The organism is Priestia sp. JNUCC 25, assembly GCF_053667915.1.
Genome location: NZ_CM132211.1, coordinates 4,316,881 through 4,374,551, shown reverse-complemented (window position 1 = coordinate 4,374,551; position 57,671 = coordinate 4,316,881). Strand labels below are relative to the sequence as shown.

Below are 57,671 nucleotides of genomic sequence, written 5' to 3'. Positions count from 1 at the left end.
AAAAGGCGTACATCTTTCTCCAAACGTGAAAAGAGAAACACCTGCTAATGCCCGATTCGTAATGCTAGGGATAATTCTAGCTGCTTGACTCGGAACGAGGCGTTCGATTTGTTCTACGCTAATTGGACTGGTAATGGATACAATGCAGTGATCTTTCGTCAGCAGTGGTTCTAATTTTATTAAAAGGGGGTGAATATCCAATGGCTTAACACAAATAAAAATGACTTTGGATGCGTGAACAACTTCTTCAGCTGTATCAGCAACATGAATTTTTTTATGCTGCTGTTGAATCTCTTTGGCTCTTTTTTTTGTGCGATTCATAATAGTAATTTTAGAAGGACGTACGGCTTTTGATTCAATAAACGCATCAATTAATATTTTCCCCATGTTTCCTGTTCCGATAAACCCTATGTTCACTGATTCATTCCCTCCTTCAAAAGCCTTTTCTTCTAAACACTATGAAGACGTAATGGAATTTATGACGTTACTTCAAAATTCAAAGGAGTGTACAATTTGACTTTTTCAAAAAAACAATGGCTAATTGGGTGTATTTGCTTAGCAGTTAGCTTGGCTTTTTATATCTATCGCACAGGCGGAGAGAAACCGGAAAGTTCTCTTCAAACCTCAGATATGATAAAGGCAGAATCTTCTGCTGCAAAAAAAGAAGGAGAGTCGTCTGATCAAGTAATTTCGAGCCAAGATTCCCCGTTTGTTATGGTGGATATTAAAGGAGCTGTTCAGAAGCCTGGTGTATACCAGCTTCCGAAAGATGCAAGGGTAAAAGATGCTCTAGCACAAGCCGGAGGCGCTACGAAAGAAGCGGACTTAAGACAGCTCAATTTAGCTAGCAAGCTACAAGATGAAATGGCTGTTTACATCCCAGCTGCTGGAGAAGAAATCCCGCCTTCATCTCCAGTTTCTTCAATCTCTTCCTCAGGAACTTCAAATGATCAGCCCCTTGTTAATATCAATACAGCGAACACTGATGAACTACAAACGCTAAATGGTATTGGACCTTCAAAAGCGAGTGCCATCGTTTCATATCGAGAGGAAAATGGCTTGTTTCAAACAGTAGAGGATTTGGGGCAAGTATCAGGTATTGGCGAGAAGTCGCTAGAAAAAATCAAAGCTCAAATTACGGTACAGTAGAGACTTATTGACGAAAAAGGAAAAGAAACGCTACACTATGAAAGAGACAAGTATAATTATAATTATTCAGTTTTAAATAAAAAGGTAGGGAATGAGATGAACCGGATTTCATGGGATCAATATTTTATGGCACAAAGCCATTTGCTAGCTTTAAGAAGCACTTGTGAACGTCTGGCTGTTGGGGCTACAGTGGTGCGTGATAAACGTATTATAGCTGGAGGATACAACGGCTCGATCAGCGGAGGCGTGCATTGTGCTGACGAAGGCTGTTATGTGATTGATGGACACTGTGTAAGAACTGTCCATGCAGAAGTGAATGCACTCTTGCAGTGTGCTAAGTTTGGTGTAAAAACAGAAGATGCGGAAGTATACGTCACGCATTTTCCTTGTTTAAACTGCTGTAAAGCCCTTATTCAAGCGGGAATTAAAACAGTATATTACGCTAATGATTACAAAAATCATCCGTATGCTGTTGAGTTATTTCAACAGGCGGGAGTGAAAACAGCAAAAGTTGAACTTGATGAAGCAATCATTGACTTAAAAAGTAAAGAGAAGCTTCAATTTGTGACGGATGTTCTCGCTCGTTTAGAAAAAAGCGGAGCGGACGAAGCAGAAGTGATGAATTTACAGCGTGAAGCTCTCGCTTTGTTTACGGCAAATTAAAGGTAAAAGAGGTTTTTTACTTGGTAACAGTAAGGAGCCTCTTTCTTTTAAGAAGAAAGGAGCTAAAGGTGAAAGGATATTATATTTACTGTGCTTTTAGCATGATGATAGCTTTATATGTATATGATAATCATTCCGCTGTAAGCCTGTTTTTGCTAATCGTGCTTTTCATTTTTCAATGGCTACAATGTCCGAGGAAAGTGGTTATTGCTTCTGCACTGTTGAGTGTTTTGTGCGTCTACCTATTAGCTGAGACAAATAAGCATAACAAAACGGTTCTTTTAGCTGAATCTTCTTCTTTTACAGGCGAAATTTCCTCTGTTCCGCATAGTAACGGCGACAAGCTTACTTTTAAGTTTACGGTTCAAAATGAAGAGGTCATGGCTTTTTATAAACTAAAAACGTTGGAAGAGAAACAGCAGCTCGAAAAGCTAACGATTCATCAAGTTTGTCAACTAGGGGGGCAATTAACTTCTCCTTCACCTGCTCGCAACCTTCATGCATTTGATTATCAGCAATATCTGTACCATCAGTCTATTCATTGGCAGCTTAACGTCAAGGGACTTGATTTGGTAAAATGTCAGCTCCCCACTTTAACTCCACTTACGTACCTTACCTTTATTCGTCAAAAAGGAATTAATTATATTCAACAAAATATGTCGGATCCAGGCGCTGGGTTTATGCAGGCACTAATTTATGGCGAGCGCACTGGCATCGAAGAAGAGAGTATCAAGCGCTATCAGCAATTTGGTTTAATCCACTTGCTTGCCATATCAGGTCTTCATGTTGGACTGCTGACAGCGATGTGTTTTTATTTGCTCATTCGGATTGGAATAACGCGCGAGCGAGCCATTACGCTTTTACTTTTGCTTCTTCCTGTATACATGGTTTTGGCCGGTGGCAGCGCTTCAGTTGTCCGAGCTGTTTTTATGAGTATGCTGATGCTTATATCGATAAAAATACAAAGAAAAATTCTTTTGGTTGATAGCATCAGCCTTGCTTTTATGGCCATGCTGCTTTTTAAGCCGTACTATTTATTTGACGTAGGATTTCAGCTTTCTTTTGCCGTTAGTTTTGCATTGATTTTATCGAGTCAGACGATTTTACCTCGTTTTCATTCTTCTTTCAGCCAGTTCATGGTTGTTTCAGCGATTGCACAAATCAGTTCACTTCCTTTATTGTTGTACTATTTTTATGGAGTATCTCTCCTCAGTTTGCCATTAAATATGGTTTTTGTACCGCTGTTTTCTCTTGTTATATTACCTCTTTGTTTGCTCATTCTTTTTGTTCGTATCCTCTTGCCGGGAGTGAGTGAACTGCTGGAGCAAATTCTTCATGTTCTTTTACTTTTTTGTGAAAAATTGCTTGGCTTTTTTGATTGGATTCCCGCTGATTTTGTAACGGGAAAACCCCACATTGTGCTGTTTTTGGGCATGTACTTATGCATTTATGCTGTATTTGTGGCGGTCGAAGAAGGAGAATTTTTCGTTCGCTATATGTTTCTTCTCGTGGCATTGTTAGCCGCACAATGTATGTATCCTTATTTGAATCCAAAAGGAACGGTCACAATGGTCGATGTAGGACAAGGAGACTGCTTTATCATTGAGCTTCCTTATCGAAAAGGTGTGTATATGATCGATACGGGAGGAACCGTTTCATTTCCAAAAGAACCATGGCAAAAACGTCGTTCTTCTTTTGACGTGGGAGAAGATGTACTTGTTCCCTTTTTGCATTCAAAAGGAATAACAAGGGTAGATAAAATGATTATCACACACGGCGATTATGATCACGCAGGGGCGGCACAGCATTTATTTTCACAAGTGGCTGTCGGAGAGCTGGTGCTTGGGAAAAAAGCTGAATTAAATGACGTAGAGACTGGCTTGGTGATCGCTGCTCAAAAACAAAGAGTGCCTGTTCAAATTGTTCAACAAGGAGATAGCTGGCAAGAAGGAGGTGTGTTATTTCAGATTATTTCTCCGACAGGTTTCGAAGAAACGAGCAACAACGGCTCAATTGTAATAGACGCTAAGTTAGGAAATTTAAGATGGCTATTCACTGGAGATTTAGAAAAGGAAGGAGAACAAAGAATATTGAAAGACTTTCTAAACCTTAAAGCAGATGTATTAAAAGTTGGGCATCATGGCAGTAAAACCTCAACTTCAGAAGAGTTTGTTCAACATTTAAATCCTAAAGTAGCGCTTGTTTCAGCGGGACAAAAAAATCGTTATGGTCATCCTCATCAAGAAATATTAGAGCTTCTGAAAAGCTACGGAGTGTATATTTATCGAACGGATGAAGATGGTGGGGTAATGTATGAATTTACAAAAAAGTCAGGAACGTTTTCGCAGCAACTTCCATAGTCTATAGTAAGAAAAACGAACTAAAAAAGACTGCTAAGAAGCAGCCTTGAAGCAATTTTACGAACCCAAGTAGTGAATCACAGTTGCAATAACAAATAAGGCAGTGAAAAAGCCAAATGAAACACCAAATCCTACGGCAGAATCGACAGCGTCGTTGCGTTTACTTTGGACACTTTCTTCAAATTGGTTCATTAACACCCCTCCTGTTTACAGTATAATCTAACTTTTTTTAAAAATCTAGACAATTTAAAAGCGTTTTCACAAACTGACAACAGTTAACAACTATACTTTATAGACATGAGGAGAAAATAGAGATAAGGGTTTAATCATTAACAAATAAGTAACCTAGGGCTTATATTGTTAATGTTTATCATAAACTGAGGAATTGTCGTTTTAAGGCAATTCCTTTTGTATTGTTGCCAAAAACTCATAACACCTTTACGATAGAAATTGTATTTTGTTTATCAGTAACTATACATAATCAATATAGATGAATAAAAAAGAGGAGCGTATATACGTTGGCAGTTGATAGCTTAAAAAGTATTACCAAAAATAATATAGCCCCCGTTTACTTAATACACGGGGTCAATGCATTTATGAGTAAAAAGATTAGAGATAAAATCGTCGACTATACGTTAAATGAAGAAGATAAAGAATTTAACTTGTCACTATACGATTTAGAAGAAACATCGATTGATCAAGTTCTAGAAGATGCTGAAACGCTTCCTTTTTTAGGAGACAAGCGTGTAGTGGTTGCGAAAAATGCAGCATTTTTAACGGCTGAAAAATCGAAAGATAAAGTAGAGCATGATCTAGCAAAACTGCAGCAATATGTGGAGCAGCCCCCGTCTTTTTCAACGTTAATTCTACTAGCCCCTTATGAAAAGCTGGATGAAAGAAAAAAAATAACAAAATTATTAAAAAAACAAGCAGCTTACATTGAAGCGAACGAATTTGGTGAAAAAGAAATGAAGCAGTGGATTCATAATTTACTTTCAAAAGATGGAGTGAATATGGATGAAGATGCTGTGACGCTGCTTATTCAGCTTGTGGGTCTTAATGTAACACTTGTGACAAATGAAATTGAAAAAATGGTGTTATATGTTGGACAAGACGGAGTCATTACAAAAGAAGTTGTGCTTAAGCTTGTGGCAAAAACGCTTGAACAAAATGTATTTACGCTTATTGACGCTGTTATTCAGCGAAAGGTTTCTACTGCTTTAAATATGTATCAGGATTTACTGCGTAATAACGAAGAGCCTATTAAAATTTTATCTTTGTTAGCGACGCAGTTTCGTTTGATTTATCATACGAAGCAGCTGTCTAGTCAAGGGTACGGTCAGCAGCAAATTGCTCAAACGATTAAGGTTCATCCGTTTCGTGTGAAAATTGCTTTGCAGCAGAGCAGAAGTTTTGAGGAACAGCAGCTTAAAGAAATTTTAAAGGATTTAGCAGAGGCAGATTATGAAATGAAGACGGGAAAAATGGATAAAGCGCTTATTTTACAGCTGTTTTTATTAAAAAGAGCGCAATAAAAAAACGATCCTAATGGGATCGTTTTTGTCTCAATTATGCAGATAAACCGTTAAGTTTTACTGCTAAGCGAGATTTTTGACGAGCTGCAGCATTTTTGTGGATAATACCAGATTGTGCAGCTTTGTCTAATTTTTTAGAAGCAACAGCAAATGCTGCTTTTGCGTTATCTACATCGTTGTTTTCAACTAAAGCTTCAAAGTTTTTGATTGCAGTACGCATAGCTGATTTAGCTTGAATGTTATGAGCACGGCGAGCTTCAGTAGTTTTTACACGTTTGATAGCTGATTTAATGTTTGGCATCCGTTTCACCTCCCGAAATGATAACAATCGAGATTATATAGAACTCGACATTCTTCACAATAAGAACAAAAGATATTTTATCAAACACAAGGACAGAATGCAATAGCCTTGACAAGGAATTTTATATGACAGAGCTCTCTTTAAAAGCTTGTAGCTGATATTGCGCCCTTCCTTCCACTTTTCATTTCTTAAATGCATGAATCTGCCAGTCCTCGGTGACAATAATTTCAACAAAGATTGTCTAGGAGGTTAAGAAATGGAAAAAGAACTTGATTTAAGTCAATATAGCGTGCGCACGGATTTAGCTGTCGAAGCAAAAGACATAGCGTTAGAGAATCAGCCTAAACCGAATAACCAGTCAGAAATCAAAGGCGTAATTGTAAAAGAAAAAGAAGAACAAGGTGTCAAAATCTCAATGGTAGAAATTACGGAAGAGGGCGCAGAAGCAATAGGTAAGAAAAAAGGCCGATATGTAACCCTTGAATCGGTAGGCATTCGCGAGCAGGACACTGAAAAGCAAGAGGCCATGGAAGAAGTATTTGCTAAAGAGCTGAATTTTTTTATTAAAAGCCTCAACATTCCAGATGATGCTAGCTGTCTTGTAGTGGGTCTTGGAAACTTAAGTGTTACACCAGATGCGCTTGGACCAAAGGCAGTAGATAATTTGTTGATTACAAGACATTTGTTTGAGCTACAGCCTGAAAGCGTGCAAGATGGCTTTAGACCCGTTAGCGCCATTGTTCCGGGAGTAATGGGAATGACGGGTATTGAGACAAGTGATATTATCTTTGGCGTTGTAAAGAAAGTGAATCCAGATTTTATCATTGCAATCGATGCGCTTGCCGCTCGTTCGATTGAACGGGTAAATGCTACCATTCAAATTTCAGATTCAGGTATTCATCCGGGGTCTGGGGTTGGAAACAAGCGCAAAGAAATCAGTTATGAAACACTTGGCATTCCAGTTATTGCAATAGGTATTCCAACGGTAGTGGATGCTGTTTCCATTACAAGCGATACAATTGACTTTATCTTAAAACACTTCGGCCGAGAAATGAAAGAGCAGGGAAAGCCGTCTAAGTCGCTGCTTCCGTCCGGTATGACGTTTGGAGAAAAAAAGAAGCTCACGGAGGATGACTTACCCAATGAAGAGCAGCGTCAAACGTATCTCGGTATGATTGGCACCCTTCCAGATGAAGAAAAAAGACGTCTTATTCATGAAGTGCTTGCACCTTTAGGCCATAATTTGATGGTTACGCCAAAAGAAGTGGATATGTTTATTGAAGATATGGCTAATGTAGTTGCAGGAGGACTTAACGCTGCTTTGCATCATGAAGTGGATCAAGAGAACTTTGGGGCATATACTCATTAATACGCTTTTAGGTGAATGAGTTCTTCACAATATAGTCATAATGGTTAGTACTACAGAAGATAAAGAAGTAAGGGGCCTAATAATATGATTAAATTTACTTTAAAATCAGTAGTGCTAACCATTTTTTTACTGTGCGTCGTATTTTTAGGGATGCAGACGGCTCAGCAAGGGTTGATTAAAATGAAGGGATATAATGATCCTTCGATTGAACATGTTATTAATGTGTCTAAAACATCAGATGGTCAGGTGGAAGCTGCTGTTTTAGGTTCAAAAAAAGTCGTGAACATTGATGAAAAACAGCAGTTTCTAGAAAAACGAAAGGCTTTTAACTTTTTCTCCTCGCTAGGTCAAAGTCTAGCGGAAGGCGTGAAAAGTACAATAGGAAAAGCTTTTAAGGCTATCCATCATCTTCTTAATTAAAAGCAGAATCTCTTTCTGCTTTTTTGTATGGAAAAATCCCCAATGGAATGCTTATTGAATGTTGACGAATGTGTTGTTATAATTTAATTTAGTGTATTTTGCCGATTTTCAGTAGGAGTGAAAAAAATATGGATAGAGAAGCAAGATTGAAACGACAATCGAAAATCAGAAACTTTTCGATTATTGCTCATATAGACCACGGTAAGTCAACATTAGCAGACCGTATTTTAGAAAAAACAAATGCGTTAACACAGCGAGAAATGAAAGCTCAGCTTTTAGATTCGATGGATTTAGAACGTGAACGTGGAATTACCATTAAATTAAATGCTGTGCAGCTTCAATACAAAGCAAAAGATGGAGAAGAGTATACTTTTCATCTAATTGATACACCGGGACACGTCGATTTTACATATGAAGTGTCGCGAAGTTTAGCCGCGTGTGAAGGTGCTATTCTAGTAGTAGATGCAGCTCAAGGTATTGAAGCTCAAACACTAGCAAACGTATATTTAGCGCTTGATAACAACCTTGAAATTTTACCTGTCATTAATAAGATTGACCTGCCGAGTGCAGAGCCAGAGCGAGTGCGTCAAGAAGTTGAAGACGTAATTGGGTTAGATGCGTCGGAAGCTGTATTAGCTTCAGCTAAAGCAGGAATTGGTATCGAAGAAATTTTAGAACAAATTGTTGAAAAAGTTCCTGCTCCTGAAGGGGATCCAGACGCACCGCTTCAAGCACTAATCTTTGATTCATTTTATGATGCATACCGAGGTGTAGTTGCATCTATTCGTATCGTACAAGGACGAGTAAAAGTAGGCGACAAAATTAAAATGATGGCAACAGGAAAAGAGTTTGAGGTAACGGAGCTAGGTGTGTTAACGCCAAAAGCCGTTGCTAAAGATGAACTTTCTGTTGGCGACGTAGGATTTTTAACAGCAGCTATTAAAAACGTTGGAGATACGCGAGTAGGGGACACGATTACTCTTGCTAAAAATGGAGCCAGTGAACCTCTTCCTGGTTATCGTCGTCTGAATCCAATGGTATACTGCGGACTGTATCCAATTGATACAGCGAAGTATAACGATCTTCGTGAAGCACTAGAAAAGTTAGAGCTAAATGACTCTGCACTTCAGTTTGAACCAGAGACGTCTCAGGCCTTAGGGTTTGGTTTCCGATGTGGATTCTTAGGGTTGCTTCACATGGAAATTATCCAAGAGCGTATTGAGCGCGAATTTAAAATTGATTTAATTACAACAGCTCCAAGCGTTATTTATGACGTGTATTTAACAGACGAGACTCATCTGTCTGTAGATAACCCGTCTAATATGCCGGACCCACAAAAGATTGAACGCGTAGAAGAACCGTATGTGAAAGCAACGATGATGGTACCAAACGATTATGTTGGTGCTGTGATGGAGCTTTGTCAGAAGAAGCGAGGCAACTTTATTGATATGCAGTACTTGGATGCTAATCGCGTGAGTATTGTATACGAAATTCCGCTAGCTGAAATTGTATATGATTTCTTTGATCAATTAAAATCAAATACAAAAGGCTACGCGTCGTTTGATTACGAACTTATCGGATATCAGCCTTCGAAGCTTGTGAAGATGGATATTCTTTTAAACGGTGAAACGGTCGATGCACTGTCCTTTATCGTGCACAGAGATTCAGCTTACGATCGTGGTAAAGTCATTGTAGAAAAGCTTAAAGAGCTTATTCCACGTCAACAGTTCGAAGTGCCGATTCAAGCGGCAATTGGTCAAAAAATTGTCGCGCGTTCAACAATTAAAGCCATTCGTAAAAACGTTTTAGCAAAATGTTACGGAGGAGATATCTCTCGTAAACGTAAACTTCTTGAAAAACAAAAAGAAGGTAAAAAACGTATGAAGCAGGTCGGTTCTGTTGAAGTACCGCAGGAAGCATTCATGGCTGTTCTTCGCATGGATGAAGATTAATAGCTGAAATTCTATTATTTAACATGTCAAATTAGTTTTGAAAATCAAGCTAATCTGATACGATAGTAAAGAGCTTTGAGCGCTGTAAATAAGTGTGAACGAACATAGATAAAAATACCGCAGAGAGACTCTGCGGTATTTTTATCATTTATAAATGTGATTGAGGTGGAAGTCCATGGTGAAGGCAGCATATCTGCACATCCCGTTTTGTCATCATATTTGTCACTATTGTGACTTTAATAAAGTGTTTTTCAAAAATCAGCCCGTTATGCCGTATTTGGAAAGCATGCGAGAAGAAATGAAACAAGCAGTTGAACATTATCCAACGACCAATTTAAACACGATATTCGTTGGGGGTGGGACGCCTACAGCCTTAGATGAACAGCAGCTAGAGTATTTTTTAGAATCCATTCGTATGTACCTCCCTTATGACGAAAAAGGTGAGTTTACATTTGAAGCGAATCCGAATGAATTGACAAAAGAAAAGCTTCAGCTTCTCCATGACTATGGCGTGAATCGTTTAAGCATTGGTGTACAAACGTTTAATGAAAGATTATTGGAGAAAATTGGACGTGTGCATTCAAATAGACAGGTATTTGATTGTGTTGAACAAGCGAGAAAGATTGGAATGTCGAATATAAGCTTAGACTTAATTTATAGCCTGCCGGAACAAACGGTAGCTGATTTTTCTTCTACGCTTCAAACGGCTTTTTCATTAGAGGTAGAGCATATGTCTGCCTATTCGTTGATTATTGAACCTAAAACGGTATTTTATAATTTAATGAATAAAGGAAAGCTACCCCTGCCTGCTCAAGAAGAAGAAGCAGCTATGTATGAGCTGCTTATGAAAGAAATGGACAAACAAGGTTTTCATCAATACGAAATCAGTAATTTCGCAAAGCCAGGCTACGAGAGTATTCATAATCTAACATATTGGAACAACGACGATTATTACGGAATTGGCGCAGGCGCACATAGCTATATAGACGGAATAAGACGAGCAAATATTGGACCATTAAAAAAGTACATTGATTCAGTCGAGCAAAAAGGAAATGCATATCTCAATGAAGTGAGCGTGACCGAGGCTGAAAAAATGGAAGAAGAAATGTTTTTGGGCCTTCGTAAAACGAAAGGAGTCTCAAAAGAGGAGTTTAAGAAAAAATTCAATCGAGAATTAAAAGATGTATTTGGAGAACCTATTCAAGAATACAAAGAGAAAGGACTTTTGGGTGAAGACAATAGCTCAGTCTTTTTAACACACAATGGTCGATTTTTGGGGAATGAAGTTTTTCAAGCCTTTATTGGGATAATCTAATATCAAATCGTTGACATCGCTATAGTGATTTGGTAATTTATTATTAGATTTAGCACTCAGAGTTTTAGAGTGCTAACAGAGGTGATGAAGCGTGCTTACTGATCGACAGTTATTAATTTTACAAGTCATTATTGATGATTTCATTCGATCTGCGCAGCCGGTAGGCTCTCGAACATTATCTAAGAAAGAAGAGTTTAATTTTAGTTCGGCTACGATTCGGAATGAGATGTCAGACCTAGAAGAACTTGGATTTATTGAAAAAACTCATACTTCTTCAGGGCGCGTTCCGTCTGAGAAAGGTTATCGTTATTATGTTGATCATCTAGTGTCCCCGCAGCACTTGAAAGCAAGCGACGTTTCCACGGTACGTTCGGTATTCGCTGAACGCATTGTAGAACTGGAGCAGCTCGTTCAAAAGTCAGCACAAATTTTATCTGATTTAACGAGTTTAACGTCTATTGTGCTAGGACCAAAAGCGGTCAGCCATAAGTTAAAACAGCTGCAGATTTTACCTTTAACGGCTCAGTCAGCTGTTGCCATTATTGTGACCGATACAGGACACGTTGAAAGTCGGACGATTACGCTGCCGAGCAGTATTCAACCTTCCGATATTGAAAAAATGGTTAACATTTTAAACGAAAAGCTCATCGGCGTTCGCATTACTGATTTACATGATAAAATGTACAAAGAAGTAGCGACGCTCTTAAAAAGCCATATTCAAGGGTATGAGCAGACGATGGATATACTCAATGATGCATTAAAGCTCAACATGAATGGCAAATTAGTAGTTGGCGGCAAAACGAATATGTTTGCTCAGCCGGAATTTCATGACCTTAATAAAATTCGCGGGCTGTTTAATATTATTGAACATGAACAGCAGTTTTATAAGCTGTTAAGCCCAAATGAGGCTGGCATACATGTGAAAATTGGTCATGAAAATAAATTGAATGAAATGGTAGGGTGCAGCTTAATTACAGCTAGTTATTCCTTTGGTCACGAACAGCTTGGCACAATTGCTATACTGGGACCGACCCGCATGGAATATGCGCGTGTGATTAGTTTGCTTACACTGCTGTCATCAGATATGTCTCAAGTATTAACAAACTTGTATAAAGAATAAAGGAATCGGGTGGAATATATTACTTCCATCCTTTCCCTGTGATAAAATAAAAAACGTTGTTTAAAATGTGAAAATGTGTGTAAACATTTAAGGGAGGTGAATGAATTGTCAAACGAAAAGCAAGTAGAAGAACAAAACGAAGAAGTGGTTGAAGAAGTTCAAACAGACTCTGCTGAAGCAACTGAAGCTGAAGTGTCTGAGGAAGTAAACCCTCTTCAACAAGAAAATGATCAATTAAAGCAACAGCTTGAAGAAGAAGAGAATCGCTACTTACGTCTACAAGCTGATTTCGATAATTTCCGTCGTCGTTCACGTCTCGATGCAGAAGCTGCTCAAAAATACCGTGCTCAATCATTAGTTTCGGATATTTTACCAGCACTTGATAACTTTGAACGTGCATTACAAGTTAACACAGCGGACGAGCAAACTAAATCTGTGCTGCAAGGTGTAGAAATGGTATACCGTCAATTAGTAGAGGCACTTCAAAAAGAAGGTGTTGAAGCAATTGAATCAGTCGGGAAAACATTCGATCCATACGAGCATCAAGCAGTGATGCAAGTAGAAGACGATGAATACGAACCGAACACGGTAGTAGAGGAGCTTCAAAAAGGTTACAAATTAAAAGATAAAATCATCCGCCCTGCGATGGTTAAAGTGAATCAATAACACTACATATTATGAAGGAGGTCATTGTCAATGAGTAAGATCATTGGTATCGATTTAGGTACAACTAACTCTTGTGTCGCTGTATTAGAAGGCGGCGAACCAAAAGTAATTCCAAATCCAGAAGGAAACCGTACAACGCCATCAGTTGTGGCATTCAAAAACGGTGAGCGTCAAGTTGGGGAAGTAGCGAAACGTCAAGCTATTACAAACCCTAACACAATTATTTCAGTTAAACGTCATATGGGTACAGACCATAAGGTTGAAGCTGAAGGCAAGCAATACACGCCTCAAGAAATGTCAGCTATCATTCTTCAACATTTAAAAGGTTATGCTGAAGAGTATTTAGGTGAGCCTGTAACAAAAGCTGTTATCACAGTTCCTGCTTACTTTAATGATGCTGAGCGTCAAGCAACAAAAGATGCTGGTAAAATTGCTGGTTTAGAAGTAGAGCGTATTATTAACGAGCCTACTGCAGCAGCACTTGCATACGGATTAGAAAAAACAGATGAAGATCAAACAGTTTTAGTTTATGACCTTGGTGGCGGTACGTTTGACGTATCTATTCTAGAACTTGGCGACGGCGTATTTGAAGTTCGCGCAACTGCAGGTGACAACCGCCTTGGTGGTGACGACTTTGACCAAGTAATCATCGACTATTTAGTCGCTGAATTCAAAAAAGAAAACGGCGTGGATTTAAGCAAAGATAAAATGGCGCTTCAACGTTTAAAAGATGCGGCTGAAAAAGCGAAAAAAGATTTATCAGGCGTAACATCTACACAAATTTCTTTACCATTTATCACTGCTGGAGAAGCTGGTCCTCTTCACTTAGAGGTATCTTTATCACGTGCTAAATTTGACGAGTTATCAGCAGGCCTTGTAGAGCGTACAATGGCTCCTGTGCGTCAAGCTTTAAAAGATGCAGGCCTTTCTGCAAGCGAACTTGATAAAGTAATCTTAGTTGGTGGTTCAACTCGTATCCCAGCGGTACAAGATGCAATCAAAAAAGAAACTGGTCAAGATCCTCACAAAGGTGTAAACCCTGATGAAGTAGTTGCACTTGGTGCAGCAATTCAAGGTGGCGTATTAACTGGTGATGTAAAAGACGTTGTATTACTAGACGTAACGCCTTTATCACTAGGTATCGAAACAATGGGTGGCGTATTTACAAAGCTAATTGAGCGTAATACGACGATTCCAACAAGTAAATCACAAGTATTCTCAACGGCTGCAGATAGCCAAACAGCTGTAGATATTCATGTTCTTCAAGGTGAGCGTCCAATGTCTGCAGACAACAAAACGCTAGGTCGTTTCCAGTTAACTGATATTCCACCTGCACCACGCGGAGTACCTCAAATCGAAGTGTCATTCGATATTGACAAAAATGGTATCGTAAACGTTCGTGCAAAAGATTTAGGTACAAACAAAGAGCAAGCTATTACAATTAAATCTTCAACAGGTTTATCAGATGATGAAATCGATCGCATGGTAAAAGAAGCGGAAGAAAACGCAGATGCTGATAAGCAACGTAAAGAAGAAGTGGAACTACGCAATGAAGCAGATCAATTAGTGTTTACAACTGAAAAAACATTAAAAGATCTTGAAGGAAAAGTAGAAGAAGCTGAAGTAACAAAAGCTAACGAAGCAAAAGATGCTTTAAAAGCAGCGATTGAAAAGAATGACCTTGAAGAAATCAAAGCGAAAAAAGATGAACTTCAAGAAATCGTTCAAGCGTTAACTGTAAAATTGTATGAGCAAGCTCAACAAGCTCAGCAAGCAGGTGAACAAGGCGCTCAAAATGATGATGTTGTAGATGCAGAGTTTGAAGAAGTAAACGACGACAAAAAATAATGCATCTTGACGACTAACGTGAATGACGCCATGGTGCGATTCACATCTTTTTAAAAAGTCAAAGTCAAGCTTATTTCTTGGCTTTGACTTTTTTAACGTGGAAAAGCGAAAAGGAAAGTTTTTCACTTGGCTCTCTGCGTGCACGAGAGCAATAGAAAGTAACTTTTATGTTGCTATGGAATTATTAATAATGATACAATTACGTTTATGTGAAACGATTCGGGAGTGAGTATTGATGAGTAAGCGAGATTACTATGAAGTACTCGGTATCAGTAAGAGCGCTACAAAAGATGAAATAAAAAAAGCATACCGCAAGCTTTCTAAACAATATCATCCAGATATTAACAAAGCGGAAGATGCTGCTGACAAATTTAAAGAAGTAAAAGAAGCATATGAAGTATTGAGTGATGACCAAAAAAAAGCACAATACGATCAATTTGGTCATACTGATCCAAATCAAGGCTTTGGCGGCTTTGGTGGAGGCGGCTCAGACTTTGGCGGCTTCGGCTTTGAAGATATTTTCAGCTCGATCTTTGGTGGTGGTGGTCGCAGACGTGACCCTAATGCTCCGAGACAAGGTGCCGATTTACAATACACGATGACACTTTCTTTTGAAGAAGCTGTTTTCGGAAAAGAAACAACAATTGAAATTCCACGTGAAGAAACGTGTGAGACATGTCACGGTTCAGGTGCAAAACCTGGAACAAAAGTCGATACATGTTCGCACTGTAATGGTTCAGGTCAGTTAAACGTTGAACAAAACACGCCGTTTGGCCGCGTGGTAAATCGACGTGCGTGTCATCATTGTAATGGTACGGGAAAAATCATTAAAGACAAATGTGCAACGTGCCACGGTGACGGTAAAGTAACAAAACGACGTAAAATTAATGTTAAAATTCCAGCTGGTGTAGATGATGGTCAACAGCTGCGCGTAAGTGCTCAAGGAGAACCAGGGGTAAATGGTGGTCCTCCGGGAGATTTATACGTAGTGTTCCACGTGCGCACTCATGAATTCTTTGAACGTGATGGAGACGATATCTACTGCGAAATGCCTTTAACGTTTGCTCAGGCAGCGCTAGGTGATGAAGTAGAAGTACCAACTCTACACGGCAAGGTGAAGCTGAAGATTCCTGCTGGTACACAAACGGGAACGAAATTCCGTTTAAAAGGAAAAGGTGTGGCAAACGTACGAGGATATGGTCAAGGAGATCAGCATATTCACGTTCGAGTTGTAACTCCAACAAAAATATCAGAAAAACAAAAACAATTATTGCGTGAGTTCGCTGAACTGAGCGGTCAAGAAGCCGTTGATGAGCAGCATGATTCCTTTTTTGCAAAAGTAAAACGAGCAATTAAAGGAGAATAATTGTCTTTCATAGTAAACAGAGACAGGTTGGTAAAGGTACTTTGCCAACCTGTCATCTGTCATGTTCATATTTAAAATCCTATATTACTGAAGGCAGAAAGGATGAAGTTGGTAGCAATGAAATGGTCTGAAATTTGTATTCATACAGCGCAAGAAGCAATTGAACCCATCTCTCATATTTTACATGAATCAGGAGCTAGCGGGGTAGTCATTGAAGACCCTGCTGATTTAGTGAAGGACAGAGATACAACTTTTGGTGAAATCTACGATTTAAACGTAGAAGACTACCCAGAAGAAGGTGTAGTGATTAAAGCATATCTTCCAGTTAACAGCTTTTTAGCAGAAACTGTGGATGGTATCAAAAAAGAAATTAATGGACTGCTTGTTTACGACTTTGATTTAGGAGCTAACAAAGTTACGATCAGTGAAGTGAACGAGGAAGAGTGGGCCACTGCTTGGAAAAAATATTACCATCCCGTGAAAATTTCAGAGCGTTTTACGATTGTACCAACTTGGGAAAACTATGAAAAAGTAAGCACAGATGAATTGATTATCGAGCTTGATCCCGGAATGGCTTTTGGGACAGGTACGCATCCAACGACGGTTATGTCTCTTCAAGCATTGGAAAGAACAGTGAAAGCAGGAGATACTGTTATTGACGTGGGTACAGGTTCAGGAGTGCTAAGCATTGGCGCAGCTCTGTTAGGAGCAAGTAATGTACAAGCTCTAGACCTTGATGAAGTAGCCGTACGTTCTGCTGGCGAAAATATTGAACTGAATCAAGTTGGGAACGTCGTAACAGTAGGTCAAAACAACTTGTTGCAAGGTATAGAAGGACCGGTTGACATTGTTGTGGCGAATATTCTAGCTGAAGTAATCGTACGTTTTGTAGACGATGCTGCAAAGGTATTAAAGCCAGGAGGCATGTTCATTACATCAGGTATTATTAGTGCGAAAAAAGAAGATGTCAAAAAAGCGTTAACGGGAGCGGGCTTTGTTATTCAAGAAGTAACGCTTATGGAAGACTGGGTAGCAATTATTGCGCAAAAACAAGCTTAACAAGTGAGAAGGTGTCAAGATGCAACGTTATTTTCTGCCAAATGATCAATTTCAAGAGCAAAGTGTCATAGTGACCCAGGATGATGCCCATCATATCTCACGCGTCATGAGAATGAATGAAGGATCACAGTTTATTGCCTGTAATGAACAGGGGCAAGCTGCTTTGTGTGAAATTGAAAATATTTCCGCTAACGAAGTGAAAGCATCTATTATAGAATGGATAAGCGAAGAAAAAGAGCTTCCAGTCCATGTTACAATTGTGAACGGTCTGCCTAAAGGGGATAAGCTCGAGCTTATTATCCAAAAAGGGACAGAACTTGGGGCATATAAGTTTATCCCTTTTATTGCGGCTCGTTCAGTTGTTAAATGGGATGATAAAAAGAGTCAAAAAAAATTAGATCGCTGGAACAAGATTGCTAAAGAGGCTGCAGAACAATCTCATCGTACGATTGTACCAGCAGTAGAAGCCCCAATTTCTTTTAAAAAACTAGTAGAAATTAGCGGTGACTATACTCATAAAGTTGTAGCCTATGAAGAAAGAGCAAAGCAAGGAGAAACATCTCATCTGCACGCTGTTCTTTCGGCTTTAAAACCCGGTAATTCCGTGCTTGTGGTTGTAGGTCCAGAGGGTGGTTTGACCGAGCAGGAAGTAGAAGTATTAGAAGAAAATGAATTTACAATAAGCGGATTTGGTCCGCGAATTTTACGGGCAGAAACAGCTCCTTTATATGCGCTGTCTGCTATATCTTATCAAACTGAGTTAATGAGGTGACGATTATGTCAACAGTTGCTTTTCACACGCTAGGGTGTAAAGTAAATCACTATGAAACAGAAGCAATTTGGCAATTGTTCAAAGGCCAAGGCTATGAGCGTGTTGAATATGAACAAACTGCCGATGTATATGTAATTAATACATGTACGGTAACAAATACAGGAGATAAAAAAAGCCGTCAAGTTATTCGCAGAGCTGTGCGAAAAAATCCAGATGCGGTTATTTGTGTAACTGGGTGTTATGCTCAAACTTCGCCAGCTGAAATTATGGCCATTCCTGGTGTTGATATCGTAGTAGGTACACAAGATCGCGTTAAGATGCTTGATTATATTGAACAATTTAAAAAAGAGCGTCAACCGATTAACGGCGTAGGAAACATTATGAAAACACGCGTATATGAAGAGCTAGATGTACCGGCTTTTACAGACCGTACGCGTGCTTCGTTAAAGATTCAAGAAGGCTGTAACAACTTCTGTACATTCTGTATTATTCCATGGGCGCGCGGTTTAATGCGATCTCGTGATCCTAAAGAAGTAGTAGCACAAGCACAGCAGCTAGTGGATGCGGGCTATAAAGAAATCGTGTTAACAGGTATTCACACTGGCGGATACGGAGAAGACATGAAAGATTACAATCTTGCCCAGCTTCTTCGTGATTTAGAGTCTCAAGTAAAAGGATTAAAACGCATTCGTATTTCGTCAATTGAAGCAAGTCAAATTACAGACGAAGTGATTGAGGTACTAGATCAATCAGAAATGGTTGTACGTCATTTGCATATTCCTCTTCAATCAGGTTCAAATACGGTATTGAAGCGCATGCGTCGTAAGTATACAATGGAGTTCTTTGGTGAGCGCTTAAACCGTCTGAAAGAAGCTCTTCCTGGATTAGCGATTACATCAGATGTTATTGTTGGCTTCCCAGGTGAAACAGAAGAAGAGTTTATGGAGACGTACAACTTTATTAAAGAGCACGGTTTTTCAGAGCTTCACGTATTCCCGTATTCTAAACGTACAGGTACGCCAGCAGCTCGTATGACCGACCAAATTGATGAAGAAGTGAAAAATGAACGTGTGCATCGTTTAATCGAACTTTCAAATCAATTGGCAAAAGAATATGCTTCAACGTTTGAAGGAGAAGTACTAGAAGTAATTCCGGAAGAAAAATATAAAGAAGATCCTGAAAGTGGTTTATATGTAGGATATACTGATAACTACTTAAAGGTTGTGTTTAAAGCGTCTGAAGAAATGGTTGGAAAGCTTGTAAAAGTGAAAATTTCAAAAGCTGGATATCCTTATAATGAAGGTGAGTTTGTTCGCGTGCTAGATGAGGTTCATCTTCAAGATCAGGTGAAAATGAGTTCATAACACTTATTGGAAAGCTGCGTGTATACGCAGCTTTTTTCATACGTGTAAAAAAGCTGAACGAGTAATGTTTTATCAAGAAAGTTCATAAAATAAAGGGGGAATAACTGCATTACTTTATGTAAAGCGGTTGACCTTAAGGAATCATTATATTATAATTGCAAAAGACATGTCTAACATGTCATTTCATTATGATGTTAGTGGTTTTGTTCGGAGGGAGGGAATTAGAATGTCAAGAACAGTTGTTCGTAAAAACGAATCGCTTGAAGATGCTCTTCGTCGCTTCAAACGTTCAGTTTCAAAAACTGGTACGTTACAAGAAGCAAGAAAGCGCGAATTCTATGAAAAGCCTAGCGTAAAGCGTAAGAAGAAATCTGAAGCTGCTAGAAAACGCAAGTTCTAATAAGAGGGTGGATTTATGAGTCTTCTCGAGCGTTTAAATAGTGATATGAAACAAGCGATGAAAAACAAAGAGAAAGAGAAGCTTGGGGTCATTCGTATGGTCAAAGCATCTCTTCAAAACGAAGCCATTAAGTTAGGAACCGACCTAACTGAAGCAGACGAGTTGACGGTTATTTCTCGCGAATTCAAACAACGTAAAGACTCCCTCCATGAATTTGAGAAAGCAGGTCGTCAAGATCTTGTTGATAAAATTCATTCTGAATTAGCGGTTTTAGAAGTTTACGCTCCTAAACAGCTAACTGAAGAAGAGTTATCTGAAATTATTAAAACGACGATTGAAGAAACGCAGTCTTCCTCTAAAGCTGATATGGGGAAAGTTATGGGAGCGCTTATGCCGAAAGTAAAAGGCAAAGCGGATGGCTCTCTTGTTAATAAGCTTGTCCTTCAACACTTATCATAAAAAACACCTTACCTTGTGTAAGGTGTTTTTTATATGGATAATAATCGAACGTATGTTTTGTTTTTCTGGTGCGAAGTATAAAATAGATAAATTTTAAAAAATTTGAAACTATTGTTAAAGTTATTCGTATATACAGATACATGCTCATACTATCTATGGAAGGAGGGAAGTGTATTCGGTGAAAACCTTATTTTCTTTCGTGTGCTTTCTTATCTTAGCCACTGGGTTATTCCCCACTATTAGCACCGCTGACGTGAAGCGCGTACACGTTATTCCTGTAAATAAAACGGTAGAAAATGGACTGCTTTCTTTTCTAAACAGATCCATTGAAGATGCGGAAAATGACGGTGCAGATTTGATTATATTGGACATAGATACTCCTGGAGGAGCTGTAGATGCAGCTTCTGAAATAGCTAAAAGCTTAACCTCAACACCTATTCCTACCGCTGCTTTTGTCGATAAAAAAGCATTATCAGCCGGAGCGTATATTGCACTTAACGCGGATCAAATTTATATGACACCCGGTTCTACAATGGGATCGGCAGCAGTGATTGACCAACACGGAAACGCCGCAGGAAAAAAAGCTCAGTCCTACTGGTTATCGGCTATGAAGAGCGCAGCAGAACAAAATAACCGAAACCCTAAATATGCAGAAGCGATGGCAAATACCAAGATGGTAATACCTGAGCTCAACTTAAAAGGAAATGAATTGTTGACGCTCACTCCGAAGCAAGCCGAGCAAGTTGGTTATTCAGAAGGGACTGTAAAAAATTTAGACGATCTCCTAAGCGTACTTGGCTATGAAGATGCTAAACTGACGTATGCAAAAATGAGTGTAAGTGAACAAATTGCTCGTTTTCTTACCCATCCGCTTGTTGTTCCCATTTTATTATCCATTGGTGCTTTAGGAATTGTAATTGAATTGTTTACGCCTTCATTTGGTATTGCGGGCTCTATTGGAATAGCTTCACTTCTTTTATTTTTCTATGGTCATATGGTAGCAGGATTAGCTGGCATGGAAGCGCTCGTTTTATTTATAGCAGGAATTATATTGCTTCTGTTAGAGATTGTAGTACCAGGCGGAGTTTTAGGACTACTAGGACTTGGAGCTATCATTTTAAGTTTTTTTATGTCAACAGATAATAATGTCGAAATGGGAATTTCTCTTGTAATTGCAATAGTGGTGGCACTGGGAGGTGCGTTTGTGATGATGAAATTTTTTAAAAGAAAGCTTACACCTTTCAAAAAAATGGTGCTTAATGATTCACTTAATACTGAATCTGGATACGTGTCGAATCAAAATCGTTATGAATTAATAGGAAAACAAGGTAAAACAACAACACCGCTGCGTCCTTCAGGTACCGTGCTCATCGATGAAGAGTATGTGGATGTAGTCACTGAAGGCGGATATTTAGACAAAGATGTGTTAGTAAATATTATAAAAGTAGAGGGATCAAGGGTTGTGGTGCGGAAGCTTACAGAGCCTTTGAAAAAGGAGGACCTTAATTAATGGAAGTAGGTAGCGTATTGTTTTTTGTAGTTATTGGTCTAGCAATTATTGCTTTAGCTGTTTTTTTCACTTTTGTACCGATTATGCTATGGATTTCAGCATTAGCAGCAGGCGTTCGTATTAGTATTTTCACACTGGTCGGAATGAGACTTCGTCGAGTGATACCATCTCGCGTTGTGAACCCGTTAATTAAAGCAAGTAAAGCAGGTTTAGGTATTACCATTAATCAATTAGAAAGCCACTATTTAGCAGGCGGTAACGTTGACCGCGTGGTAAATGCGTTGATTGCAGCGCACAGAGCAAATATTGAGTTAACATTTGAGCGCGGAGCAGCTATCGACTTAGCGGGCCGTGATGTGCTAGAAGCTGTACAAATGAGCGTTAATCCAAAAGTTATTGAAACACCTTTTATTGCAGGGGTGGCTATGGATGGAATCGAAGTCAAAGCAAAAGCTCGAATTACTGTTCGTGCAAATATTGATCGACTAGTAGGGGGAGCTGGAGAAGAAACGATTATTGCCCGTGTTGGCGAGGGGATTGTTTCTACAATCGGTTCGCAAAAAGATCACAAAAAAGTATTGGAGAATCCCGATATGATTTCTCAAACGGTGTTAGGAAAAGGACTGGATTCAGGAACAGCGTTTGAAATCTTATCCATTGATATTGCTGACATCGATATTGGTAAAAATATTGGGGCAGTTCTTCAAACAGACCAAGCGGAAGCAGATAAAAATATTGCACAAGCAAAAGCCGAAGAACGTCGTGCTATGGCCGTTGCTCAAGAACAAGAAATGCGTGCAAAAGTAGAAGAAATGCGGGCAAAAGTAGTAGAAGCAGAAGCAGAAGTACCGTTAGCGATGGCAGAAGCACTGCGCTCTGGCAATATTGGCGTCATGGATTATATGAATATTCAAAACTTGACTGCTGATACGGATATGCGTGATTCAATTGGAAAAATGTCTAAAGAAGACGATGAGAAATAATGAATCAGCTTAACAAGGAGGTTTTCTCCTAATGAATATCGTTGAAACGCTTATTAAACTAATTATTAATAATGCTTTCATTTTTGTCATCATTGGAGGGATTATTTTTAACGTTGTGCAGCGTTTTATGGCTCAGTCAAAAGAGGAAGAACAGCAGCGTTCTAAAAGAGCTCCTATGCCTCCTGTAAACAATCCTTCAAGGCGGGAAAGACCTAGATATCGACCTGTCAAAGAAGAGCCGAAAACAGCTCGTATGGAGCCAGAAACTGTTCCTTCAGCAGAAACAAATCCTTTGCAAGAAAAATTGGAAGAGCTAAAAAATCGTTCGTATCATGAACCGTCTATTCAAAAGAAAATCACAGTTGACAAACCAAAAATTACGGGTGAGAAAAACGTTTTCAAGCCCATTTCTCGTAAAGAAGCTGTTCAAGGAGTGATATGGTCCGAAATTCTAGGGCCGCCAAAATCGAAACAACGTAAATATAAACGATAAATAGATGTGATACATTAACCCCCTTTCTCATAAACATGAGATGAAAGGGGGTTCTTTTTATGAGCAAAAAGTGGAGACACCAAATGAAAAGATGGATGACAAAAACAATGGAACTACCCGCTGATGTATTAATGGATCTTCCCCGTATTACGTTAGTTGGACAAATACACATTTATATTGAAAATCATAAAGGTTTATTAGCCTTTTCTGATACTGAAATACGCGTGTTACTAAAACAGGGACAAATGTTAATTCGAGGTGAAGGACTGGTCATTAAAGTAATACTGCCAGAAGAACTGGTTTTAGAAGGTAAAATCAATCAAGTTCTTTATTTAGAACAATAACACAAGGAGGAAAAAAATGAAGAATGGATGGACAAACTTTGTTATTGGTACCGTACGTATTCGAATTGTTGGAAAAGGAATTGAACGTTTTTTAAATAATTGTGTGAGACAACAGATTATGATTTCGAATGTCCATAAAGTTGACGGTCAGCTAGCGACAGCAACGATATTATTGAAAGATGTAAAGAAAATTCGTATACTAATTCGCAACGCAGACTGTAAAATTTATTTTATAAGAGGCAGAGGTTTTCCTTTTTTAACAAAACGAGTGATCAAAAATAGTGGGTTTGCTTTGGGTTTTCTTTCTTTTTTTATTATTCTTGGTTTGCTTTCCAACATGGTGTGGAAAGTGGAAATTAGCGGTGCAGAACCACAAACAGAACATCAAATGACTAAGCAGCTTGCCAAAATAGGTGTAAAAAGAGGGGAGTTTCAATTTCTGTTAGAGAGTCCTGAAAAAATTCAGCGCTATTTAACGGATAATATGAACAATATTACCTGGGTGGGAGTAGAAGTGCGCGGCACTTCTTATCACTTCCAAGTGGTTGAAAAAAATGAGCCCAAGCCTCAGCAAAAAACACCTTACCAACATTTAATTGCTAAAAAGAAAGCCATTATTACGAATTTGTTTGTCGAAAAAGGACAACCTTTAGTCAAGGTTAATGATTTTGTCAATGAAGGCGAGGTCCTAGTTTCCGGTATTATTGGAAACGAAAAAAATAAAAAAGTAGTAGCTGCTAAAGGGAAAGTCTATGGTGAAACATGGTATAAGTCTGAGGTGGAAGTGCCTTTAAAAACTGATTTTCAGGTATTAACGGGTAATGGATATACGAAGCACTATTTAGATTTTCAAGCTTTTAAAATGCCTCTTTGGGCTTTTAACAAAGAAAAATACGGCTCAAAGGTGACAGAAAAAGTGGAGCATCCACTCTATTTTTTTAAATGGAAATTACCTCTGTCGTATGAGAAAGTTGCTGTACGAGAAGAACAGAACTCGCAGCGCGTCTATTCTAAACAAGAGGCGGTGGAAAAAGCTTTGGAAATTGGTCGAAAAAAATTACTATCGACTTTAGGTGAGGATGCTAAAATAAAAGGTGAAAAAGTTTTGCACCAAGAACAGGACAATGGTAAAGTTAGATTATCAATACATTACCAAGTTATAGAAAATATTGCGAACACTCAACCAATTATTCAAGGAGATTGATGAATGTCAGAACAGCTAGTAACAATTAACGTACAACTTGATGATTCAAACGAAGCCATTTCATTATTTGGCGTACAAGATGCGAATTTAAAGCGAATTGAAGAAGAAATGCAGGTCTCTATCATTTCAAGAGGTGAGACTGTTGTAGTCTCCGGAAGTACAGAAAATGTTCAGCTAGTGGAAGAAATGCTTAAAAAGTTACTGAACATTATCCGAAAAAATATTTCCATATCTGAACGAGATGTTGTGTATGCGGTTCAATTAGCTAAGAAAAATTCTCTCGAGTTTTTTGAAGATGTATATGAAGAAGAGATTGGTAAAAATGTAAAAGGTAAGACTATTCGTGTTAAGACATTAGGACAAAGTCAATACATTTCGGCTATTAAGAAAAATGATTTGGTATTTGGAATTGGGCCTGCTGGTACCGGTAAAACGTATTTAGCCGTTGTCATGGCCGTTAATGCTCTTAAAAATGGTCACGTACAGCGTATTATTTTAACACGTCCTGCTGTTGAAGCAGGTGAAAGTCTTGGCTTCTTGCCAGGAGATTTGAAAGAAAAAGTAGATCCGTACTTGCGGCCTCTGTACGATGCATTACATGATGTATTAGGAACAGAACATACGCAACGCCTAATCGAACGCGGAGTTATTGAAATAGCACCCCTTGCTTATATGCGAGGTCGTACACTAGATGATGCGTTTGTTATCTTAGACGAAGCGCAAAACACCACGATGGCGCAAATGAAGATGTTTTTAACACGACTAGGATTTGGGTCTAAAATGGTGATTACAGGAGATATTTCACAAATTGATTTACCAAAAGGAGCTCAGTCTGGTCTAGCGGCTGTCTCGAAAATCCTGACCAATGTTAAAGGTATTTCGTTTGTTCACCTAGAACAGTCAGATGTTGTGCGCCATCCACTTGTGGGACGCATCATTCAAGCGTACGAACAAGCTGACCAAAAGACCCTTTCTTAATAGGGTCTATTTTTTGTAAAAGGGGGTACGTTTGTGTCAACGTTTCGGATAATCAAGCAAACAATGGCACAGATCGAGCGATTACGGTTAATTCAAATTGGGTTATATGCCTTGTTAGGTGTAATGATGTTTGCGTCTATGTATAGCAATGTAAAGCCGCAGGAATTAGATCTCAGATTACTATCTATTTCCCCGCAAACCATTTACTCACCCGTTACCATTGAAGATAAAGAGAGCACAGAGAAAAAACGGGCAGAGGCAGAACAAGCCGTTGAAGATGTGTATACACAAAAAACAGAATACGCACAGAACCAAGTCGATCTTGTTGCATCTATTTTTGATGCGATGATGGAAGTTAATACAGAATATGAAAAAGAAGATCATGAAGATGACAGTATCGATGCCGTATTAAAAACCAAACAAAAAATGCTAGAGGACAAGCTTCCTGAAGACATTCAAAAAAACTTGCCAAAGGATACCATTAAGCAGCTGCTTCAGTCTTCTAACAGTGATTTATCGATTGCGAAAGATGCTGTAGTCACAGCCGTTCATCATGTGATGAAAGATCAAGTGAAGATTAGCGATGTAGAAGAGAAAAAAGATCAAGTAGAAAGTCAGCTTGTTTACACCAATGTCAGCAATTCCCTAAAAGATTCAATGAATGCAATTGCTAAATTCGCTATCATTCCAAATGTGATTTATGATCCACAAAAAACAGCTGAAAACCGTCAAGCAGCTGTGGAAAAAGTGGAGCCTGTCCGAATCAAACAAGGCCAGATTATTGTAGAAGAAAATCAGCTTATTAATCCTGATATATATCGTCAGCTCCAGCTCGCGGGATTGTTGAATAATAAAGGATCTATTCAGCCTTTTGCGGGGTTAGCTTTGCTGATTGTAATGATGATAGCGGGCCTCATTTACTATTTGCGTGAATTTCACACCAAGACATATCAGCCCTTGCTGTTGTATGTATTGGTAGCAACCATTACGATTGGCCTCATGAAAATCTTAAGCTTGTTTCAGCAAATTGATTTATCGGAAATTGGTTTCTTAGCTCCTGTTGCGGTGGGAGGTTTGCTGATTCGAATTTTAATGGATGAACGCATTGCTATTTTATCAAGCATTGTATTTGCTATTTGTGGAAGCATTATTTTTAATGGTGAATTGACAACCTCGTTTAATATGAACATTGGGATCTACTTTTTCATTAGCAATATTGCTGCTATTTTATTTTTAAGCAGGCAGCACAGACGTTCACGGATTTTGCAGGCAGGTCTATTTGTGGCTATGGTAAACGTAATTATCAGCTTTGCTATTATTTTTATTAAAAATGGCCAAATCGGCACTGTAGAGCTTGGCTATTACAGCATGATGTCAATTGCATCTGGTGTTATCGCTTCCGTTTTAACTATAGGTTTGCTTCCGTTTTTTGAAAGTGGATTTGGCATTTTATCTACGATGAAGCTGATTGAATTATCGAGTCCTAATCATCCGCTATTACGCAAAATCTTAACCGAAACACCTGGAACATACCATCACAGCGTAATGGTGGCAAACTTATCTGAAGCGGCGTGCGAAACGATAGGAGCTAACGGTTTATTAGCGAGAGTCGGGGCTTATTACCACGATATTGGTAAAACGAAGCGACCGCAGTATTTTATTGAAAATCAAATGAATATTACTAATCCGCATGATAAACTAAGTCCTAAGACTAGTAAAAATATTATAATCGCACATGCTACAGATGGAGCTACCATTTTGCGAAATCACAAGTTTCCAAAAGAGATTGTAGATATTGCAGAGCAGCATCACGGAACGACTCTGCTTAAGTTTTTCTATCATAAGGCACTTGAACAAACAGAAGAAAAAATTGATGAAAAAGAATATCGCTATCCTGGACCAAAGCCTCAGTCGAAAGAAGCAGCGGTTATTTGCATAGCTGATAGTGTAGAAGCAGCCGTGAGGTCAATGTCCAATCCGACTCCTGAAAAAATTGAGAACTTGGTGCGAAATATTATTAAAGATCGCTTGCAGGATGAGCAGCTTAGCGAGTGTAACGTAACGCTCAAGGAGCTAGAGTTAATTCGCCAAGCACTATGTGAAACTTTAAATGGGATTTTTCATTCCCGAATCGAATATCCAGAGATAAAAAAAGAGAAGGTGAAGGTATGAGTTTAGTTATTGATTTTATTGATGAAACAAACGAAGTAAGTGAAGAACAGCAAAAAGAGCTTGAAAAGCTGCTTGAAGCCGCTGCTATATATGAAAATCTGCAAGAGGATGCAGAAGTGTCCGTTACATTTGTGGATAATGATCGAATTCAAGAAATCAATCATCAATACCGCCATAAAAATCAGCCAACGGATGTAATATCGTTTGCGCTAGAAGAAATGGGCGAAGATGAAATGCAAATTATCGGAGATGAGTTGCCAAGAGTCCTAGGGGACATTGTCATTTCGATTCCAAAAGCTCATGAGCAAGCAGAAGAATACAATCACTCGTTTATGAGGGAGCTAGGATTCTTAACGGTTCACGGTTTCTTGCACTTGCTTGGATATGACCATGAAACATCAGAAGATGAAAAAGAGATGTTTACACGTCAAAAAGATATTTTAGAACAATATGGACTCTCGCGATAAAAAGTGGATAGCTAAAGTTGTCAGTAGCTTTGGTTATGCAATAGAAGGGTTTATCTATGTGTGTAAAACACAGAGAAATATGCAAATTCACGTAGTAGCTTCTTTCATCGTCCTTTTCTTAGGCGCCGTGCTGTCAATTACATCTGGTGAATGGATGGTTGTGCTGCTTCTGATTGCAGGCATGTTCAGCTTGGAGTTAATGAATACAGCGGTTGAGAAAGTTGTCGATTTAGTTTCTCCTGAATATCACATACTAGCAAAACACGCAAAAGATGCAGCCGCAGCCGCGGTGTTGGTCTATGCGTGTTTTGCTGTCCTTATAGGAGGAATTATTTTCTTAAAGTATTTGTTTTAAAAAGGATTCTTTTTGGTTCTTTACACCCCCGTGGTATAATAAAAAAGGACAAGTTAAAAGACATGTAGAAGCGCAAAAGGAGAGCGGATAAATGGATAAGACCGGACTGATTGATGAGGCAAAAAAAGCTCGTGAAATGGCTTATGTACCGTATTCAAAATTTAAAGTTGGTGCAGCTTTATTGACGAAAGATGGAAAGGTTTATCGCGGCTGTAATATTGAAAATGCAGCTTATAGCATGTGCAATTGTGCTGAGCGTACGGCTTTATTTAAAGCCTATTCAGAAGGAGATAAAGAGTATGCAGCACTTGCTGTAGTAGCTGATACTGATCGTCCTGTTTCTCCGTGTGGAGCATGCAGACAAGTAATCTCTGAGCTTTGTCCAAAAGAAATGAAAGTTATATTAACCAATTTAAAAAATGACATACAAGAATTAACTGTGGAAGAATTACTTCCAGGAGCATTTTCATCGGAGGATTTACATGAGTAATAATGAATTTAAGTCAGGTTTTGTTTCAATTATTGGAAGACCAAACGTAGGGAAATCAACTTTTTTGAACCGAGTAATTGGTCAAAAAATTGCGATTATGAGTGACAAACCGCAAACAACTAGAAATAAAATTCAGGGTGTGTACACGGAAGATCAGGCGCAGATTGTGTTTATTGATACACCAGGGATTCATAAACCTAAGCATAAATTAGGCGACTTTATGATGAAGGTAGCGCAAAATACGCTTAAAGAAGTAGATTTAATTTTATTTATGATTAACGCAACAGAAGGCTTAGGTCGAGGCGATGAATTTATTATCGAGCGTTTAAAGGATACAAAAACGCCTGTTTTCCTTGTGATTAATAAAATTGATGAAATTCATCCAGACGAATTGTTTTCAATTATCACGAATTATAAAGACTTATATCCTTTTGCTGAAATTGTGCCAATTTCAGCTTTACAAGGAAATAACGTGGAGCGTTTGCTTGATCAAATTAAGCAGCGATTGCCGGAAGGTCCGCAATATTATCCGGCAGATCAAGTAACAGATCACCCAGAGCGCTTTATTATTACGGAATTAATTCGTGAAAAAGTACTGCATGCAACGAGGGAAGAAATACCTCATTCTATTGCCGTTGTGATGGATTCTATGCAAAGACGAGATAATGGTGCTGTTTACGTGGGCGCTACAATTATCGTCGAAAGAGATTCACAAAAAGGGATCGTAATTGGAAAGCAAGGAAAGATGTTAAAAGAGGTAGGAAGAAAAGCAAGAGCAGACATTGAAGCCCTTTTAGGTTCAAAAGTATTTTTAGAACTATGGGTAAAAGTGCAAAAAGATTGGCGAAACCGAGCGTCGCATCTCCGTGACTTTGGATTTAGAGAAGACGAATATTAATCATTTGAGTTCTTGTTTGCGTCGATTTATATCCCTTCATAAAAGAAGGTAATTTGTAAAAAATTGTGTTACATGATTTTACGTCGGAAGGCTATTCTAAACATAAGGAATTGAAATATGTATCTGATCTTTATGGTTAGAAAGGTGGGAGTTCTATGTTGAATTTTACTTGGAACATTTTTTCACAAACAGGTAGCATTGATACTTATCTCATTTTTAAGGAACTTGAAAATGAAGTGAAAGAAAGACCCGAAACATATGAGGACAACAGCGAAAGTCTCAATTCTCCCTTGTCTTAGCCTTCTGTAAGATGGCGGTGATGATGATTGTTTAAAAAGTGTGAAGGAATTGTCATTCGAACGAATGATTACGGTGAATCAAATAAAATTGTCACCATTTATTCACGTGAACTCGGAAAAGTGGGTCTCATGGCAAGAGGGGCAAAAAAGCCCAGTAGTCGCTTAGCTTCCGTCACACAATTATTTACGTATGGATACTTTTTTATACAAGCAGGTTCAGGAATGGGTACTCTCCATCAAGGAGAAGTTATCTCATCTATGAGAAGCATACGCGAAGATATCTTCACAACAGCGTATGCTTCTTATATTCTTGAATTAACAGATAAAGCTACTGAGAACAATAAACCAAATCCATTTCTATTTGAACTGCTGCACCAAACCATTCATTATATGAACGAAGAGTATGATGCAGAGATCTTAACATTTATTTATGAAATGAAAATGTTAAACGTACTAGGTCTTCATCCTACATTAAATGAATGCGCAGTCTGCCACCGAGGTGAAGGAACATTTCATTTTTCCATTCGAGAAGGCGGGTTTATTTGTCATCGATGCTTAGAAAAAGATCCTTATCATTTGAAAATTAGTCCGATGACGGTTAAACTATTAAGGCTATTTTATTACATTGATTTAAAGCGATTAGGTTCTATTTCTGTTAAGCCCGAAACAAAAAAACAATTAAAGTTCGTAATTGATCAATATTACGAAGAATATTCAGGATTGTTTTTAAAAACAAAGCGGTTTTTGAATCAGATGGAGTCTTTAAAACAATCGCTGTCTGATGAGAAATAGAAAAGATAATCAGTGATATGCAAGGAATTGCTGTCGCTAGGGTGCCTCGTAGTGTGTAGGGGACACCCTTTTTACTGTGGAGCGAAGGGGTAGCTTCGCTTATTGTAAGCGTAATGCCTGCTTTTTTTGAGAAGCCGTGGTAAAATAAACGGCATTCTAAAAAGATAAAATGCTAAAATTAATAAGTTATAGCTTTTACTTTTGCTTAAAAAGTATATAATGTTTTATAAATAGTATGTCACATTTAATGATTAGGTGGTGAGTACAATCGAACTGAACAAACGACAAGAACAAATTTTGCAAATTGTCAAAGACGAAGGCCCTATTACAGGCGAGCATATTGCAGATCAGCTTAGCCTTACGCGGGCAACACTAAGACCGGACTTGGCTATTTTAACAATGGCTGGTTATTTAGAAGCGCGACCGCGCGTAGGTTACTTTTACACAGGTAAAACAGGAGCACAGCTTCTTACAGATAAAATAAAAAAAATACAGGTGCAAGAATATCAGTCTATCCCGGTGGTTGTGAACGAAAATGTGTCGGTATATGATGCTATTTGTACAATGTTTCTAGAAGACGTGGGGACCCTTTTTGTAGTGGATGAGAAATCCCAGCTAGTGGGGGTACTGTCGCGTAAAGATTTATTGCGCGCGAGTATCGGAAAGCAAGAGCTCACATCTATTCCTGTTCATATTATCATGACGAGAATGCCCAACATTACATATTGCTATCGCGAAGATTTGTTAATTGATATTGCTAAGATCTTAATTGAAAAACAGATTGATGCTATGCCCGTTATTAAAGAGGGAGACGGCAATTTTGAAGTGGTGGGACGCATTACCAAAACAAATATTACAAAATTACTAGTAGCATTAGCAAATGATGAAGTATTATAAGTGAAAAAGGATTAAAAAGGGGATGCACAAAATATGAACAACCCATGTCTTTATGTCATTTCGGATTCTGTAGGTGAGACAGCTGAACTAGTTGTAAAGGCTGCATCAAGTCAGTTCAATATGACAGACTTTGTAATTAAAAGAGTACCTTACGTAGAGGACATCGCAACACTTTCAGAAGTGGTTTCAGTAGCGAAGATGAACAACGCTATTATTGGCTTTACGCTAGTAAAGCCCGAAATGAGAGAATTTTTAATTCAAGAAGCGTCCAAGAACGGGGTAGAGGTATTTGATATTATTGGACCTTTAATTGATAAAATTCAATCTTCTTATCAACTTTCTCCTCGCTATGAGCCTGGAATGGCCAGAAAATTAGACGAAGATTATTTTAAGAAAGTAGAAGCGATTGAATTTGCAGTGAAATATGATGATGGGCGTGACCCGAGAGGCATTCTTAGAGCGGATATTGTATTAATCGGTGTATCAAGAACATCTAAAACACCTCTTTCTCAATTTTTAGCACACAAGCGTTTGAAAGTAGCCAATGTTCCGATTGTACCTGAGGTAGATCCACCAGAAGAGCTGTTTCACGTATCACCTGAGAAGTGTATAGGACTTACTATTAGTCCTGAAAAGTTAAACGATATTCGTAAAGAGCGTTTAAAGTCTCTTGGGCTAAACGATAAAGCAATTTATGCTAATATTGGCCGTATTAAAGAAGAACTTGAATTTTTCCAAGGGATTGTAGATAAGATTGGCTGTGAAGTGGTGGACGTATCCAACAGAGCCGTAGAAGAAACAGCTGGTATCATTCTCAATACCATCAAAAAGAAATAAACGATGGATCTCCTCTGTGCGTGACATAAAGGAGATTACTTTCTTATGTTGGTATGCTGTAAGCCTAAGAAAATATCCCAAAGATGAATATGACAGAACTTTTAAAAACAAGTGACTTTGGTATAGAAAATATAGGTTGTTTATATTATAATAAAAAATTGTGATAAAAAAGAATAGTTTTAGGTTTAGACTTTGTTAAGAACGAATAAACTATTTATATAAAAGTCAAGTCAAAATCGAAAAAAGTATTCGACAAATGCCATCTACAGGAAATAACAAATTGTTAGAAGGAATCTCTGGAGGGATGTAGAATACAGAGTTATAGCAAAAGAAAAAGTAAAGTTTTTGTCGATGCTGATGCATGCCCTGTTAAAGCAGAAATCGTTGAACTTACACATACATATGACATCGATCTTGTGTTTGTTGCTTCCTATGCTCACATGCAAACAAATCCTACACCAGGAAAATGGGTCTATGTGGATGCAGAAAAGGAAGCCGCAGATTTATATATTTTAAATCACGCAGTCAAGCAGGATATTGTCGTAACTCAAGATACTGGCTTAGCAAGCATGTTAGTAAGTCGAGGGGTTTACGCACTGTCTCCTCGTGGAAAGTACTATAATGACGACGAAATGAATACGGTGCTTTTCTTTCGTTATGTTTCTGCAAAAGAGCGACGGTCAGGCCATCATACTAAAGGCCCAAAGGCATTTAGTGAAGAAGATCGCCAGCATTTCATTCAAGCTTTTGAAAAAATGTTGTCGAAACTTGCAGGAATTTAGCACTTAGTGAAGAATATTATATGAAATACGGAGCTGTTACTATGGCAAATCGAATTCCTGATGAAGTAATCGACCGTATTCGGCATTCAGTAGATATTGTCGACGTCATAAGCGATTATGTACAACTAAAAAAACAAGGGCGCAATTATTTTGGACTCTGTCCGTTTCATGGGGAAAGCACACCGTCTTTTTCAGTATCGCCTGATAAACAAATTTATCATTGCTTTGGATGCGGTGCAGGAGGGAATTCATTTTCATTCATAATGGAATTAGAAGGACTGTCCTTCACGGAAGCAGCTCAGCAGCTTGCTGAAAAAGGAGATATTCCTTTCGAACATGAGATACATCCTCATGAAGAAGATAATCAAAAGCCTAGCAATAAAATGATTGAAGCACACGAGCTTTTAAAGAAATTTTACCATCATTTATTGGTAAATACAAAAGAAGGCCAAGATGCTTATGATTATTTAATAAATCGAGGGTTTTCACGAGAAATTATCGATGAATTTGAGATAGGTTTTGCTTTAGATTCGTGGGAATTTGTAAGTAAGTTCTTAACAAAACGTGGGTTTAATCCGCAAGAGATGGAACATGCAGGTTTAATCATTAAACGCAACCAAGATGAAACGTACTTTGATCGTTTTCGTGATCGAATTATGTTTCCTATTGCTGACTTGCAAGGCAAAACAATTGCATTTTCAGGGCGTCTACTAAAAGAGATAAAAGGGCAGCCTAAATATTTAAACAGTCCCGAAACTTCTATTTTTAACAAAAGTCGCACACTCTACAACTTTCACCGCGCTAAAAAACATATACGCAAAAATCAGCAGGTTATTTTATTTGAAGGATTTGCAGATGTTATTTCGGCTGTTAAAGCGGGGTGCCCGAACGCAATTGCAACAATGGGAACTGCCTTAACAGAAGAACAAGCCAAGATTATTCGCCGAAATGTAGAGTCCGTTATCATTTGCTATGATGCAGATTCTGCTGGAATTGAAGCAGCGCACAAAGCAACTGCTATCTTAACAAATGTGGGTTGTACCGTTAAGATTGCTGTGATGCCGGATGGTTATGACCCGGATGATTATATTAAAGAATACGGGGCAGAGAAGTTTCAAAATGATGTTATTAATAGCAGCTTGACCTTTATGGCATTTCAAATGAGGTATCTCCGCCGAAAACGAAATCTACAAAATGAATCTGAACGTATGCAATACATTGAAGACGTTTTGAAAGAAATAAGCCTCCTTACGAAAGCTGTAGAGCGAGATCATTATTTACGCCAATTGGCACAAGAGTTTTCCATTTCATTAGATGCGCTTAAAGAACAGCAGTATCAAGTGTATCGAACTGAAAAAAAGAAAAAGGATAATGATTCTCCAAATCGAAATAATATAAATAGACAACCAGTCGTAAAGAGAAGCTTATTACCGGCTTATCAAAATGCAGAACGTTTTTTGATCGCTCATATGTTGAAAGATAAGGATGTAGCATTTAGAATTCAAGACCGACTTCAAGGTCAGTTCAATGTCGAGGAACATCGTGCGCTTGTTCTATATTTGTATGCTTATTACGAGGAAGGACACGAGCCTAATCCGAGCGGATTTATCGAACGGTTGCCCGAGTCTTCGTTGTCTAGTCTAGCTTCAGAATTGGCGATGATGTCAATCAATGATGAATTGTCGGAGCAAGCTTTGAATGATTATATCCAAACGATATTGATTTACCCACAAAGGGTAGCGATAGAAAAAAAAGAAGCAGAAAAGCAAGAAGCAGAGCGTCAAAAAGATTATTTAAAAGCTGCGACAATAGCAATGGAAATTTTACAGTTAAAAAAAACGTTAAAATAAACGATATTGCGTATTAGTCCCACTTTTAGAAGGTTTTCCTTAAAATTTTGGAAGGAGGGGATCTGATGGCTGAAAAATCAGCTCAATCAAAACAACTTGATTCAGATTTAACAATTGAACAAGTAAAAGATCAATTGACCGAAATCGGAAAAAAACGTGGTGTGCTCACATACGAAGAAATTGCAGAGCGTATGGCGAACTTCGAAATTGAATCCGATCAAATGGATGAATATTATGAATACCTTGGAGAACAAGGTGTTGAAGTAATGAGTGAATCTGAAGCAAATGATGACGATGCCGATCCCGATATTCAAGAACTGTCAAAAGAAGAAGAGTTTGATTTAAATGATTTAAGTGTACCTCCTGGTGTGAAAATTAATGATCCAGTTCGTATGTACTTAAAAGAAATCGGACGCGTTGACTTATTGTCAGCAGAGGAAGAAATCAATTTAGCAAAACGTATTGAAGAAGGCGATGAAGAAGCGAAACGTCGTCTTGCTGAAGCAAACTTACGTCTTGTTGTAAGTATCGCTAAACGCTATGTCGGGCGCGGTATGCTGTTTCTTGATTTAATTCAAGAAGGAAACATGGGTCTTATTAAAGCGGTAGAAAAATTTGATTATCGCAAAGGTTATAAATTCAGTACGTATGCGACATGGTGGATTCGTCAAGCTATTACTCGTGCAATTGCTGACCAAGCAAGAACGATTCGTATTCCCGTTCATATGGTTGAAACGATTAACAAGCTAATTCGTGTTCAACGTCAGCTTCTACAAGATTTAGGTCGCGAACCATCTCCTGAAGAAATTGCAGAAGATATGGACTTAACACCAGAAAAAGTTCGTGAAATCTTAAAAATTGCTCAAGAGCCGGTTTCCCTTGAAACACCAATTGGTGAGGAAGATGATTCACATTTAGGTGACTTCATTGAAGACCAGGATGCAACATCACCTTCTGAACATGCTGCATATGAATTATTAAAAGAGCAGTTAGAAGACGTCCTTGATACGTTAACAGATCGCGAAGAAAATGTTCTTAGACTCCGCTTTGGTCTGGACGATGGACGTACGCGTACGCTTGAAGAAGTAGGGAAAGTATTTGGCGTAACGCGTGAGCGTATTCGTCAAATTGAAGCTAAAGCGCTTCGTAAGCTTCGTCACCCTAGCCGAAGCAAACGTTTAAAAGATTTCTTAGAATAGATAAAAGCGTAAATAACGGTTATGAGATAGCTTCTTTCCTAGAGGAAAGGGGCTATCTATTTTTTATGGAATAAATTTCATAAAAACGCATTTTGAAGAAGTATATTGATTTTTTTACCAACTTTTCTTCTTTCATATATTTTACTGAATTGTCCTTCGTTTTGCAAATGCTCCTTTATATTCTTTTGTTACAGAGCATAAGCTGTTCAAATTCCTTTTAAACATCCGAAAAATGGAATCGCTATCATTTTATTCATGCTTTGATTAGTACTTCTCTATTATAACATGAAAAAATTAAAACGTTTTAAAAGTTGAGAAAATTTACAAAAATGAATTATAATTAAATAATGTAAGCGTATACATTTTTTTTAGGGGGAATAAAAATGAATTTTGAATTAACCAATGAACAAAAGATGATTCAACGGACGCTCAGAGAGTTTTCAGAAGCGGAAGTAGCACCGAATGCACTAGAGCGCGATCGAAGTAAGCAATTTCCGCTTGATGTTTTTAAAAAGTTAAGTGAGCTTGGTGTAATGGGTCTTCCTTTTCCTGAAGAGTATGGAGGCGGAGGAGCAGATACGGTTAGTTTTGCTATTGTCGTAGAGGAATTAAGTAAAGCTTGTGGCTCTACAGGAATTACATACTCAGCTCATGTTTCGCTCGGGGGGGCACCTATTTATTTATTCGGAACAAAGGAGCAAAAAGAACAGTACCTACCTGCTTTATGCTCTGGGGAATCTTTTGGAGCGTTTGGTTTAACCGAACCGAACGCAGGAAGTGACGCGGGGGGAACGGAGACCGAAGCAGTGTTGAAGGATGGAACATTTAGGATTAATGGAAGTAAATGCTATATTACGAATGCCAGCTATGCAAAGTTTTTAGCTTTAACGGCTGTTACAAATCGTACAGAAGGTAAAAAAGAAATTTCAGCTATTATCGTGCCTACAGAAGCTCGAGGTTTTACTGTAATAGACAATTACGAGAAAATGGGTCTACATGCTTCAAATACAACTGAACTCGTTTTAGAGGATGTTGAAGTGCCTGAAGAGAATTTACTCGGTGTAAGAGGAGAAGGCTTTAAACAATTTCTAATGACGCTTGACGGGGGAAGAATTGGAATTGGAGCAATGGCCGTTGGAATCGCTCAAGCGGCTTATGAAAAAGCACTGTCATATGCGCAGGAAAGAAAGCAATTTGGGAAAGCTATTTCATCGTTTCAAGCGATTCAGTTTAAATTAGCTGATATGGCCATGAAAATTGAGTTAGCAAGAAATATGGTGTATAAAGCAGCGTGGTTAAAAGACCAAGGAAAGCCATTTACGAAAGAAGCTGCTATGTGTAAACTGTATGCTTCTGAAATTTGTATGGAAGTAGCCAGTCAAGCTGTTCAGATTCATGGAGGATACGGCTACATGAAGGAGTATCACGTGGAGCGGTATTTACGAGATGCCAAGCTTTTAGAAATTGGAGAAGGAACTTCAGAAATTCAGCGCTCGGTTATTGCAAGGCAAATTGGCTGTTAAGATACGCAATAAGAAATTAGTTAATTATGTAAATAAAACCCTTTCACTTATGAGCATTTTCAAGTAAAATAAAAGTGCTTATACTATTTTGTTATTTCTAGGGATGGGAATACATAAAGGGGGTATAGTGAGTGAAGCGAAATCCGCTAATACCATTTTTATTAATTGCGGTAATTGGGATTGCTTTAATGTTAACGCTTTCGTTCAACGGATTGAACAATGCAAAAGAAATCGCGGCTGAAAAAGAAGGCGGTGGCGCGGAACAGCAGGCTTCAGCTAAACCAGAAGAAATTTATCAAAAAACTTGTATTGGTTGTCACGGTGATCAGTATCAAGGTGGAGTAGGTCCTTCGTTAAAAGGAATTGGGAAAAAAGTTTCTCAAGACGAAATTGCAGATATTGTTGTAAACGGTAAAGGAAACATGCCGCCTGGGCTGGTTCCTCCGGAAAAAGCGAAGGAAATGGCTAAATGGGTATCAGAAATTAAATAGAGTTCAGAAACATGATTTTCTGGAAAGCCGCTCATTTATAAAGCAGGCTTTTTTTTTATGGTTTTTTTATAAGCATTCGGCTAAAAGGAAAACATGAAGAGAAATAGGAATCATGCAGCTATCTATGTTAAAATAATGAACAGTAATCACATAGAGAATAGGTGACAAAATGAATGAATTAAACTTATCAATAAGACTTGAAGAAGTAGTAAAGTCGATTCCTTTGGGAGCAAAGATAGCAGACATTGGCTCAGATCATGCATACTTGCCGTGTTTTGCTTATTTAAATGGATATATTAGCGGTGCCGTAGCAGGAGAAATTACAGAAGGTCCTCTTCAATCTGCTATTCAGCAGGTGAAAAAAACAAGCTTAACGGACGTTATTGACGTTCGAAAAGGAAACGGCCTAGAAGTAATATCACCGAATGAAGTAGACTGTATTACAATCTGCGGAATGGGCGGAACGCTTATTACGATGATTTTAGAAGAAGGAAAGGCGAAACTAGAAGGAGTAAAAAGACTTGTATTTCAGCCGAATATTGGTTCACATCATATTCGCAGCTGGCTGATTCAACACAACTGGGAAATCATTGATGAAAAAATCATCGAAGAAGACGGTCGTATGTATGAAGTCATCGTCGCTGAACCTGGAAACGCCTTAGCTCCTTATAACGGTGAAGTGGAAGCCGGTGTGTTAATGGGCCCTATTTTAAAAGAAAAGCGCTCTTCTGCTTTTACGACAAAGTGGACGTATGAACTAAATCATCTTAAACAAATTGTCAGCCAAATGGAGCAGGCTCAGTCCGAGGAAAGCAAAGCAAAACTTCAAAAACTTACCCAAGACATCTCATTAATTGAGGAGGCGTTAAAATGAGTAAAATCCCTAACGGATTTCAAGTAATTGAAGCATTTGAATCATTTTCTCCCAAGCATTTAGCGGTTGAAGGAGATAAAATTGGTTTACAGATTGGAACGTTAAACAAGCCTGTAAAAAAAGTAATGGTAACGTTAGATGTTCTTGAAACGGTCGTAGACGAAGCGATTGAAAAACAAGTGGATTTAATTATTGCTCATCATCCTCCTATTTTTAGACCTCTAAAACAAGTGGTTACAGATCGTCCTGAAGGGCGTATTTTAGAGAAATGCATCAAACATGATATTGCTGTATATGCTGCTCATACAAACTTAGATATAGCTAAAGGTGGAGTAAATGACTTGTTGGCCGAAGCATTGGGGCTACAAGAGACAAAAGTGCTGGTTCCAACAACGTCTATTCAGCTGAAAAAGCTTGCTGTATTTGTTCCTTCAAATCATGCTGAAGCAGTGCGCACAGCTATTTGTAATGCGGGAGCTGGACATGTGGGTCTTTACAGCGACTGTACGTTTTCAACTGAAGGGGAAGGCACATTTAAACCTTCTTCAGAAGCCAATCCATACATTGGTTCAAAAGGAGAGTTAGAACGTGTAAATGAAACAAAAGTTGAAACTATTTTTGAAGCGGGTCAACAAAATAAAATTATTCGTGCCATGCTCAGTGCTCATCCTTACGAAGAAGTAGCCTATGACATTTATCCAGTGGAACAAACGGGCGAGACGCTTGGACTTGGACGAATTGGTAAGTTAAAAGAAGAGATGACGTTAAAACAGTTTGCCGCTCATGTTAAACAAGCATTGGATGTGGACGGTGTTAGAGTAGTAGGGGCTATGGATGCCACAGTGAAAAAAGTAGCTGTTCTTGGTGGAGATGGAAACAAATATATTACAAACGCAAAATTTAGCGGAGCAGATGCCTATGTAACAGGTGATTTGTATTTCCACGTTGCGCATGATGCAATGGCAATGGGCTTAAACGTTGTAGATCCTGGTCATCATGTTGAAAAAGTTATGAGACAAGGTGTAACGCGTGTATTAAACAGTCTTTTTGATGCGAAAAACTTTGAGTGTGAAGTATTTGATTCAAAAGTAGACACAAACCCATTTACGTTTATGTAACAAAAAAAGAAGGTGTTGACGAATGTCAACACCTTCTTTTGCGTCTATTAAGACGATTTTTTTGTTCGAACTTTTGGTAAAATCTTTGAAAGAGGCACGCTTTTTTCACGTGTCCATGTTGTTTCATCTTCCGGATCAAACTGATCTAGAAAATTGATGACCTCTTTTGTGATTGGAGTAGGGGTAGATGCGCCTGCCGTAACAGCTACGGTTTTCGCGTTCATCAACCATTCGATCTGAAGTTCTGAGATGTCACCGATACGATATGCCTCAGTGCCGGCAATCTCCATTGATACTTGAGCTAAACGGTTTGAATTGTTACTTTTAGGATCTCCTACTACAATTGTAACATCTGCTTCACCTGCTTGCTCGGCTACAGCTTCTTGGCGAACTTGTGTAGCTAAACAAATTTCCTTGTGAACTTCAGCGTGCGGATATTTTTCTTTTACCTTTTCCATTACTTCTGCAACGTCCCACTGACTCATTGTTGTCTGATTTGTTACAATGATTTTCTCACGTTGAATATTTAAATGGGCTACGTCTTCTGCTTTTTCAATTAAATGAACGATATCTGGCGCGATACCAAGTGCACCTTCTGGCTCAGGATGATTTCGTTTTCCGATATAAATAACGTCATAGCCTTCTTTTTCTTTTTGGCGAATAAGGTCATGGGTTTTTGTAACATCCGGACATGTAGCATCGATTGTTGTTAAGCCTTTTTCTTTTGCTCGTTCTTTTACTTCTGGAGATACTCCGTGCGCAGTAAAAATAACGGTTCCTTCATTTATTTGGTCTAAGATTTCCAGGCGATTAGCACCGTCCAGTGTGATAATGCCGTCCTCTTCAAACGCATCTGTAACGTGTTTATTATGAACAATCATTCCTAAGATATAGATTGGTCGAGGCAATGATTTATCTAAAGCGGCGTTTCGTGCAATGACCATTGCGTCTACTACACCATAACAATAGCCGCGCGGTGCAATTTTAATAACTTTCATTTCAATTTCCTCCTCATCATAATCCTGACGAGCAATTCAACTCGCTTCTATTATATAAAAGAGGAAGGAAGAATACAAAGATATTCTTTTTTTGCTCACTGTATTTCCTTAAGGAATCAGCAGATTTATCAAATATAAAGTTTTGGTTTAGACACCCGATCTCTGGATGAATGTTCAATTTCTTCTTCAAAGAAATCCAGCTCATCATCGGATGAATCCGTGCTTTCTGCGCCTGCTGATAAAACCTTACTGTCTTTACTTTCATCCGTTTCAGAAACCTCTGTTCCTTCTGCTTCGAGTACTTCATCTGTGTCATCACTTGAGCGCAAGGCCTGATAGATTTTCCATAGAGAAGGAGCATTTTTGACAAGAGGTCCGTATTGTTGAATCATAGGTCCCATCGTTTCCGCTGCTTTTAGTACTCGCTGAACATTCCCCATCATGGAGCTCAAGTTAGCAGGGTTCGTTAATCCTTGCAAACCTCCAAGCAGGGAAGAAGAGTTAGTCGCTCCTGCAGCACCTTGGGCTCCTGAAAGTCCAGAAAACAAAGAACCTCGAGGAGCAGCTGCAGCCGCTTGTTGAAATGGTATGTTTCTATTTCCGCCTCTTCGGAATAGGCGAGTTAAGAAGTTACCTCCTCCACGGTTCAGGCCTTGCTGATTCGGGTAAAATGATTGTTGAGCATTTGTTTGCTGGGCAAAGTTACGAAACTGCTGTAATGGATTAAATTGGCCAAAGTTACCAGGTTGTTGCCCAAAGCCGTTTTGTGGTGGCATTCCTGGCATCATTCTTCTTTGCATACCGGGTGGAAATGGTGGTCTTCGCTGTAGCAAAGGACGCACCTCCTTTAGTAAAGTAGATTTTCTTTTACTATCGTATGCAACTCGCGATAAAATGTTTTTGAAACAGGTAATAAGTTTTAGTAATATGAATGAGAAGTAGTCACAGAAGGAAAAATCGATTATAATCATATATTGTGCCTTAAAAGATGAACGTGAATGTAAAAAAGGAGACTATTATGGAAAAAACAAACTTTGAACGTTTTGAGTTTCAACCATTTTTAATAGAAGCAATTAAACAATTAGGTTTTTATCAGCCTACAGAGATTCAGGAGCGCTTAATTCCTTCCGTTTTAAAAGGGGAAAGTGTAATTGGTCAGTCGCAAACAGGGACCGGCAAAACACACGCTTATTTATTGCCTTTACTTGAAAAGGTAGACCCTAAAAAAGAAGAAGTACAAGTTGTGATCACCGCTCCAACTCGTGAGCTTGCTTCTCAAATTTATCAAGAAGTATTAAAGCTAACAAAACACAGTGCTGAAGGAGAGGAAATTTCAGCAAAATGTTTTATCGGCGGTACAGATAAGCAGCGTACAATCGACAAATTAAAGAAGCAGCCTCAAGTTGTTGTAGGAACACCGGCTCGTTTGTTTGATTTAGTAAATGAAAAAGCGTTAGTTGTGTATACAACAAAGGCGTTAGTAGTAGACGAAGCTGATTTAATGCTTGATATGGGATTTTTAGAAGATGTGGACCGTTTGGCAAGCAACATGCCTGAAAAATTACAGATGCTTGTTTTTTCGGCAACTATTCCTGAAAAATTAAAGCCATTCTTAAAAAAATACATGGAAAATCCAAAATTTACGCATGTTTCGCCGAAGCAAGCAGCAGCAGCTAAATTAGAGCATGTATTAGTTCCACTGCGTCATCGTAACAAGTTTAAGCTGCTGCATGATATGCTTATTTCGTATAATCCTTATTTAGCTATCGTCTTTACAAATACAAAGAAAATGGCGGACGAAGTAGCAGATGACCTACTGTCTAAAGGCTTAAAGGTAGGAAGAATTCACGGAGACTTATCTCCTCGTGACCGTAAGAAAATGATGAAGCAAATTAATAATTTAGAATTTCAATACGTAGTAGCGACAGATTTAGCAGCTCGCGGTATTGATATTGAAGGAATTTCACACGTCATTAACTTTGAGCTTCCTTCAGATCTAGATTTCTACATTCACCGCGTAGGACGTACAGCTCGTGCCGGTCATTCTGGCATTGCTGCTACAATCTTCGATGTGGAAGATGAAGATGCAGTAAATAAGCTGGAGAAAATGGGAATCGAGTTTGTAAACAAAGATCTTCAAAAGCAAGAATGGGTTTCCATCGATGACCGTAACCGCCGTAAAAAGCGTGTGAAGAAAGCGGATGAAGTGGGAGAAGAGGCACATCGCTTTATTCAAAAGCCGAAGAAAGTAAAGCCTGGCTACAAGAAAAAACGTGCTCGTGAAATTACAAAGTATGTGCAAAAGAAAAAGCGTAGTGAAAGACGCAACAATCGTTAATCGCAATAGGTTAGAGGTGTAAAAAGGAATGTTGAAAATTGGTTCTCACGTATCGATGAGCGGCAAAAAGATGCTTTTAGGAGCAAGTGAAGAGGCAGCTTCTTACGGAGCAAATACGTTTATGATCTATACAGGCGCTCCACAAAATACTCGTCGCAAAAAGATTGAAGAGCTTAATATTGAAGCTGGTCTTTTGCATATGAAAGAGCATGGAATGACAGATATTGTTGTACATGCTCCCTATATCATTAATCTAGGAAATACAACAAAGCCCGAAACATTTGAGCTTGGAGTAGATTTCTTAACGTCTGAAATTCAGCGCACCCATGCTCTTGGCGCAAAGCAAATTGTTCTTCACCCAGGAGCTCACGTGGGTGCTGGAGCAGATGCCGGTATTCAGCAAATTATCAAAGGTCTAAACGAAGTGTTGACAGCTGATCAAGAAGTTCAAATTACGCTTGAGACAATGGCTGGAAAAGGAACAGAGTGTGGAAGAAGCTTTGAAGAAATTGCCCAAATTATTGATGGCGTGACGCACAATGAAAAGCTCTCTGTTTGTTTTGACACATGTCACGTACATGATGCTGGTTATGATATCGTTCAAGACTTTGACGGTGTATTAAATGAATTTGACAAAACCGTAGGAATACAGCGAATTAAAGTGCTTCACATCAATGATAGTAAAAATGTATGCGGTGCTCGAAAAGACCGCCATGAAAATATTGGATTTGGTGAAATCGGATTTGGTTCACTGAATTATATTGTTCATCACCCAGCGTTTACAGAAGTTCCTAAAATTCTAGAAACTCCTTATGTAGGAGAAGATAAGAAAAATAAAAAAGCGCCATATCAGTTGGAAATTGATATGATTCGTGCACAAAGCTTTGATTCAGAGGTAAAACAAAAGCTTATGTAATTTCATATGTGGTTGAAAGAGGTCATGTCTATAGACATGACCTCTTCTTTTACATCAACTGCTGAAATAATTCATTCACTCGTCTGGCAGTTTCACGATCTGTTACTTGAGCAATTTGTTTGATTAAATTTCGGCGCTCTTCAAGGTTATAAATATTTACGGGCTGCTGTCTAATGACGGATACAAGGGTATGTGCCTGCTGATCTGTAATGGGGATGTTGTATTGTTTGCTATACTTTAAAAGCTCTTTCGGGGTAATGTTGTTTACTTTCTTATTGACAATCTGCTGTACAATTTTCATATGATTACCTCCTCGTCATATACAGTTTATGAATAAAAAAGAAAGATGTGACTATATTGTGTAATAAAACAACATTTTGAGTCGGATGAACTTACAGAGGCAAGAAAGGGAAGGAGTGAAACGGCTTAGTTTACAAATAAAAGACAATCCTGTATACTACATTAATGACTAAATCGTAATGATTCTGAGAAAGTAAATGGGTAACGGAGTATACGATAGAAACCGTGCCCTCTTTTGTATGGAGAAATATAAAAAAAGAATGGTGAGGCGCATATGAATACACCTGATATCATTGAAATTGATCATTTATCATTTCAATATGATGGAGTGAATGTATTAGAAGATATAAGTTTTTCAATTCCGAAAGGAGCTTTTTTGGGTCTCGTTGGTCCAAATGGTTCTGGGAAATCAACGCTAATCAAATGTTTGCTTGGTTTGCAAAAACCATCTCAAGGTGCAATTCGTTTATTTGGAAAAGATCAGAGAAGGTTTAAAGAACGAAGTAAAATTGGATATGTATCGCAAAAAGCGAATAGTTTCAACAGCGGCTTTCCTGCTACCGTTTTTGAAGTGGTTTCCACGGGTCTTACTTCAAAATTAGGTTTGTTTCGCTTTATGAATGCTTCTCATAAACAAAAAGTGAAAGAAGCGGTAGAAGCAGTGGGGATGAGCGAATTTTTAAATCGAAACATAGGAGAACTATCCGGTGGTCAGCAGCAGCGAATTTTTATTGCACGCGCGCTTGTAAGTGAACCCGAGCTGTTAATTTTAGATGAGCCAACAGTCGGAGTGGATGCACAAAATGTGTACACTTTTTATGAGCTTCTTGAAAAGTTAAATAAGGAAAAAGGAATTACGCTCGTGCTTGTCACTCACGATATTGGCACTGTCTCAGAAAAAGTAACCCACGTTGCTTGTTTAAATAAATTTCTACACTTTCATGGGAATGCCAAAGAATTCGAACAGCTTTGTGAACATGACGTATCTATGTTTTATGGTCATAATGTTCATGTGTTAACCCATGATCATCATCATGGAGGGCAGCACGTATGATAAGCAGTTTATTTCAATTTGAGTTTTTACGAAATGCATTTTTAACCGGTATGATTATTGGCGTCTTAGCTCCTTTATTGGGCACGTTCATCGTAGTAAGACGTCTTTCTTTAATTGCAGACGCGTTAAGTCACGTGACGCTAGCGGGGATTTCTGCGAGCTTGCTTCTTAGTCAGAAAATAGGGTTTATGCAAGGAGTGAACCCCGTCTATTTAGGGATGGTATCTTCCGTTACAGGCGCTCTTTTCATTGAAAAACTTCGAAGCGTCTACAAGCATTACCAAGAGCTGGCCATTCCGATTATTTTATCGGGCGGAATTGGTATTAGTGCAATTTGTATCTCGCTAGCGGACGGTTTTAATAATGATTTAATGAATTATTTGTTTGGAAGCGTAAGTGCGGTGAGTCGTTCGGATCTTTGGACAGTTGTTGTTATAGCCGTATTTGTTATAGCTATTGTCTTTTTCTTATATAAAGAATTGTTTATTTTATCTTTTGACGAGGAGCACGCTTCTGCTTCTGGGATTAAATCGAAGTGGATGCACTTTTTATTTATTGTGATGGTTGCTCTTGTCATTGCTGTATCGATGCGTATCGTCGGTATCTTATTAGTGTCATCTCTTATGACTCTTCCTGTAGCAGCAAGCATTCGCTTAGCTAGAGGCTTTAAACAAACGATTTTGCTTTCGGTGATTTTTGGTGAAATATCTGTTTTAGGCGGATTATTTTCAGCGTACTACTTGGATTTAGCACCAGGCGGTACAATTGTTGTCATTGCTGTTGTTATTTTAATCATATCTATTATGATTAATAAAGGACGGAAGGGGAAACAAAAATGAATTTAACTGAAGCCATTCATTTATTAAAAGATCAAGGATATAAACATACAGGAAAACGTGAAGAAATGCTTGCCCTGTTTTCAAAATCAAATAAGTACTTAACGGCAAAAGATGTATTAGAATACATGAAGCCTGATTATCCTGGTCTGAGTTTTGATACAATCTACCGTAATTTATCATTGTTTGTGGAGTTAGGCGTACTTGAAATGACAGAGCTTTCGAGCGAAAAGCACTTTCGATTTAAATGTGCAACCGCCCATCATCATCACCACTTCATTTGTTTAGATTGTGGAAAAACAAAAGAAATTGAAGCTTGTCCGATGGAGTATGTAGACGAGGATTTGCGAGGATACAATATTACAGGCCATAAATTTGAAATTTACGGTCAATGTATAGAATGTAATCAATAAAAAAGAGAGGGCGTTATGCACCTCTCTTTTTTATTTTTGCTGTTCTTTTAACCAGCTGGCTACCCACTGATCTGCTTCTAGCCAATTGTATACGCGAACCACTCCTTTTGGAACAGGTAAGCGATTATAAGGAGTATCAAATAAGATAACGGGGATATTGCATTCTTCACTGATTTCACAAGCATTATCATGTTTGTCTTCAAAAAAGATATCAACATCATATCGTTTTGCTGTCTCAACTTTAAAATGAGATCCGACTAACTCAATGTGATGAAACGATAGTTCATTTTTTTGAAACCATTCTTCCGTGACGTCCAATAGCTTATCGTGCCTTGCACTAATAAAGAATAATTCGTGCTTTTGATGCCATTTTTGCAAAACCGCTTTTGCATCGTCTGCAAGTGGAGAGGTTTCGTAAATAGAGCGTTCATTTGCTTTAAACCATTTCCCGAGTTCAGCAGGTGATACATTTACAAAAGGGCTGAAATCATATTCTGTAATGTCTTCAAGTGTTAAATTTAAGTTAAAGGCTTTATTTAAATGAGGAACAAAAGTTTCAGGAGAAGTAACAGTTCCATCAATGTCAATTCCAAACTTTTTCGTCAACTACGTGCACTCCTTTAATACGTTTATTCTACTTAGGTGCTTGATTATTCTTGTCTAGTGTAACATAAAGCCCAAACAGAAACAGTAATACTTTTTATACGCCTTTGGCAAAACGTAATGATCACTGCATGGCCTGGTGATTGCGTCTGTACCTATTTCTTGTAAGAGAGTGAGCAGCTGTATAAGATTGACACTTATAATTTTCCCTCGCATTCAGATACTATAAATGCTCCTTATTTACGAAAGCGAGGGATTAAGCATGGAGAATGAAGAACAAAGGCGTAGAAAAGATGTATATGAAGCTGATTTCATGGAAGAAACTGCAGCTGAAGTGGGCGTTCCTTACCGAGTAGGAGAGCCTCATGCAGAGCGTGAAGTTATAGATATTGATCGCAATCGCAATCATGAAGTCGCTGGACGAGGAGAAGGAACGGGATACGGTCGTTTCGCACTCGTGCTTTCGATTCTTTCACTATTCTTTTTACCAATTATTCTTGGTGCCGCTGGGATTATTCTAGGGTTTATCGCACGCAGAAAAGGAGCACTTACGCTAGGAGCATGGGCAATAGGGATCGGAGTTGTATCGATTATTGTCGGTACGTTTATATTACCGTTCTTTTCATAAAAAAAAGCGAGGCGCATATGCGCCTCGCTTTTTTTGGGTTATGATTTAGCTGCAGCTTTTTCAGCTTCTTGCTTTGCGTGATATTCAGCAGCAATTTTATCAATTTCTTTTTTTAGTTCCTCAACCATTGTTTCTTCAGGAACTTTGCGTACGATTTCGCCTTTGCGGAATAGTAGACCTTCACCGCGTGCTCCTGCAATCCCGATATCAGCTTCACGAGCTTCACCAGGACCGTTTACAGCGCAGCCAAGTACCGCTACTTTAATCGGTGCTTTTACAGTTGAAATATACTCTTCAACTTCATTAGCAATGCTAATTAAATCAATTTCAATACGTCCGCAAGTTGGGCAAGAAATAAGAGTTGCAGCATTGGAAGCTAAACCGAATGATTTTAGCAATTCGCGCGCAACTTTTACTTCTTCTACAGGATCCGCACTTAAAGAAATACGTAATGTATTTCCGATTCCTTTAGATAAAATAGCGCCAAGACCTGCTGCACTTTTTACAGTTCCTGCAAATAATGTACCTGATTCTGTAATTCCTAAGTGAAGAGGGTAGTCAAATGCTTGAGCAGCTTTTTCATAAGCTTCAATTGCCAAGTTAACATCCGATGCTTTCATTGACACGATGATGTCATGGAAATCAAGGTCTTCTAAAATTTTAATGTGATGAAGTGCACTTTCTACCATGCCATCTGCTGTCGGATAGCCGTATTTATCTAAAATACGTTTTTCAAGTGAACCAGCGTTAACTCCAATACGAATTGGAATATTTTTAGCTTTTGCAGCATTTACAACAGCTTCCACTTTTTCACGGCGACCTATATTACCAGGGTTGATACGGATTTTATCCGCTCCGCCTTCAATTGCTTTTAATGCTAAGCGGTAGTCAAAATGAATATCCACAACTAATGGAATGTTAATGCGTTTTTTAATTTCAGGGATTGCATCTGCTGCGCGCTCGTCTGGACAAGCAACACGAACAACTTGGCATCCTGCTTCTTCTAAACGTTTAATTTCTGCAACCGTTGCTTCAACATCATGTGTCTTAGTGGTTGTCATACTTTGAATAACTAACTCGTTGCTGCCTCCGATTGTTAAATCTCCAACTTTAACCGGGCGTGTTTTTGTACGATGTATAATTTCACTCACGTGATAATCTCTCCTTCAAAATGAAATCAAGAATTTGAATTCATTAATAGAATAACTCTTTATGAACAAAATAACTAGTAGAAAGTACTACCTTAGCTATTTTAACAATGACTATCCCATCTTGACAAGAAGAATGCTGTCATTACTTGTAAATAGGGAACTTATACGTTTTTCCAATTTGAATATCCTCAGGCGCTGTACCGTTATTTAACTTTTTGAAGTCTGTAATCATTTGGTTCATAGAAACCGGTATCGATTTTTTTGTAAGCTCCTCAATGACGGACAAAACTGTATCGCCTGGCTTAATTTTTATTTTTGTATAGGTGGAAGAAGAGCTGGCGGCTTTTGTTTCTGCAGGCTGCGCTTTGCTGACTTGAACTGCTTCAGTAGCAGTGGGAATGGTCCCGTATTTAATGTCGTAGTGACAAATATATCCGATAAAAGCGAAAGCGGCTAATGCACATAGCTTTTTCATTATGCTCCTCCTTCATTCTTTTGCTTATGTGTAAAGCCTATGCTTGTCTTACTTAAATATGATTGGAGAACGAAAATTGAAAGAAAAATTAATGATTGTTTCATTAGGCTTATTGCCTTTAATCATGGTGCTGGGAAATTCCATGCTCATTCCTCTGCTGCCAAGCATTCAAAAGTCACTTCATTTAAGCGGAGTTCAAACCAGTTTGATACTGAGTGCATTTTCGATTCCAGCCGCATTGTGTATCCCTGCTGTAGGGATTTTATCAGACCGGTATGGGCGTAAAAAGTTAATCATATATTCACTCGTCATGATGATAATAGGTAGTATCATCGCTGCTAGTAGTGCTTCATTCTCTTCTGGAAGCTTTGCTGTGTTGATGGCAGGCAGAGTCATTCAAGGGATTGGAGCTGCAGGTACTACAACGTTGGCAATGGCATTAACTGGAGATGTATTTACAGGGGAAAAAAGAGCAAAAGTCCTCGGGATTTTAGAAGTGTATAACGGAGTTGGAAAAGTGGTTGCACCGATAATTGGAGCATCGGCAGCACTCGTCGTATGGTATGCCGCGTTTTTTGTCTATCCTTTAGCTGCAGGTGCTGCTTTAGTAGGTATAGTGATGTATGTGAGAGAAGGGAAAACAGGTTCGGATTCAGTATCTGTTCAAGAATATTTAAAGAAAGCTATTGGGATTGTCTATGATAAAAGAAAATCGCTTTTTCCTTTATTCTTTGTCGGGGGATTAGGGTTGTTTTTATTATTTGGCATTTTATATTACTTATCTTTTCTAATAGAGGAAACGTATCATATAGACGGTTTTTTTAAAGGAACCGCTTTTTTATTTCCTCTTGGTGCGATGACGCTCGTTTCTTACTGGACCGGTCAACGCATCAAAACAGATCTAGAGCTCATGAAAAAATTAATGATAGTAGGGATAACTCTTTTATTCCTAATGTTTGGAGTATTAACGATTATTTATACGCTTCCTGTGCTGATGTTTTGTTTGACAGTCGCCTTTGGCGGCTTAGGATTTGTTCTTCCGTGTATTAATATGATGATTACTTCAGCGGCTTCAGACGAAGAAAGAGGGTTTATTGTATCCATTTATGGAACGGTGAGATTTTTAGGAGTAGCGTTGGGACCTGTTGTTTTTGAAGTGTGGATGCATGCTGAAAGGCTGATGTTTGTTTATAGCTTTATTCTGCTCACAGCAGGAGGTTTGTGGGTTTTGTATCAGTTGAAAATTCTTTCTTCTGCAATGGGAAGAAGAAAAGTTGTACCGAAATAAAGAGGCTGAGACTTAACTAAATCACTCCAATCACCACCTAGAAGCAGCCGCATACATGAAACCTGCGTTCACCATATCAATAAAAAAATCCGAACGAGTTGGATTCTCTATCAAGAATCTAGATTCCTCGTTTGGATTTTCCTTCAACTAAAATATGTTTGTCCCAGCATCTTTATTAGGTTTTACCTTTTTTCTTATAGGAACCCTTGTGACGAGCAACAAGTAAATGAAGAATGTTCCTATCCAGTAAAGAGAGCTATGTAGTGCTAGAGACAAAGAAAAAGCTTCAAAAAGCGTATAAAGCAGCGTGAAGGCTACCGTACTATAAGCGCTCAGTGCCCATAGCTGCTTGAAAGGAAGCTGCTTTTTAGTAATGAGTCCAATCAGTTTTCCAAGATAAGCAAGGCAGGTAATAGAAAGGAAGTTTAGTCCAGATGTTAATACGTACAGTAAAAGCATAGCGATAGGGACAAGTATGTATAAAGAAAATTTTTGTTCGTGAAGCAAGTTTAGCAGTTCATTTTTATCTTTATGATGCCAGTTTAGCAACTCATATGAATACGTTTGTGTTTGTGAATTAGTCGTGATGTAAATTCCATCCTTTAAAAAACCAATTGCATGAGCAGGGGAATGAAACCGTTCAATAGACTGTGAGGGGTTTAAGATAAAAGCGGTACCGTTTGCTTTTTTTGTGAAAGGTTGACTTGACGTAAGCTGTGAGTTTGAAATAGAAAAAGAAGGAACAGATTTCGGAAGATCTGTAGTAGCGATATGATAGCCGTTTACAATCGTCAAAGTCATAAAGAAAAATGTAGGCAGCAAAGAAATAAATGTTAAAAACAGCACAAAGCCAATTGTTTTATTCGTATGCTCAAAGCGAAGCGACCTTATTTTTTTGAAGGAAGTAAAACTCCATGCCATCTTTTTCAGCATGCTCATTGTAAAGCCTCCTCTTATTGAAGATTCTGATTATACCTTATTTTATAGCGAAAATTTAAGGTTTACAATAGATTTTAGAAACCGTTACCAATTACAATGATGCGGTGGAGCGTTTTGTCACAAGCACATCTTATGCGTATATGTACAGGTTTTGCCGTCATTGTTTTTGAGGATATTACGGGTAGCTTGAGGACCGTGCTGTTAATATTGCAGAGGTACACTCGAAAATCATTATTTGAAGAGGTATTCGAAAGTAAAATAAAGGAAGGACTCGTCGTGCAAGGTCTTTCTTTATAGGAGTGATTATTGTATGATAAATAGTAATAATAAAAAGGATAGGTGCGGGCATGGCTATTTTATGTTGGGCATTAATTATCATTAGCTTTGTTGTATCGTTTGTTGGGTTGGTTTATCCTATCATCCCAAGCGTGCTATTTGTAGCTCTAGGATTTGTTATATACGGTTTATTTTATGATTTTAGCTCCTATAGCTGGTTATTTTGGGTGATACAAGGATTGTTAGTTGTCGCACTTTTTTTAGCAGACTATATAGCTAATATTATTGGTGTGAAAAAATTCGGAGGCACTAAAGCAGGTGTTTGGGGAAGTACAGTTGGGCTGCTTGTGGGTCCGTTTGTCATTCCGGGATTTGGAATTATTTTAGGGCCGTTTATCGGAGCGATTGTAGGAGAACTGATTGTTCATCGGACCACAATTAGCAACGCAGTAAAAATTGGAGTAGGTTCGGTTATTGGCTTTTTTAGTGGCGCTATTTCAAAAGGATTTATTCAACTGCTGATGATTGCCTATTTTTTATACGCTGTTTTAAAATAATATATTGACTTTAGGCTAGAAACATGTTAAATTTTTAATGTCGCTAGTAAATGTTATATTGTTCCACAGTAGCTCAGTGGTAGAGCTATCGGCTGTTAACCGATCGGTCGTAGGTTCGAGTCCTACCTGTGGAGCCATGGCGGTGTAGCTCAGCTGGCTAGAGCGTACGGTTCATACCCGTGAGGTCGGGGGTTCGATCCCCTCCGCCGCTATTTTCCAATTTGCGTTTGTGACATACATAATTCATATTGTTCCACAGTAGCTCAGTGGTAGAGCTATCGGCTGTTAACCGATCGGTCGTAGGTTCGAGTCCTACCTGTGGAGCCATGTGGACCCTTAGCTCAGCTGGTTAGAGCAGACGGCTCATAACCGTCCGGTCGCAGGTTCGAGTCCTGCAGGGTCCACCATTTATAGGGTTGGAGGAATACCCAAGTCCGGCTGAAGGGATCGGTCTTGAAAACCGACAGGGGTGTTAAAGCCCGCGGGGGTTCGAATCCCTCTTCCTCCGCCATACTATTGTCTATTCAAAGCTTCTTTTGAGAAAAAGAAGCTTTTTTTATGTTTAAAAGAATAGCGAATGGGAATTAGGTAAATATAAATCATGGATTAGGAACTTTTTATTTGAAACAGTAGGGTAAATTTGCTAATCTAAACGTATATGGTGCTTTTGCGCCAAAATGCTTACATATTTTGAAGGAGGAATTATTCATGGCTTACAAATTACCAGAACTACCTTATGCATACGATGCACTGGAACCACATATCGACAAAGAAACAATGAATATTCACCACACAAAACATCACAACACATATGTTACAAATCTAAACGCTGCTGTTGAAGGCAAAGCGGATTTAGAAAGCAAAAGTATTGAAGAGTTAATTTCAAACTTAGATGCTGTTCCTGAAGATATCCGTACAGCAGTACGCAATAACGGTGGCGGTCATGCGAACCACTCATTATTTTGGACAATCCTTTGCCCTAACGGCGGCGGTGCTCCAACTGGTGAATTAGCAGACGCTATCGCTAGCAAATTCGGCAGCTTTGATCAATTCAAAGAAGAATTTGCAAATGCAGCTAAAACTCGCTTCGGTTCTGGCTGGGCTTGGTTAGTTGTAAACAACGGCGAATTAGAAGTAACAAGCACACCAAACCAAGATAGCCCATTAATGGAAGGCAAAACGCCAATTCTTGGTCTAGACGTTTGGGAGCACGCTTACTACTTAAATTACCAAAACCGCCGTCCAGATTACATTTCAGCATTCTTTAATGTTGTAAAATGGGACGAAGTTGCTAAGCGTTACGACGCTGCAAAATAAGCTGAAGACGTATTTAAGAGCCAGTAAAGTAATTATTACCTTTACTGGCTTTTTTGTTTTCCAATTCTTTTACATATCTCCTTTTCTTTTTCACACACTAGGTGTAGAAGAGAAAAGGAGTTTTTTGATATGCCTTTATTAAAAAAAGTAGTTGGAGATGTAGAAGTTAGTAAAGATTTACTTTTGCTTTTAATTATAGGCGGTCTTTATGCCTTGGCTATTTCAATTTCCAATTCGTTTGTTAACATTTATCTGTGGAAACAATCAGGCGAATTTTCGGATCTCGCTATTTATAATTTAGCGGTAGTGGTGCTTCAGCCGCTTACGTTTATTTTAGCAGGTAAATGGGCCAAACGAATTGACCGGGTTGTGGTTTTAAGGTTAGGTGTATCTTTTTTAGCTGTTTTTTATATCGCTGTATTAGTCAGTGGAGCTAACGCAGCCGAGTATTTAGTATTGCTTGGTGGACTGCTGGGTATAGGATACGGCTTTTATTGGCTAGCTTTTAATGTGCTAACTTTTGAAATTACAGAACCTGATACAAGAGACTTTTTCAACGGATTTTTAGGGATCTTAAACTCTTTTGCAGGGATGATTGGTCCTTTAGGAGCGGGCTTTGTTATTTCCGCTTTGTATGAATCACTTGGGTATAAAATTGTGTTTGGTGTATCGCTGCTATTGTTTATCGGTGCCGTTGTGCTTAGTTTTTTTATTACAAGACGCGCAGCGGAAGGAGTATACAAATTTAAAGAAGTATGGGCTGAACGAAAAGTCAATAAAGACTGGAATCGAATATTGCAGGCTCATTTCTTTCAAGGGTTGCGTGAAGGTACGTTCATTTTTGTTGTATCCGTCATGGTATTTATTACGACGGGAAGTGAATTAGCTTTAGGAACATATGGACTGGTGAATTCAGCGGTTGCGTTTGTAGGATACTATGTTGCCTCAAGGTTTATTAAGCAAAAAAATCGCCTTCGGTTTATCTTCACAGGAGGCCTCCTTCTCTATGGAGCAGTCTTTTTGCTTATCTTTAACTTATCGTATCCAAAGTTAATTATATATGCTGTTTGTATTGCCATTGCCTATCCTATTTTGTTGGTTCCATTCATTTCTCTAACGTACGATGTGATTGGACGAGCAAAAGACGTTGTTTCAAAAAGAATTGAATACATTGTTGTCAGAGAAGTATTTCTGAATATCGGGCGCGTCGTTTCCATATCTTTATTTTTAATAGCTGTACTAATTTTTGATGAAGCAAAAAGTATTCCCATTTTATTAGCTATTGTTGGAGCAGGGCATACGATCATTTATTTTTGTGTGAGACATATCTCACAGCCTCTGCACAAAAAAGAAACGACTGTTACTCCTCCGGTATTAAATGAAGGAGACGGAGAGTCTCCAGCTTAGAGTGTTGTCAGCTCCTTCATTTGTACTATGGAAAATGCTTCGCTTTTCTTTTAGAATAAATACGTTGTGTAAATAGGCACCTGCCAGGTGTCTATTTATTTGCTAAATGTCTGATTTTATGGTGTTATGGTATATATGTTTTATAAAGTGTAGGTGTTGGTATGAAAAAGAAAAAAAGAAGAAAAAGTCACGTGCCTTTTCGTGTGAACTTACTTTTCTTGACCGTATTTGCCCTATTTTCCGTATTAATTTTGCGGTTGGGACTTGTTCAAATTGTGTACGGTGAGAATTACGAACGAGAAGTCGAAAAAACACAGGACGTTACGGTCAGTACGCCTGTTCCTCGAGGGAAAATGTACGATCGTTATAACCGCGTAATTGTAGATAATACCTCTTTAAATACGATTACATATACTCGTTTTCAAGGAAATACAGCTGAAGAAAGGCTGCGCATCGCTAAAAAGTTAGCCACTATGATCGATGTTCCTTACACCACAAATGTGATTGATATTCCAGAAAATAAAAAGAATAAAGATGCTAAAAATGTGGTAAAAATTACAGAACGCGATATGAAGGATTATTGGATTATGCTTCACCCTAAAGAAGCGGAACAGAAAATTACGCAAGCTGATCGCAAAAAAGTTCAAGATGGTGAAATGACTGATGACGAACTGTATCAACATCAGTTAGACCGCATCTCTAAAAAAGATTTAGAAAGTCTAAAGAGTGATTTAGAAGTTCTCGCTATTAAGCGCCAAATGGAGGCAGGTTACTCTAACACCCCGCAAATTGTTAAGAGCGGTGTGACAAATGAAGAGTATGCCGTTGTAAGTGAGCACTTAGATGAACTTCCAGGTGTTGATACAACAACGTATTGGGATCGCTCATACCCAGAAAACAGTACTCTCCGTACTTTGCTTGGAAATGTATCATCTGCCAACGAAGGACTGCCCAAAGATAAAGTACAGTATTACTTGTCAAGAGGCTATAGCCGAAATGACCAAGTTGGGACGAGCTATTTAGAGAAGCAATACGAAGCCCAGCTCAGCGGTCAAAAAGAAAAAGTTCAATATGTAACAGATAAAAAAGGAAATCTCCTTGATACAATTCAAGTGTCTAAAGGTGAACGCGGCAGTGATTTGGTTTTAACTATTGATATGGAGCTTCAAAAAGCAGTAGAAAAACAAATTACGGACCAGCTTTTAGCTAAAAAGCAAATGAAAGGAACGCAATTTTTAGACCGTGCTTTTGTTATTATGATGGATCCTCACACAGGAGAAATTTTAACAATGGCAGGTAAAAAATACACCATTGATAAGAAGACTGGGGCGCCTAAAATAGAAGATTTTTCATTGGGGAATATTTCAACATCTTATACAATGGGCTCTGTTGTAAAAGGAGCAACGGTTTTAGCCGGCTTAGATTCAGGAGCTATTAAGCCAAACACAGTGTTCGTTGATGAACCGTTAAAAATTAAAGGAACACCGGTTAAAAAATCAGC

60 protein-coding genes and 5 tRNA genes (2 of these 65 only partly in view) are annotated in these 57,671 nt (G+C 38.5%); 55 read left to right on the top strand and 10 right to left on the bottom strand.

Going from position 1 to position 57,671, the window contains the following annotated elements; genetic code table 11:
- Positions 1 to 417 carry the 5' portion of a late competence protein ComER gene (gene comER, locus JNUCC25_RS22980; RefSeq protein ID WP_013059255.1) on the bottom strand. 414 nt of this gene lie to the left of the window's left edge, so only the first 417 of its 831 coding nucleotides appear in the window; it begins with the start codon at positions 415 to 417; the stop codon falls past the left edge of the window.
- Between the two features lie 96 nt (positions 418 to 513).
- On the opposite strand from comER, the gene JNUCC25_RS22975 reads away from it, so the two are divergent.
- From JNUCC25_RS22975 to JNUCC25_RS22965, 3 genes are all read left to right on the top strand, one after another.
- Positions 514 to 1,149, top strand: coding sequence for a helix-hairpin-helix domain-containing protein (locus JNUCC25_RS22975; RefSeq protein ID WP_013059254.1), 636 nt, complete (start codon positions 514 to 516; stop codon positions 1,147 to 1,149).
- A gap of 96 nt (positions 1,150 to 1,245) precedes the next feature.
- Positions 1,246 to 1,812, top strand: a complete 567-nt coding sequence (locus tag JNUCC25_RS22970; protein WP_025750557.1) for a ComE operon protein 2 — start codon at positions 1,246 to 1,248, stop codon at positions 1,810 to 1,812.
- A 68-nt stretch (positions 1,813 to 1,880) separates the two neighbouring features.
- Complete coding sequence (locus JNUCC25_RS22965; protein ID WP_098476289.1) at positions 1,881 to 4,172, top strand: DNA internalization-related competence protein ComEC/Rec2; 2,292 nt, start codon at positions 1,881 to 1,883, stop codon at positions 4,170 to 4,172.
- 57 nt (positions 4,173 to 4,229) lie between these two features.
- On the opposite strand, the gene JNUCC25_RS22960 is transcribed toward JNUCC25_RS22965, so the two are convergent.
- Positions 4,230 to 4,364, bottom strand: a complete 135-nt coding sequence (locus JNUCC25_RS22960) for a YqzM family protein (protein WP_013059251.1) — start codon at positions 4,362 to 4,364, stop codon at positions 4,230 to 4,232.
- 326 nt (positions 4,365 to 4,690) lie between these two features.
- Between JNUCC25_RS22960 and holA the strand changes: the two genes are divergently transcribed.
- Positions 4,691 to 5,707 (top strand): DNA polymerase III subunit delta, encoded by a 1,017-nt coding sequence (gene holA / locus JNUCC25_RS22955; protein WP_013059250.1) that lies wholly within the window; start codon positions 4,691 to 4,693, stop codon positions 5,705 to 5,707.
- Positions 5,708 to 5,741: 34 nt separating this feature from the next.
- Here the strand turns inward: holA and rpsT are convergent, their stop codons facing one another.
- Positions 5,742 to 6,008: a 30S ribosomal protein S20 gene (rpsT, locus tag JNUCC25_RS22950; RefSeq protein WP_013059249.1), complete on the bottom strand. Its 267-nt coding sequence runs from the start codon at positions 6,006 to 6,008 to the stop codon at positions 5,742 to 5,744.
- A gap of 256 nt (positions 6,009 to 6,264) precedes the next feature.
- Between rpsT and gpr the strand changes: the two genes are divergently transcribed.
- From gpr to JNUCC25_RS22775, 35 genes are all read left to right on the top strand, one after another.
- Entirely contained in the window at positions 6,265 to 7,377 is a 1,113-nt protein-coding gene (gene gpr, locus JNUCC25_RS22945; protein ID WP_013059248.1) for a GPR endopeptidase, read from the top strand.
- An 84-nt stretch (positions 7,378 to 7,461) separates the two neighbouring features.
- A complete protein-coding gene (locus tag JNUCC25_RS22940) occupies positions 7,462 to 7,797 on the top strand; it encodes a DUF3679 domain-containing protein (RefSeq protein ID WP_014458177.1) in 336 nt (111 codons plus the stop codon).
- A gap of 128 nt (positions 7,798 to 7,925) precedes the next feature.
- Positions 7,926 to 9,749, top strand: a complete 1,824-nt coding sequence (gene lepA / locus JNUCC25_RS22935; protein WP_013059246.1) for a translation elongation factor 4 — start codon at positions 7,926 to 7,928, stop codon at positions 9,747 to 9,749.
- Positions 9,750 to 9,924: 175 nt separating this feature from the next.
- Complete coding sequence (hemW, locus tag JNUCC25_RS22930; RefSeq protein WP_013059245.1) at positions 9,925 to 11,064, top strand: radical SAM family heme chaperone HemW; 1,140 nt, start codon at positions 9,925 to 9,927, stop codon at positions 11,062 to 11,064.
- 91 nt (positions 11,065 to 11,155) lie between these two features.
- The gene (gene hrcA / locus JNUCC25_RS22925; RefSeq protein ID WP_013059244.1) at positions 11,156 to 12,184 is read left to right on the top strand and encodes a heat-inducible transcriptional repressor HrcA; all 1,029 of its coding nucleotides are present in this window, start codon (positions 11,156 to 11,158) and stop codon (positions 12,182 to 12,184) included.
- 105 nt (positions 12,185 to 12,289) lie between these two features.
- Positions 12,290 to 12,850: a nucleotide exchange factor GrpE gene (grpE, locus tag JNUCC25_RS22920; protein ID WP_013059243.1), complete on the top strand. Its 561-nt coding sequence runs from the start codon at positions 12,290 to 12,292 to the stop codon at positions 12,848 to 12,850.
- Positions 12,851 to 12,880: 30 nt separating this feature from the next.
- The gene (dnaK, locus tag JNUCC25_RS22915; RefSeq protein WP_013059242.1) at positions 12,881 to 14,698 is read left to right on the top strand and encodes a molecular chaperone DnaK; all 1,818 of its coding nucleotides are present in this window, start codon (positions 12,881 to 12,883) and stop codon (positions 14,696 to 14,698) included.
- 235 nt (positions 14,699 to 14,933) lie between these two features.
- Positions 14,934 to 16,064, top strand: coding sequence for a molecular chaperone DnaJ (gene dnaJ, locus JNUCC25_RS22910; RefSeq protein ID WP_013059241.1), 1,131 nt, complete (start codon positions 14,934 to 14,936; stop codon positions 16,062 to 16,064).
- A 117-nt stretch (positions 16,065 to 16,181) separates the two neighbouring features.
- Positions 16,182 to 17,123: a 50S ribosomal protein L11 methyltransferase gene (gene prmA / locus JNUCC25_RS22905; protein ID WP_013059240.1), complete on the top strand. Its 942-nt coding sequence runs from the start codon at positions 16,182 to 16,184 to the stop codon at positions 17,121 to 17,123.
- 19 nt (positions 17,124 to 17,142) lie between these two features.
- Positions 17,143 to 17,895 (top strand): 16S rRNA (uracil(1498)-N(3))-methyltransferase, encoded by a 753-nt coding sequence (locus tag JNUCC25_RS22900; RefSeq protein ID WP_029320160.1) that lies wholly within the window; start codon positions 17,143 to 17,145, stop codon positions 17,893 to 17,895.
- Positions 17,896 to 17,900: 5 nt separating this feature from the next.
- Positions 17,901 to 19,259 (top strand): tRNA (N(6)-L-threonylcarbamoyladenosine(37)-C(2))-methylthiotransferase MtaB, encoded by a 1,359-nt coding sequence (mtaB, locus tag JNUCC25_RS22895; protein ID WP_013059238.1) that lies wholly within the window; start codon positions 17,901 to 17,903, stop codon positions 19,257 to 19,259.
- 226 nt (positions 19,260 to 19,485) lie between these two features.
- Positions 19,486 to 19,659: a 30S ribosomal protein S21 gene (gene rpsU, locus JNUCC25_RS22890; protein ID WP_013059237.1), complete on the top strand. Its 174-nt coding sequence runs from the start codon at positions 19,486 to 19,488 to the stop codon at positions 19,657 to 19,659.
- Positions 19,660 to 19,674: 15 nt separating this feature from the next.
- A complete protein-coding gene (locus JNUCC25_RS22885) occupies positions 19,675 to 20,118 on the top strand; it encodes a GatB/YqeY domain-containing protein (RefSeq protein WP_013059236.1) in 444 nt (147 codons plus the stop codon).
- Positions 20,119 to 20,296: 178 nt separating this feature from the next.
- Positions 20,297 to 21,628 carry an NfeD family protein gene (locus tag JNUCC25_RS22880; protein WP_057274040.1) on the top strand — a complete coding sequence of 444 codons (1,332 nt, stop codon included), beginning with the start codon at positions 20,297 to 20,299 and terminating at the stop codon, positions 21,626 to 21,628.
- The gene (gene floA, locus JNUCC25_RS22875; RefSeq protein WP_013059234.1) at positions 21,628 to 22,611 is read left to right on the top strand and encodes a flotillin-like protein FloA; all 984 of its coding nucleotides are present in this window, start codon (positions 21,628 to 21,630) and stop codon (positions 22,609 to 22,611) included. The genes JNUCC25_RS22880 and floA overlap by 1 nt, the downstream gene beginning before the upstream one ends.
- 31 nt (positions 22,612 to 22,642) lie before the next feature.
- Positions 22,643 to 23,104, top strand: a complete 462-nt coding sequence (locus JNUCC25_RS22870) for a hypothetical protein (protein ID WP_013059233.1) — start codon at positions 22,643 to 22,645, stop codon at positions 23,102 to 23,104.
- 59 nt (positions 23,105 to 23,163) lie between these two features.
- Entirely contained in the window at positions 23,164 to 23,448 is a 285-nt protein-coding gene (gene yqfC / locus JNUCC25_RS22865; protein WP_013059232.1) for a sporulation protein YqfC, read from the top strand.
- Positions 23,449 to 23,464: 16 nt separating this feature from the next.
- Positions 23,465 to 24,652 carry a sporulation protein YqfD gene (gene yqfD / locus JNUCC25_RS22860; RefSeq protein WP_028411649.1) on the top strand — a complete coding sequence of 396 codons (1,188 nt, stop codon included), beginning with the start codon at positions 23,465 to 23,467 and terminating at the stop codon, positions 24,650 to 24,652.
- A 3-nt stretch (positions 24,653 to 24,655) separates the two neighbouring features.
- Positions 24,656 to 25,630 (top strand): PhoH family protein, encoded by a 975-nt coding sequence (locus JNUCC25_RS22855; protein ID WP_013059230.1) that lies wholly within the window; start codon positions 24,656 to 24,658, stop codon positions 25,628 to 25,630.
- A 63-nt stretch (positions 25,631 to 25,693) separates the two neighbouring features.
- Complete coding sequence (locus JNUCC25_RS22850) at positions 25,694 to 27,802, top strand: HD family phosphohydrolase (protein ID WP_454223287.1); 2,109 nt, start codon at positions 25,694 to 25,696, stop codon at positions 27,800 to 27,802.
- Positions 27,799 to 28,269: an rRNA maturation RNase YbeY gene (ybeY, locus tag JNUCC25_RS22845; RefSeq protein WP_029320165.1), complete on the top strand. Its 471-nt coding sequence runs from the start codon at positions 27,799 to 27,801 to the stop codon at positions 28,267 to 28,269. The genes JNUCC25_RS22850 and ybeY overlap by 4 nt, the downstream gene beginning before the upstream one ends.
- Entirely contained in the window at positions 28,253 to 28,624 is a 372-nt protein-coding gene (locus JNUCC25_RS22840; RefSeq protein ID WP_029320167.1) for a diacylglycerol kinase family protein, read from the top strand. Before ybeY ends, JNUCC25_RS22840 begins: the two co-directional genes overlap by 17 nt.
- Before the next feature lie 91 nt (positions 28,625 to 28,715).
- A complete protein-coding gene (locus JNUCC25_RS22835) occupies positions 28,716 to 29,114 on the top strand; it encodes a cytidine deaminase (protein WP_013059226.1) in 399 nt (132 codons plus the stop codon).
- On the top strand, positions 29,107 to 30,012 hold the full coding sequence (gene era / locus JNUCC25_RS22830) for a GTPase Era (protein ID WP_013059225.1): 906 nt from the start codon (positions 29,107 to 29,109) through the stop codon (positions 30,010 to 30,012). Before JNUCC25_RS22835 ends, era begins: the two co-directional genes overlap by 8 nt.
- A gap of 155 nt (positions 30,013 to 30,167) precedes the next feature.
- Positions 30,168 to 30,311, top strand: a complete 144-nt coding sequence (locus JNUCC25_RS22825; protein ID WP_014458193.1) for a YqzL family protein — start codon at positions 30,168 to 30,170, stop codon at positions 30,309 to 30,311.
- Positions 30,312 to 30,338: 27 nt separating this feature from the next.
- A complete protein-coding gene (gene recO / locus JNUCC25_RS22820; protein WP_014458194.1) occupies positions 30,339 to 31,103 on the top strand; it encodes a DNA repair protein RecO in 765 nt (254 codons plus the stop codon).
- A 258-nt stretch (positions 31,104 to 31,361) separates the two neighbouring features.
- Positions 31,362 to 32,000 carry a helix-turn-helix transcriptional regulator gene (locus JNUCC25_RS22815; protein WP_025750542.1) on the top strand — a complete coding sequence of 213 codons (639 nt, stop codon included), beginning with the start codon at positions 31,362 to 31,364 and terminating at the stop codon, positions 31,998 to 32,000.
- 33 nt (positions 32,001 to 32,033) lie between these two features.
- Entirely contained in the window at positions 32,034 to 32,837 is an 804-nt protein-coding gene (locus JNUCC25_RS22810; RefSeq protein WP_013059222.1) for a pyruvate, water dikinase regulatory protein, read from the top strand.
- Positions 32,838 to 33,148: 311 nt separating this feature from the next.
- Complete coding sequence (locus JNUCC25_RS22805; protein ID WP_078082176.1) at positions 33,149 to 33,619, top strand: YaiI/YqxD family protein; 471 nt, start codon at positions 33,149 to 33,151, stop codon at positions 33,617 to 33,619.
- 41 nt (positions 33,620 to 33,660) lie between these two features.
- Positions 33,661 to 35,469 carry a DNA primase gene (dnaG, locus tag JNUCC25_RS22800; protein WP_016765586.1) on the top strand — a complete coding sequence of 603 codons (1,809 nt, stop codon included), beginning with the start codon at positions 33,661 to 33,663 and terminating at the stop codon, positions 35,467 to 35,469.
- A 65-nt stretch (positions 35,470 to 35,534) separates the two neighbouring features.
- Positions 35,535 to 36,668 (top strand): RNA polymerase sigma factor RpoD, encoded by a 1,134-nt coding sequence (gene rpoD, locus JNUCC25_RS22795; RefSeq protein ID WP_013059219.1) that lies wholly within the window; start codon positions 35,535 to 35,537, stop codon positions 36,666 to 36,668.
- 383 nt (positions 36,669 to 37,051) lie between these two features.
- Complete coding sequence (locus tag JNUCC25_RS22790) at positions 37,052 to 38,191, top strand: acyl-CoA dehydrogenase family protein (protein ID WP_013059218.1); 1,140 nt, start codon at positions 37,052 to 37,054, stop codon at positions 38,189 to 38,191.
- Between the two features lie 131 nt (positions 38,192 to 38,322).
- Entirely contained in the window at positions 38,323 to 38,682 is a 360-nt protein-coding gene (gene cccA / locus JNUCC25_RS22785; RefSeq protein WP_013059217.1) for a cytochrome c550, read from the top strand.
- Positions 38,683 to 38,851: 169 nt separating this feature from the next.
- Positions 38,852 to 39,556 carry a tRNA (adenine(22)-N(1))-methyltransferase gene (locus JNUCC25_RS22780; protein ID WP_454222501.1) on the top strand — a complete coding sequence of 235 codons (705 nt, stop codon included), beginning with the start codon at positions 38,852 to 38,854 and terminating at the stop codon, positions 39,554 to 39,556.
- On the top strand, positions 39,553 to 40,674 hold the full coding sequence (locus JNUCC25_RS22775; RefSeq protein WP_078082175.1) for a Nif3-like dinuclear metal center hexameric protein: 1,122 nt from the start codon (positions 39,553 to 39,555) through the stop codon (positions 40,672 to 40,674). The genes JNUCC25_RS22780 and JNUCC25_RS22775 overlap by 4 nt, the downstream gene beginning before the upstream one ends.
- 47 nt (positions 40,675 to 40,721) lie before the next feature.
- On the opposite strand, the gene JNUCC25_RS22770 is transcribed toward JNUCC25_RS22775, so the two are convergent.
- Entirely contained in the window at positions 40,722 to 41,672 is a 951-nt protein-coding gene (locus JNUCC25_RS22770) for a 4-hydroxy-3-methylbut-2-enyl diphosphate reductase (RefSeq protein WP_013059214.1), read from the bottom strand.
- Between the two features lie 128 nt (positions 41,673 to 41,800).
- The gene (locus tag JNUCC25_RS22765) at positions 41,801 to 42,514 is read right to left on the bottom strand and encodes a YqfQ family protein (RefSeq protein ID WP_223272395.1); all 714 of its coding nucleotides are present in this window, start codon (positions 42,512 to 42,514) and stop codon (positions 41,801 to 41,803) included.
- 176 nt (positions 42,515 to 42,690) lie between these two features.
- Here JNUCC25_RS22765 and JNUCC25_RS22760 point away from each other — a divergent pair, with 176 nt between their 5' ends.
- Positions 42,691 to 44,010, top strand: a complete 1,320-nt coding sequence (locus JNUCC25_RS22760) for a DEAD/DEAH box helicase (protein ID WP_013059212.1) — start codon at positions 42,691 to 42,693, stop codon at positions 44,008 to 44,010.
- Positions 44,011 to 44,038: 28 nt separating this feature from the next.
- Positions 44,039 to 44,926 (top strand): deoxyribonuclease IV, encoded by an 888-nt coding sequence (locus JNUCC25_RS22755; protein WP_454222498.1) that lies wholly within the window; start codon positions 44,039 to 44,041, stop codon positions 44,924 to 44,926.
- Between the two features lie 49 nt (positions 44,927 to 44,975).
- Here the strand turns inward: JNUCC25_RS22755 and JNUCC25_RS22750 are convergent, their stop codons facing one another.
- Entirely contained in the window at positions 44,976 to 45,227 is a 252-nt protein-coding gene (locus JNUCC25_RS22750; protein ID WP_013059210.1) for a DUF2624 domain-containing protein, read from the bottom strand.
- Positions 45,228 to 45,500: 273 nt separating this feature from the next.
- Here JNUCC25_RS22750 and JNUCC25_RS22745 point away from each other — a divergent pair, with 273 nt between their 5' ends.
- Genes JNUCC25_RS22745 through JNUCC25_RS22735 form a run of 3 tightly spaced genes read left to right on the top strand, consistent with a single transcriptional unit; the run spans position 45,501 to position 47,529 of the window.
- Positions 45,501 to 46,280 carry a metal ABC transporter ATP-binding protein gene (locus JNUCC25_RS22745; protein WP_013059209.1) on the top strand — a complete coding sequence of 260 codons (780 nt, stop codon included), beginning with the start codon at positions 45,501 to 45,503 and terminating at the stop codon, positions 46,278 to 46,280.
- On the top strand, positions 46,277 to 47,119 hold the full coding sequence (locus JNUCC25_RS22740) for a metal ABC transporter permease (protein WP_013059208.1): 843 nt from the start codon (positions 46,277 to 46,279) through the stop codon (positions 47,117 to 47,119). Before JNUCC25_RS22745 ends, JNUCC25_RS22740 begins: the two co-directional genes overlap by 4 nt.
- The gene (locus JNUCC25_RS22735; protein WP_013059207.1) at positions 47,116 to 47,529 is read left to right on the top strand and encodes a Fur family transcriptional regulator; all 414 of its coding nucleotides are present in this window, start codon (positions 47,116 to 47,118) and stop codon (positions 47,527 to 47,529) included. The genes JNUCC25_RS22740 and JNUCC25_RS22735 overlap by 4 nt, the downstream gene beginning before the upstream one ends.
- A gap of 30 nt (positions 47,530 to 47,559) precedes the next feature.
- Here JNUCC25_RS22735 and JNUCC25_RS22730 read toward each other — a convergent pair whose 3' ends face one another.
- Entirely contained in the window at positions 47,560 to 48,135 is a 576-nt protein-coding gene (locus tag JNUCC25_RS22730) for a 5' nucleotidase, NT5C type (RefSeq protein WP_013085038.1), read from the bottom strand.
- A gap of 259 nt (positions 48,136 to 48,394) precedes the next feature.
- On the opposite strand from JNUCC25_RS22730, the gene JNUCC25_RS22725 reads away from it, so the two are divergent.
- A complete protein-coding gene (locus JNUCC25_RS22725; protein ID WP_013059205.1) occupies positions 48,395 to 48,760 on the top strand; it encodes a G protein-coupled receptor family protein in 366 nt (121 codons plus the stop codon).
- A 38-nt stretch (positions 48,761 to 48,798) separates the two neighbouring features.
- Here JNUCC25_RS22725 and ispG read toward each other — a convergent pair whose 3' ends face one another.
- The gene (gene ispG, locus JNUCC25_RS22720; protein ID WP_201763664.1) at positions 48,799 to 49,902 is read right to left on the bottom strand and encodes a flavodoxin-dependent (E)-4-hydroxy-3-methylbut-2-enyl-diphosphate synthase; all 1,104 of its coding nucleotides are present in this window, start codon (positions 49,900 to 49,902) and stop codon (positions 48,799 to 48,801) included.
- A 151-nt stretch (positions 49,903 to 50,053) separates the two neighbouring features.
- Complete coding sequence (locus JNUCC25_RS22715; protein WP_013059203.1) at positions 50,054 to 50,386, bottom strand: hypothetical protein; 333 nt, start codon at positions 50,384 to 50,386, stop codon at positions 50,054 to 50,056.
- 76 nt (positions 50,387 to 50,462) lie between these two features.
- Here JNUCC25_RS22715 and JNUCC25_RS22710 point away from each other — a divergent pair, with 76 nt between their 5' ends.
- A complete protein-coding gene (locus tag JNUCC25_RS22710; protein ID WP_029320187.1) occupies positions 50,463 to 51,674 on the top strand; it encodes an MFS transporter in 1,212 nt (403 codons plus the stop codon).
- A gap of 147 nt (positions 51,675 to 51,821) precedes the next feature.
- On the opposite strand, the gene JNUCC25_RS22705 is transcribed toward JNUCC25_RS22710, so the two are convergent.
- Positions 51,822 to 52,613, bottom strand: coding sequence for a DUF1189 domain-containing protein (locus JNUCC25_RS22705; protein WP_029320189.1), 792 nt, complete (start codon positions 52,611 to 52,613; stop codon positions 51,822 to 51,824).
- A 347-nt stretch (positions 52,614 to 52,960) separates the two neighbouring features.
- Here JNUCC25_RS22705 and JNUCC25_RS22700 point away from each other — a divergent pair, with 347 nt between their 5' ends.
- From JNUCC25_RS22700 to JNUCC25_RS22660, 9 genes are all read left to right on the top strand, one after another.
- Positions 52,961 to 53,446, top strand: coding sequence for a DUF456 domain-containing protein (locus JNUCC25_RS22700; protein ID WP_013059199.1), 486 nt, complete (start codon positions 52,961 to 52,963; stop codon positions 53,444 to 53,446).
- 62 nt (positions 53,447 to 53,508) lie between these two features.
- Positions 53,509 to 53,583, top strand: a tRNA-Asn gene (locus JNUCC25_RS22695).
- 1 nt (position 53,584) lies between these two features.
- Positions 53,585 to 53,658: transfer RNA gene (locus JNUCC25_RS22690), tRNA-Met, on the top strand.
- Positions 53,659 to 53,698: 40 nt separating this feature from the next.
- Positions 53,699 to 53,773 (top strand) — tRNA-Asn (locus tag JNUCC25_RS22685).
- Between the two features lie 3 nt (positions 53,774 to 53,776).
- Positions 53,777 to 53,853 (top strand) — tRNA-Ile (locus tag JNUCC25_RS22680).
- Between the two features lie 11 nt (positions 53,854 to 53,864).
- Positions 53,865 to 53,957 (top strand) — tRNA-Ser (locus tag JNUCC25_RS22675).
- Between the two features lie 197 nt (positions 53,958 to 54,154).
- Positions 54,155 to 54,763: a superoxide dismutase SodA gene (gene sodA / locus JNUCC25_RS22670; protein WP_013059198.1), complete on the top strand. Its 609-nt coding sequence runs from the start codon at positions 54,155 to 54,157 to the stop codon at positions 54,761 to 54,763.
- 129 nt (positions 54,764 to 54,892) lie between these two features.
- The gene (locus JNUCC25_RS22665) at positions 54,893 to 56,170 is read left to right on the top strand and encodes an MFS transporter (protein ID WP_025601562.1); all 1,278 of its coding nucleotides are present in this window, start codon (positions 54,893 to 54,895) and stop codon (positions 56,168 to 56,170) included.
- Positions 56,171 to 56,331: 161 nt separating this feature from the next.
- Positions 56,332 to 57,671, top strand: the 5' portion of a protein-coding gene (locus tag JNUCC25_RS22660) for a peptidoglycan D,D-transpeptidase FtsI family protein (RefSeq protein WP_025601560.1). The gene runs 838 nt beyond the window's last position; only the first 1,340 of its 2,178 coding nucleotides appear in the window; its start codon is at positions 56,332 to 56,334; its stop codon lies off the right edge, out of view.

Coding starts and splice junctions, on each gene's coding strand:
- JNUCC25_RS22855 (WP_013059230.1), top strand. CDS start 24,656: ATGTCAGAACAGCTAGTAACAATTAACGTACAACTTGATGATTCAAAC.
- JNUCC25_RS22700 (WP_013059199.1), top strand. CDS start 52,961: ATGGCTATTTTATGTTGGGCATTAATTATCATTAGCTTTGTTGTATCG.
- JNUCC25_RS22885 (WP_013059236.1), top strand. CDS start 19,675: ATGAGTCTTCTCGAGCGTTTAAATAGTGATATGAAACAAGCGATGAAA.
- ybeY (WP_029320165.1), top strand. CDS start 27,799: ATGAGTTTAGTTATTGATTTTATTGATGAAACAAACGAAGTAAGTGAA.
- dnaJ (WP_013059241.1), top strand. CDS start 14,934: ATGAGTAAGCGAGATTACTATGAAGTACTCGGTATCAGTAAGAGCGCT.
- yqfC (WP_013059232.1), top strand. CDS start 23,164: ATGAGCAAAAAGTGGAGACACCAAATGAAAAGATGGATGACAAAAACA.
- JNUCC25_RS22835 (WP_013059226.1), top strand. CDS start 28,716: ATGGATAAGACCGGACTGATTGATGAGGCAAAAAAAGCTCGTGAAATG.
- rpsT (WP_013059249.1), bottom strand. CDS start 6,008: ATGCCAAACATTAAATCAGCTATCAAACGTGTAAAAACTACTGAAGCT.
- era (WP_013059225.1), top strand. CDS start 29,107: ATGAGTAATAATGAATTTAAGTCAGGTTTTGTTTCAATTATTGGAAGA.
- JNUCC25_RS22960 (WP_013059251.1), bottom strand. CDS start 4,364: ATGAACCAATTTGAAGAAAGTGTCCAAAGTAAACGCAACGACGCTGTC.
- JNUCC25_RS22970 (WP_025750557.1), top strand. CDS start 1,246: ATGAACCGGATTTCATGGGATCAATATTTTATGGCACAAAGCCATTTG.
- JNUCC25_RS22740 (WP_013059208.1), top strand. CDS start 46,277: ATGATAAGCAGTTTATTTCAATTTGAGTTTTTACGAAATGCATTTTTA.
- JNUCC25_RS22745 (WP_013059209.1), top strand. CDS start 45,501: ATGAATACACCTGATATCATTGAAATTGATCATTTATCATTTCAATAT.
- JNUCC25_RS22870 (WP_013059233.1), top strand. CDS start 22,643: ATGAATATCGTTGAAACGCTTATTAAACTAATTATTAATAATGCTTTC.
- JNUCC25_RS22750 (WP_013059210.1), bottom strand. CDS start 45,227: ATGAAAATTGTACAGCAGATTGTCAATAAGAAAGTAAACAACATTACC.
- JNUCC25_RS22725 (WP_013059205.1), top strand. CDS start 48,395: ATGGAGAATGAAGAACAAAGGCGTAGAAAAGATGTATATGAAGCTGAT.
- sodA (WP_013059198.1), top strand. CDS start 54,155: ATGGCTTACAAATTACCAGAACTACCTTATGCATACGATGCACTGGAA.
- JNUCC25_RS22900 (WP_029320160.1), top strand. CDS start 17,143: ATGCAACGTTATTTTCTGCCAAATGATCAATTTCAAGAGCAAAGTGTC.
- rpsU (WP_013059237.1), top strand. CDS start 19,486: ATGTCAAGAACAGTTGTTCGTAAAAACGAATCGCTTGAAGATGCTCTT.
- gpr (WP_013059248.1), top strand. CDS start 6,265: ATGGAAAAAGAACTTGATTTAAGTCAATATAGCGTGCGCACGGATTTA.
- JNUCC25_RS22940 (WP_014458177.1), top strand. CDS start 7,462: ATGATTAAATTTACTTTAAAATCAGTAGTGCTAACCATTTTTTTACTG.
- JNUCC25_RS22665 (WP_025601562.1), top strand. CDS start 54,893: ATGCCTTTATTAAAAAAAGTAGTTGGAGATGTAGAAGTTAGTAAAGAT.
- JNUCC25_RS22705 (WP_029320189.1), bottom strand. CDS start 52,613: ATGAGCATGCTGAAAAAGATGGCATGGAGTTTTACTTCCTTCAAAAAA.
- JNUCC25_RS22760 (WP_013059212.1), top strand. CDS start 42,691: ATGGAAAAAACAAACTTTGAACGTTTTGAGTTTCAACCATTTTTAATA.
- dnaG (WP_016765586.1), top strand. CDS start 33,661: ATGGCAAATCGAATTCCTGATGAAGTAATCGACCGTATTCGGCATTCA.
- JNUCC25_RS22715 (WP_013059203.1), bottom strand. CDS start 50,386: ATGAAAAAGCTATGTGCATTAGCCGCTTTCGCTTTTATCGGATATATT.
- JNUCC25_RS22840 (WP_029320167.1), top strand. CDS start 28,253: ATGGACTCTCGCGATAAAAAGTGGATAGCTAAAGTTGTCAGTAGCTTT.
- JNUCC25_RS22810 (WP_013059222.1), top strand. CDS start 32,034: ATGAACAACCCATGTCTTTATGTCATTTCGGATTCTGTAGGTGAGACA.
- JNUCC25_RS22850 (WP_454223287.1), top strand. CDS start 25,694: ATGGCACAGATCGAGCGATTACGGTTAATTCAAATTGGGTTATATGCC.
- mtaB (WP_013059238.1), top strand. CDS start 17,901: ATGTCAACAGTTGCTTTTCACACGCTAGGGTGTAAAGTAAATCACTAT.
- yqfD (WP_028411649.1), top strand. CDS start 23,465: ATGAAGAATGGATGGACAAACTTTGTTATTGGTACCGTACGTATTCGA.
- JNUCC25_RS22735 (WP_013059207.1), top strand. CDS start 47,116: ATGAATTTAACTGAAGCCATTCATTTATTAAAAGATCAAGGATATAAA.
- prmA (WP_013059240.1), top strand. CDS start 16,182: ATGAAATGGTCTGAAATTTGTATTCATACAGCGCAAGAAGCAATTGAA.
- JNUCC25_RS22825 (WP_014458193.1), top strand. CDS start 30,168: ATGTTGAATTTTACTTGGAACATTTTTTCACAAACAGGTAGCATTGAT.
- JNUCC25_RS22755 (WP_454222498.1), top strand. CDS start 44,039: ATGTTGAAAATTGGTTCTCACGTATCGATGAGCGGCAAAAAGATGCTT.
- floA (WP_013059234.1), top strand. CDS start 21,628: ATGGAAGTAGGTAGCGTATTGTTTTTTGTAGTTATTGGTCTAGCAATT.
- hemW (WP_013059245.1), top strand. CDS start 9,925: ATGGTGAAGGCAGCATATCTGCACATCCCGTTTTGTCATCATATTTGT.
- lepA (WP_013059246.1), top strand. CDS start 7,926: ATGGATAGAGAAGCAAGATTGAAACGACAATCGAAAATCAGAAACTTT.
- JNUCC25_RS22790 (WP_013059218.1), top strand. CDS start 37,052: ATGAATTTTGAATTAACCAATGAACAAAAGATGATTCAACGGACGCTC.
- dnaK (WP_013059242.1), top strand. CDS start 12,881: ATGAGTAAGATCATTGGTATCGATTTAGGTACAACTAACTCTTGTGTC.
- rpoD (WP_013059219.1), top strand. CDS start 35,535: ATGGCTGAAAAATCAGCTCAATCAAAACAACTTGATTCAGATTTAACA.
- JNUCC25_RS22775 (WP_078082175.1), top strand. CDS start 39,553: ATGAGTAAAATCCCTAACGGATTTCAAGTAATTGAAGCATTTGAATCA.
- JNUCC25_RS22770 (WP_013059214.1), bottom strand. CDS start 41,672: ATGAAAGTTATTAAAATTGCACCGCGCGGCTATTGTTATGGTGTAGTA.
- JNUCC25_RS22780 (WP_454222501.1), top strand. CDS start 38,852: ATGAATGAATTAAACTTATCAATAAGACTTGAAGAAGTAGTAAAGTCG.